Genomic DNA, 57,147 nt, shown 5'->3' on the forward strand with positions numbered 1-57,147 from the left:
CTGGAACTACGGGCGCTGGAGAAACGGGAGCTGGACCCACGGTGAACCACGGGAGCTGGAACTACGGACCCGTAGGTCCCCGTGGTCCCAGCTCCCGTAGTTCCAGCTCCCGTAGTCCCAGCTCCCGTAGTTCCAGCTCCCGTGGTTCCAGCTCCCGTGGTTCCAGCTCCCGTAGTCCCAGCCCCCGTAGTTCCCAGCTTCCGTCCCCGCCGTAGTCTCTCCCCTTACCTCTTCGTACGGTCCACCTCGCTTGCCCCGCTTTTCCCCCGGTCGCAGGCTATGGGCGGCCCCCTGAGTGGGCCCACGACCCTCACTTCGGGGGGCCGCGACGTCCGACCCCTGCGGGTTCACCCCGCTCGTGACGTCCCGTGTGCGACGCCGCTCCGGCCCTCCGGGGCCCCCTTCGGGGCGCGTCGCCGGGTGGCCGCCACGCGGCGGGGACCCGCGCAACCCGTCCGCCGGACACCCGGCGATACGCGGAGGGACGATGCGCGAGTATGACAGCGCCGGCATCAGAAACATTGCCGTGGTCGGCCACGGCAGCAGCGGCAAAACCAGTCTCGTCGATGCACTCTGTTTTGCCGCCGGCTCCAGCAAGCGCCACGGCTCGATACGCGACGGCACCGCACTCACCGATCATCTCCCCGAGGAGATCGAACGCGGCTACTCCATCAGCCTCGGGTGTGCTTATGCGGAATGGATGGACAGCAAGATCAATTTCATCGACACGCCCGGCTCGCTGGATTTCCAGGGCGATGCCATTGCCGGACTGGCCGCGGCCGACGGCGCGCTCTGCGTGATCAGTGGCGTGAGCGGCGTGGAAGTCGGCACCGAACGGACCTTCCGGGCGGCGATGGCCAAGCAGGATCCCGTGCTGTTCGTGGTGTCCATGATGGACAAGGAGCATGCCGACTTCGATCGCATCTATCGGCAGATCAAGGAGCGGCTCTCGGCCAGGGTGATCCCCGTGGAAGTGCCGTGCGGGGAAGGCGCGGAGTTTCGCGGCGTGATCAATCTCTTCACGCAACGCGCCTACATGTACACGAACGGCGCCAAGGGTGAGTACGTGGAGCAGGACATTCCGGCGGAATGCCTGGAGCGGTTCACCCACTACCGACAGGAACTGATCGAAGCCATCAGCGCCACCGACGATGCGCTGCTCGAACGCTATCTCGAAGGTCAGGAGATCGATCGTGACGACGCCATTCACGGCATGAAGGAAGCGATGGCCCGTCTCGATCTCTTTCCGCTGTTTTGTGTGTCGTCGGAGAACATGATCGGCGTGCGGGCGCTGTTGACGGAGCTCGTGCAGCTCATGCCCAACGCGTGGGAGATGGAGGAGATTCACGCGCTCACGGGGGCCGAGGGGCACGAGACCGTGCAACTGCATGCCGGAGACGACGGTCCCTTTGCCGCGCTGGTGTTCAAGACCCTGTCCGAACCGCATGTGGGTGACGTGAGCTATTTCCGGGTGCTCTCGGGCCGGGTCGCCAACGGGCAGGACGTCTTCAACGCCACCCGCGACGGCGTGGAGAAACTCGGTCATCTCGCCGTGCCCAGTGGGCGTGAACGCACCGAGGTGGGCATGCTGCACGCCGGCGACATCGGGTGTGTCACCAAACTCCGCAACACGCACACCAACGACACGCTCTCCACGCGCGAACATCCCATCCGATTGCCCGCGGTCGAGTTTCCGGAGAGTGTGGTGCATTTCGCCGTGCGGGCCGCCACCCGGGGCGAGGAAGACAAACTGCAGCAGGGCCTGCATCGTCTGCACGACGAGGATCCCACGCTCACCGTGCACTACAATCCCGAAACCCACGAGACCATCGTGGGCGGCATGGGCGAGCGGCACCTCGATGTGGCGATGGCCGTGCTGCGCCGGAAGTTCGGCGTGCAGGCCGAACTCGCCAGACCGCGCATCGCGTATCGCGAGACCATCACCGCCAAAGCCGAAGGGCAGGGACGACACAAAAAACAGAGCGGTGGACGCGGGCAGTTCGGCGACTGCTGGATCCGCATGAGCCCCATGCCGCGCGGCGAAGGGTATCTGTTCGAGGATCGCATCGTCGGCGGTGTGATCCCATCCAAGTACACCCCCGCCGTGGATCGTGGCGTGCAGGAAGCCGCGGCGCGTGGGGTGCTGGCGGGATTCCCGCTCGTCGACTTCCGTGTCGAGCTGTACGACGGCTCCACGCACTCGGTCGACTCGAACGAGATGTCCTTCAAGATGGCCGGCATCCTCGCATTCAAGACCGTGGCCGCGAAGTGCCGGCCCGTGATTCTCGAACCGCTCGATCTCATCGAGATCACCGTCCGGGATGCCTGGCTGGGCGACGTCCTCGGCGATCTCTCCAGTCGACGCGGGCACATCCTCGGCACCAACACGGACGGGGATCGCACCACCGTGCGGGCCATCGTGCCGCAGGCGGAGTTGCATCTCTACGCCACGCAGCTGTTTTCGCTCTCCCACGGCGACGCGCACTTCTCACGGCGTTTCAGCGGCTACGAAACCGTCCCGCATGATGCCGCGCAGAGAGTCATCGCCGAACATGCCCGTGAGACGGAGACCGCCGAGGTGTAGAGAAGGGACCGTGGATCCGGGTGAGGTTCCGTGGCAAGTCACGGGCCACCTCGAAGACACAACGGCCCGCATCCGAGATGCAGCGCTCCGGATGCGGGCCGTTGTCGTATGTGGTCGACGTGGCGCGATGATGGTCCGCGGTCACACTCCGATCAGCACCCGCTCCGATCTCGATCCGATCCTGATGAAATCCTGAAGGAGTCCTGTGATGGGATCTCGAGCAGATTCCGATCAGACCTTGTGATACGTCAGTCGCGCGGCCTCGCGACGATCGGTCGCCATGTAGATCTCGAAATCACTGAAGAAGGCCGGCGCTTCGGCCATCAGCGTGCGCAGCACGGCCACCGCCATACGGCGGATTTCGAGCTCCGCACCCTCACTGGAGCGCAGCTCGAGCATGGTTCGCCACGCACGGGCGTTGGCGGTGACGACGATCTTGGTTTCCGTGCTGTTGGGTAAAACTCCGCGCGCGGCCTCGCGCGCCATCTTGCGACGATGCACTTTGTCGTCCACCCAGGCGTAGCGCGTCATGAGCGACTCCACGAGAGCGACGTAGCTTTCGAGCGCGGAAGTCACCTGGGCCCGCCATGCCGCCTCCAGTGGTGCGTCACCGATGATAGCCGGTGGCATCACGAACTGTGCGGCGCTCTCGTCGACATATCGTTGCGACAGCTGCGAGTACGCGAAACCCGCCCGATGCCGGACGAGTTCGTGCGTCAACGAGCGGCTGACCCCTTCGAGCAGCAGCGAATAATTCGCGTGCTCGAGGACACTGCCATGTCCCTGCTTCTTGATGTTCTCGAGGTATTCGCGCGTGGACCGTCCGGCCGGATTGCGCTGGCTCATGTAGCAGAGCCGGCCGGCGAATTCCGCCAGACGCTCGCCGTCCGTCGAGTCCCCGATCCACTGCACGGGCAGATGGGAAGGTTCGACGAACGTCGGACGGGCGAGCACCGTCACGGTGGGCTCGCGGAGAATCGCGGTGTCGGAGAGCGGCATCGGCAGGTACGGAGTGTCGGGGAGAGTGGTCGGATCTGTGCACGACCTTTCACGAACAATTCTAGCCTTTCGCGCAATGTCAGACCGTATCAGTGAGGCCACCGGCCTGCAGCAGGAGATCCAGCAGCGCCGTCCGTTCCGCTCCGTCGCCCAGGAGGCCGCGCTGGCGCTGCTGCGCACCGCGTCGGTGGTGTCACGCCGTTTCGCGCGCGTGGTGGAACCGGAAGGCCTGAGTATGGCCCAGTACAATGTGCTGCGCATTCTCCGCGGGGCCGGCGATGAGGGATTGCCCACCCTGGCCATCCGCGATCGCATGATCGACGAGGGGTCCACCGTGACCCGTCTGCTCGACAAGCTGGAAAGTGCCGGACTGGTGACCCGCGATCGCAGCCGCCCCGACCGGCGGCAGGTGCTCTGCCGCATCACCCCCCAGGGGCTGGCCATGCTCGATGCCCTCGATCCGATGATCGACGCAACGGATGAGTCCGTGACCGCCATGCTGACCGACGCCGAACGCCGCGTGCTGATCGACCTTCTGGCGCGGATCCGCACGGAACCGGACCCGGACCCGGGCGCCGACTGAGCGCCGTTTCGGGGCTTTAGGTCTTCTGGGATCTCAGGGATCTTTGGGATCTCCAGGGATCTTCGGGATCTTCAGGGATCTTCGGGATCTCCAGGGATCTTCGGGATCTCCAGGGATCTTCGGGATCTCCAGGGATCTTTGGGATCTCCAGGGATCTTTGGGATCTCCAGGGGTCTCCAGGATCCCCAGGATCTCCAGGATCTCCAGGAATCTTCCGGTCCCCCTCAGCCCTTCAGGTCTTCAAGCGGATTTCACCAGATCCAGCCGAAAGCGCTGCCACGCGCGCGTCCGCTCGATCTCGTCGAGCGCCGCGCGCACCGGCGGCGGGAGGGGCGGCGCGTCGGGGTCGTGCCGCAGCGTGCCGATCGGGTCCGGTGCCTCCCCGTGCGGCGTCACCTTGCACCCCGGATTCAGCACGCCCGCCGGATCGGCCGCGGCCTTGATGTTGGCAAACGCCGCCAGCGCTTCCGCGCTCCAGACACGGGGCAGCAGGGCGGCCCGCAGGCGGCCATCGCCGTGCTCACCGGCCAGCGTACCGCCCAGCCGGGTGGTGAGGTCGCACACGGTATCCAGCAGCCCGTGCACACGGTCCCGCCAGCCGCTCGCCATGGTGTCCACCAGCGGGTTGACGTGGGCGTGGGCATCACCGGCATGGCCGAAGATCACGCCGATGGTGTCGAAACGCCGCAGCGCCTCCCGCACGCCGCGGACGTAGTCGGGAAACCGCGCCGGCGGCACACAGCCGTCCTCGATGAACTGCATCGACCGGAGCCGGGGAGCGAGCTGAGAGAGAATCGGACTGGCGGCATGGCGCAGCGTCCAGAGGGCGCGCTCGGTCTCCCGGTCGGTGGCTACTGTCACGGAAACGGCGTTGTTTTGCCGACAAAATGCCGTCATCATCGCAGCATTTTGCGCGCATTCGTCCGCATTTTCGCCTTCGACTTCTGTCAACAACACGGCCTCCGCTTCCGGAGGCACGCCGGTCGGTCCACCACGCTCAGCCACGTCCAGAAACGTCCGGTCCAGCAGTTCGCAGGCCGAGGCGCCCGCGCCGAATGCCTCCACGGCACACGCCGAGGCCGCCTCCAGCGATGAGAAGGTCGCCATGATCGTGGCTGTGGCGCCGGCCGCCGGAATGAGCGCCAGCTCCACTTCGGTGAAGATCGCCAGCGTCCCCTCACTGCCCACCAGGAGGTCGATCAGGTGCCCGCCGTTCTGCAGGGCCGCGGCCACGCCATAGCCCGACGATTCCTTGCGCACGCCGGCATGCACCAGCGCGCGGACATCGCCGTGTGCGCCGATCTGCGTCAGCGCCGCCTGCAATCGGGTCACGGCGGGCGCGACAGGGAGTGGCCGATCGCGATGCACCCACGCCGAGGTGCCGTCGTCGAATACGCAGTGGAGACCCAGCACCCACGGCCGCATCGCCCCGAAGCGCAGCGTGCGGGCGCCGGCCGCGTTCGTGCCGACCATGCCGCCGATCGTGCAGAAGGCGCCGCTCGACGGGTCCACCGGAAACCGCAGCCCCTGCGCGCGCGCCTGGGCATCCACCGCTCCCCGCGTCGCGCCGGCGCCCACCCGGATGCGGCGCGCGTCCACGTCCACCGCGCCCACCTGCGTGAACCGGCTGAGGTCGACCACCACGCCCGCACCCACGGCGCCGGCGGCCATGCCGCTGCCCGATCCCCGTGGCATGAGCCCCGCGCCGGTCTGTTTCGCCCAGCGGGCCAGCAGACTCACGTCTGCCGTGTCCACTGGAACGGCGACCGCTGCCGGAAGACAGCGGGCAATGCCCGCGCCCTCGGCGTACAGTGCGCGCGCGATGAGGTCGGTGCGGAAAATGCCCCGGAACCCGTCGGGCAGGGGGAAGGGGAACGGTGCGTCGAAGGACATGGTCAGGAGCCGTGGCGTATCATGATCCTCACAGTATGTCACGGGATGCCAGCATGTGCCTGCGTCGATAAGACCAACGTCAGATGTCAGAGGTCAGAACTCAGACGGAGATAGGAAGCAGGAAGGAGGAGTCAGAAGTCAGAAATCCGAGCACTGGTGGTCGAGGGGGCCGTGGGCGCCACCGCTCTTCTGGCCGGGCCGCAGGCCGGGGCGCGTAGCGCCCCGTAAGACGCCGATCCTTCGCGTCTGCACTCAACCTGCGGGCGAAGTGCTCGGATCTCTGATCTCTGGCCGCTCCCTCCTGCTCCCTATCTCCGTCTGACTTCTGACTTCTGACCTCTGAGTTCTGATCTCTGACATCTGACCTCTCCGGGTAAAGCCAGAGAGTCCATCCCGTTATCTTCCCCGTTTCGCTCCCAGACCTCCGGAATGCCCGACGCTCTACCCCTCCCCCCAGCCGTTTCCGAAGCGGTTGCCGATGCGCTCACCCGTCGCGATGCCGCCCGCTTCTGCGAGGCCATCCTGCCGGCGGTGTCGCGCACGTTTGCCCTGGGCATCAAGGTGCTGCCGGGCGATCTGGGGCAGGCGGTGCTCGATGCCTACCTGCTGTGCCGCATCGCGGACACCGTCGAGGACGCACCGGGTATCGACCCCGAGGTGAAAGCGGGATTGTTCGACGACTTTCTGGCCGCGTTCGACCACGCCGACGCGCTCGCACGCTTCACGGCCGGTGTGCAGCCGCTCACGGGCGACCTCGCGCATCTGACACTCGCGAAGAACAGCGCGCTCGTCTTCGAACACTTCGGCGCCCTGCCGCACGACACGCGGGTGGTGGTGCGCCGGTGGGTGACGGAGATGGCTGTGGGCATGCGCAAGTTCGTGTTGCTCTATCCGCACGGCATCCGCATCCAGACGCTCGACGAGTACCGGGAGTACTGCTACTACGTCGCCGGCACCGTCGGGTACATGCTCACCGATCTCTGGCATGAACATTCGCCGAGCATCGGCACGCGGCGCCATGCGATCCTGCGCGAGCGGTGCCGCGCGTTCGCTGAAGCGCTGCAGACGGTGAACATCCTCAAGGATGTTGCGGTCGATGCGGAGAAGGAGAACTCGGTGTACGTGCCCGAGGAACTGCTCGAAGCAGAGGGCAGCACGCAGAGCCGCATCCTCGCTCCCGAACTGCTCGCCAGCAATCGCGCCGCGCTCACGCAGCTCATCCAACTGGCGTGGCACGATCTCGAGGAAGCGCGCGCCTATCTGCTCGACATTCCCCGGCGGGCGGTGTCCATCCGTCTCTTCTGCATTCTGCCGTTGCTGCTCGCCTATGCCACGTTGCGGGATCTCGTGCAGAGCTCGGCGATGCTGCAGCCCGGAGGATCGGTGAAGATCTCACGCCGTGAGGTGAAGTCGCTGCTGCTGACGGGCGCGATGCTCGCGATGAGCAACAGCGGCGTGCGCTGGCTCGTGGACCGCGTGCGTCGCCGCAGCTTCGAACTGACGTTCGCGTGAACGACTGCGGCTACGACGGCGGCTGCGGCCGCGCGTGAGCCCCGTGGCACCGCGCGCGGCCGTCCCGCACGCGGCGGCGCCGGTGCTACCAGTTGGTCCCGCCTTTGAGCATGCGATCGAGCAGTGAAGGCGGTTGTTCCAGACGGCCTTCCTGCGCTTCATCCAGCAGATACTCCACGCGGTTCTGCACGCGGGCCAGCAACGTGCGAAAACGCCGGCTCACAGAGCGCCAGGCGAACCAACTGCCCGCCGCAGCCACCGCGGTGAGCAGGGCCACCGTCGCCACCGCGAACCCCGGCACCACCAGGCCGAACACGAAGGCGGGAATCGACACCGCCGCGGCGAGCAGGAAGAACAACACGCTGAGCGCCACCGCTGACGTGCGCTCCGCGCCGCGGGCGCCCGACACCACGGCATCGAACCGCAGCACCGTCTTCGTCTCGTCCACCGGCGTGGCCGTGACCACGAGCTGATCGAGACGGACGAGATCGAAACGTCGCCCGCCGAGTCCCATGGAGCGCATGAAATTGCCCAGTGGATCACGACGGGGTTCGAGAATCAGCCGTTCGGCGGTGCGACGGATGGGCACCATGAGTTCGAGACGCGGCAACGTGGTTTCCAGATGACTCAGCAACGCGGCCGGTTTTCCCGACACCGTGCGCTGCGCGCTCACGATGGATGGCCCGAGCGACGACAGCAGCGGCCCCGTTTCCGGTTCGGCGAGCACGATCTGCGCGCGCTCCTCGGCGATGGCCTGCCGCACGTGCTGCACATCCAGCCCCACCTCCTTCGCGATCTCCAGCAGCCGTGCTTCGCTGATCGTCTCACCCGGCTCACTCGTGACCGTCTGCAACTCGGCCGCACGGGCCAGCACGCGCTCGAGCGCCGTTCTGGGCAGTTCACTCATGTCGTTCAGATGCCTCCGAGCACGATGTCGATCTGTCGACGCAGCGCATCACGCATCGTGGGCGACAGCGTGAAGGTGCGATCGAATGCCGCCGTCAGCGCGGTGCTGTCGGCCGAGGGCTCGATTTTCACACCGGCCTGCGTGAGATAGTATCGCTGATATCCGGCGAGCAGTTCGGGGGCGATCCGGCTCAGGACCATCGCGCCGCCGATCACCTGTGCGGCCGCCACCGCCCGATCGGCCACCCCCGCGCGCTGTTCGGCCGGCGTGACATTGTCGGCGATCACCGGCCCGACGATGGTGCCCGTGGCTTCGTGGGCGAGACCGAACAACGCCTCGGCCGCGTCTTCCACGCGCCCCGGAAAGGGCACCGCCACCATCGTGCGCTGCGTGCGGCCGGGACCGGTGCGCCCTTCACCACCCATGGGCAGCGACAGCAGCAGATCGCCCTGACGCTGTCCGGTGTTGTTGAGGAAGCGCTCGAACTTCATGCGATACTGCTGCTGCCACAGGCTGTCCACGGCGGTGATCACCGCACGGCGTTCGCGGAAAACCCGCAGATACTCGGCGTCGAAGAAACGCACGTTCTCGTCCTGCACGCTGCTGATGAACAGCCGGAGCCACTCACGATCGGCGGCACTCTGGAAGAGCGCGGCCAGTTGCGCCATGCGGCGTGCCGATTCCGCATCCGACGCCCGGCGTGGGTCGCCTTCGAACTGCAGAAAACGTTCGATCGTACCACGCATCTCGTCGAAGGAGGCATAGTCGAACGCCAGGAACTGCGCCGACAGATACCCGCCGCGCTGCAGGCCACGCGTCAGCGTTTCGCGATTGCCGTCGAGCGCGGTGAGCACGTTGCGTTTGTTCTTCTCCACCGTGAGCGAATCGCGATATCCCCGACGGTACAAGGGCACGACGGTACCCGTGTCGACGCTGAGCATCGCGAACGCATGCAGCCAGAGGTCCACGTGCGACAGCGTGCGTACGGGCCACCGGATCTGCTGGGCCGTCTGTTGTTGTGGCGACTGTGGTGGTGCTTTCTGCGCCCCCGCCCACCCACCGGCCCCCAGGAGAGGGCCGGCCGCCAGCGCACCCACGATGACGCCTGTCAGGGCGGGCATCGTCGGTGCCATCGTGAACCGAAGGACGGCACGCGTCAGCCGGCCAGGCGACCATGGGGTTCCGGGGGAAATTCGCGGGGTTCCGAACATGGTCTCAATACACGCAAGGCCGGTCAGCGGATTCAACCCGCAACCGGCCTCGTGATCGTGGGCGGAGATTCCGCCTGTCGACGGGCGATTCCCTCGACGGGCGATTCCGTCTACGGGTGTCCCGCCGATTCAGCTTCCGCGACCGCAGGTCACGCAGTAGCGCCAGTGTGCTTCCAGCTCGGTGCTGCAGGCCTGACACTGCCGCTTGGTGAGATCCATGCCGCAGTGCGGGCAGTAGGTGATCTTGCGGTCCCCCGGAAGCTGGCTGTCGCAGTAGCGGCAATGCGCATGCACGGCGCGACTGCCGCGGGCCGGTGTCACGCGCCGGACATTGGCGAGACCGCCGCCGGCATCCCTCTTGGCATCACCCTTGGCATCACCGGCGCGGCTGGCGGATTGGTCCGACGGCGCCGGAAACAGCTCCAGAGCCTGGGTCGGACGACCGCTCGCCGTCGTTCCCGAGGCCGCACCCGACACATCGCCCAGGCGCAGGGATGTCGTGGCCCACTCGCGCACGAGAGCGAGCGTCGGCGACGGAAATGCGAGGGCCTGCAGACTGGCCTGCTGGAGACCCGGATCGGTCAGCACATACCCCCGTTCGCCCGACACGAGACGCAGCAGCGTCGTTTCGAAGGCATCCGGACCGCTGTCGGCCATTTCGCGACGCACGTCCCGATAGGGGAGCAGACGCTCCTCGAGATCGGTCAGCGTGAATCCCTGTGACAGCAGCTGCGGAAACTGCGTCCGCACCGTGCGGGAGAGACGAAAAGCGAGGCGATCGAGATCGTCCAGCGAACGGGCAACGACGGTCACTTCGTGTCGCCCGTGCCGTAGCGCTTGTCCACGTCGTTGCCCATGCGCTCACGCGTTTCCCCGCCGATACGGTCGACGAGGCGTTCCGCCACGTTCTTGTCGTGCTGCTGGGCGTCTTTCCAGCCATAGCCGTAGCCGATGGCAACGCCGATCGCGAGGATGAAAAGGAACTTGAACATGAGCGTCGGAGGTGAAACCGACGCGCCTGCGCCGGTCAGCTATTGTTCCAGACGCGAGACCGGAAGAGGGGGTAACGGCGGCAACGCGGAAGCTGGCACGAACTGTTCCGCCCTGGGAAATGGCGAGAGCGGCGTGGCCCCTTTCCCCCTGGCCTGCTGGTCCGCCCACCAGGATTCGAACTGCGAGACCACCAGACCGTCGGAATGGTCCTGATTGGTGGCGGCGCGGATGGCCAGATGATTGGCATACTCGTTCTGCGGATGCCCCGCATGCCCCTTCACCCAGGCCCACTGCGTCTGATGCGGAGCGATGGCCGCCACGGCCTGCTGCCACAACTCCACATTCTCCACGGCCCCGTCTTTGCGACGCCAGCCGCGGGCCATCCATCCGCGTACCCAGCTCGACATGCCGTCCACGATGTACCGCGAGTCGGTGGTGAAGAGCACCGACAACCGGTTCCCCTTGCGCGACATGGCCTGGAACGTGTCGATCACCGAACGCAGCGCCATGCGGTTGTTCGTGGTGTCGGGTTCCGACGCCCAGAGATCGAACCGTGTGACGCTGCCGTCGTTCCTGCGGAATTCGATGAGCGCGCCGAGTCCGCCCGGCGTGTCGCCGCTCCGGCCGTTGCCCAGGCACGATTCGTCCGCGTAGACCGCCACCAGTGGATGCTTCGCGCTCATCGCACGGCCTCGATCGCATCGAGTTCGTCGAGGATCAGTTCCAGGCGATGTCCCGTGCTCGGATGACGGGCCACGATGATCTCCCGGCCCTGTTCGATGCGCAGGCGCTCGGGGATCACGACGTATTCGGTGCCGCGCCGCATGATGGTCAGACGCGTGCCGTCGACGATGGCGCGCTCGAGTTGGTCGTACTGCGTCGTGGAGAGCTGCATCCGCACAACTTAGTCGATGGCGTCAGGCCTTCCGTTCCAGCCCCCACGTGGCGCAGACCTGCTCGAGCACCGTCACGGCCTGTTCGATCTGGGCGATCTCCACCCATTCGGTGGCCGAGTGGGCGCGGGCAATGTCTCCCGGCCCGAAACAGAGCGCCGGGATGCCCGCCTCCGCGAAGAGGGCCGCGTCGGTCCAGCACGATAGCCCTTCGATCGTGCCCGGCAGGCCGTGCGCCTGCGCAGCCGCGACCACCGTGCGCACCAGGGGCGCCTCGATGGCCAGGTCGAGCGGCGGCTGCGCACAGGCCAGCGTGGCCCGGGCGCGGAAATCCGGTCGCGCCGCCTCGAGCGCCTCGATGGCCGTCTGCACTTCGGCCAGAGCCTGCGCGCCCGTCTCGCCGGGCACCGTGCGCCGCTCGATGCGCACATCGCAGCGGTCGGCATAGGTGGACCATCCCGTGCCGCCGCTGATCATGGCGGCATGCAGGGACGCCCGCCCCAGCAGCGGATGGGTGCGCGCGACCAGGGTGTCGTGTTCGAAGCGATCGAGTGCGGCGATGAGCAGTGCCGCATGCCGGTTGGCATCGATGCCTACATCGTACCGGCTGCCATGCGCCGCCCGTCCGTCGACGGCGACGTCGATCCAGGCAAATCCCTTGTGTGCCGGCACCACCGCAAGACGGGTGGGTTCGGTGATGATCGCACCCGTGCCGCGCAGGCCGTCGGCGAGCAGGGCGCGCGTGCCGATGGACGCATACTCCTCATCACACACCGCGGCGATGATGACCTCACTGTGCAGCGTTCCCCGCGCCGCCGCACGCGCCGCCGCCACACACATCGCCGCGATCCCGGCCTTCATGTCGGTGGCGCCACGCGCGTACAGATTGCCGTGGCTCGTCACCGGCACGAAGGGCTCGTGGGTCATGCCTTCGACGCCCACGACATCGAGATGCCCATTGAGAATGAGCGGTGAGCGTCCGATTGGCCCGATGCGCGCGAGCACGTTGGAGCGCCCCGGCGTGACATCGCTGATGGAGACCGCGAATCCCCAGCCGCTCAGGATCGACGCCAACAACTCCGCACAGCCCCGTTCACCCGGCGCGCCGGCAACGAGCTCCGGGTTTCGCGAGTCGACGGCGACGAGCGCCTCGGTCAGTGCAACGGCATCGAGCGGGAATCGGGAGTGCACCCTTACAGTCTAGGCGACGGCGCCCCGACCCGCACCCCGTCGCGGGCGACCCGCCAGGACAGGACCGCCCCCAGCGTGGCGGCCGCAGCCTGTATCCGTGGCGCATGGTCCACCGGCGAACAGACGAGCACGCTTCCACCTCCGCTCGCACCCAGGGCCTTGAAGCCCGTCGCGCCGGCTTCGCGTACGCGGGCTTCGAGCGCGTCGATGCGGTCGGTGGTGATGCGCGGGTGCAGGGACCGCTGATGATGCCAGTGCTCGTCGACGAGGGCGGCCAGCGTGGCCAGGTCGCTACCGACAAGCGCGTCGCGCATGCCACGGGCCAGCACGGCCATCCGGTCGAGCGCCGCCACCACCCGCGGGACGCGGTCGCGATAGGCATCGAGCACAGCCGTGATCGTTTCGCCCGAAATGCGCGATTCCCCCGTGTACACCACCGTGAGGCAGCGCTCGAGGTCGTCCACGCAGCGATCGGTGAGCGGCAGCGGTTCGGCGTGGTTTTCCGCGGCGAATGTGAGGGCCAATGCGCCGCCGAACGCCGCCGCATAGTGGTCCTGGAACCCGCCGGCCACGCCGAGGTCCTCCGCCTCGACACGCCGGCTCTGCTCAGCCAGCTCGGCCGGATCGGCGGACGTGCCCTGGAGCCGGGCGATCGCCGCGGCCAGCGCGACCCCCACCGACGACGAACCACCCAACCCTGCGCCGATCGGGAAATCGCTGTGAATGGCGACGTGGGCGTGCGTGATGCCTGCCCGCCGGAGCGCCGCTGCGGGCAGCGGCTCGGGACAGGGTCCGGGATCCGACCCGAGACACGACGATCCCGCCGACGCGGCGGTCGGCGGGATCGTGAGGGTGACGGTGGCCCGTCGTTCGATGGCGAGATTGCAGACGAATCCGCCCCGTTCCTCCGGATACGGCGGAACGTCGGTCCAGCCCCCGCCAAAATCGAGGCGGGTGGGTGCCGAGGCGATGATCGTGTAGCCGATCATGGAGCGATCAGGCTGTGTCACAGCGGGATCACGCAGCGATCGTGCAGTTGATCATCGGAACGACACCCGCTCCGGACTATTTCTTCTTTGCCGGGGCTTTCTTGGCGGGAGCCTTTGCCGGCGCCTTGGCCACCTTCGCCGGTGCCTTGGCCGCCGACTTTGCCGGGGCCTTGGCGGGTGCCGGGGCCTTCGCCGGCGCCTTGGCTACCGGCTTGGCCGGCGCTTTGGCGGCCGGAGCCGGTTTGCCGGCCGTCTTGGCCGGTGCCTTGGCGGCAGGCGCCGGGGCCTTTGCCGGAGCTTTGGCTGGGGCCGCGGCGGGCGGTGCCTTGGCCGCAGGTGCTGCCTTGGCCGGTGCCTTCTCGGCCTTCGCCTCGACGCCCTTGCTTTCCGCCTTCGGCTCGGCCTTGGCTTCGGCAGGCTTGGCGGCGGGCGGCTTGGGGGTGGGCTTGGGCGGCGGCGGCGCGAAGTTCACCTTGTCCGACGGCTTCTGCGGCTCGATGCGCATGGCGGCACGGGCTTCCAGCGCGGCCTCGGCGGCGGCGGCGGGAGCGGCGACGGCCTTGGGCATCTGACCCAATGGAACCGGCTTCGGCGGCGGCGCCTTGGGTTCGGGCTTGGGTAGCGAGCCGTGTTTGGCGATGTATGCCGCCTCGGCCTGCTGAATCAGGACATCGGCCTCGTCCTGGTTCATCTGGCCGCGCCGCACCATGTAGTTGATGAGATCGCGGGCGCTCTCGATGACAAACGCGCTCAGGCCCGCCGCGGCGCCCACGACATCGCGCATGGCACCGGACATGCGGCTGCCCGCCTCGAGGCTGATTTCATGGGCCCGCTGCGCCATCTCGGCTGCGGTGTCCCGAGCGTCGGCCGCTCGATGCCCCGGTCCCCGGCGGGGAGCCGGACCCGAAGGAGGGGCGTCGCCTTCCGCCTGCGTTTCGTCGTCAGCCTGTGGTAAATCGGCCATGGGTGGAGCGCGCTCCGTCCGCCTGACATTGTAGGGAGAGGTGGTCGCTGGGCGAGCGGCGACGGCAACTGCCGGCACCGCCGCGTGGTCCGCGTCCACCAGAACGGGGGTAACTATATGATTTTCAGTGATCTACGCAAGGTATTCGCACGTGCTTTGCGAGGCCATCTCACATATAATGCACAGAGGCGAGGTCGAACGGAGCCGGGACGTGCCGGCGCGATGCTCCTACTTCTCCCATGGTTGTAAGCCATTTTAAAGACACAAAAGAGACAGTATGAGCACAGATAAGCTTCAAGGGCTCAAGGTGCTCGATCTATCCAGAGTCCTTGCCGGTCCATATTGCACCATGATGCTGGGCGACCTCGGCGCTTCCGTCATCAAAGTGGAACGACCGGGAGCGGGCGACGACACCCGTGGATGGGGGCCGCCGTTCGACGCGCAGGGGCAGTCGGCGTATTTTCTTTCCACAAATCGCAACAAACTCTCGCTCGCCGCCGACTTCCGCGATCCCGCGGATCTGGAGCTGGTGCTGCAACTCGCCCGCGAGGCCGATGTCATCATCGAGAACTATCTTCCGGGAGCACTGTCGCGAAACGGAATCGATGCTGATTCGCTGATGGCGCAAAATGAACGATTGATATGGTGTACCATCTCCGGGTTTGGCCCACAAAGCATGCGACCGGGTTACGATTTTGTCGCGCAGGCCGAATCCGGGTGGATGTCCATCACTGGAGAGCCCCACGGAGAGCCCATGAAAGTGGGTGTGGCCGTGGTCGACGTCATTGCCGGGAAGGATGCCGCCATCGGCATTCTCGCGGCCCTGGCAGCCCGGGATCGGGCCTCCGCACACGGAGAGCGCCTGGCGCCGGCCGAAAGGCGGGTGCACGTCACCCTGGCCACGTCGGCGCTGGCGGCGCTGGTCAATGTCACCCAGAACGTGCTCGTGTCCGGCGCGCCCGCCCGGCGCTGGGGCAACGCCCACCCCAACCTCGTTCCCTATCAGTTGTTTCACGCCGCCGACCGTTCGCTCGTCATTGCGGTGGGGAGTGACGGACAGTGGAAGCAGGCGGCCATCGCGCTCGGGCTCACGGTACTCGCGGACGATCCGGCGCTGGCCACCAATGCCGGTCGATTGGCGGCACGTGACCGCGTCGTGACAGCGATCGACGAGTGCGTGCGTGTTGCCCCCGCGCAACACTGGGTGGATCTGCTCGATGCCGTGGGGGTACCATGCGGTCTCGTCCGTACGGTGCAGGAGGCGTTGAGTGATGTCACCGCATCGGCACGCACGGGTGTTCCTCCGCTGTTGAATGGTCGTGTTCGCTTCGATCCGCCCCGATTGGATGAGCACGGTGTCACCATCCGGGAAAAACAGTGGAGTTTGTTCGACATGCTGCCGATACTGGAGTGAGGACGTGTGTGACTTCCTTGTTGCCGATTCGTCTTTTGCACGAGAAGACCAGCATGTTTGGCTCGATCTCGCTTGGCAGGGGTGTCAATCCAGTGACAGCGGCGTTATCCTAGCGCCGTGCACATGACGGAATCCCCGCAGCTCCCGCCGAACGACGTCGATTCGGACCAGGACGTCATCGCCCGCATTCTTGCGGGTGATCGCGACGCCTTCGCGATGCTGATCGGCCGCTACAGTGATCCGCTGTATCGGCATGCTCTCGGAATGACGGGCAGCCCCGACGTCGCCGAGGACATTCTCCAGACGTCGTTCATCAAGGCCTTTCACCATCTCGGTGAAGTCCGTGGACGATTCGACGCCTGGCTGTTCCGGATCGTAGCCAACGGATGCAAGGACTGGCTGAAGAACATTCGGCGCACGCATCTGAGCTACGACGAAGATGATCAGCCGTCCGGCTATGCGACGCCCGACGAGGATCTGGACCGCACGGAATTGCGTCAGGACCTCGATGCCGCGCTCGCGCAGTTGGCACCGTCACTTCGGGAAGCGTTCATCATGAAGCACGTGGAAGGACGCTCCTACGAAGAAATGGCGGACCTGTTGGGGACCACTGTTGGGGCACTGAAGATGCGCGTGCATCGGGCACGCGAGGCGCTTCAGGCCCTGCTCGAGGAGAAATACGCCTGATGCTCAACCGTCACGAAGCACACGACGAACTGAACGCGACGAATCGCGAACTGTCGCGCGATGTCGCGCCGCACGCCGATCGTCCGTTGGCCGATCGCGAAGTGCCGCTGCCGGGCCTGAGTGCGGCGACCGGCAACGCCGATGTCATCCACCAGTGGCTCGATGGCGAGGCGGCCGAGGCCGATGCCCGCCGCGCCGATGCCCGCCAGGTGGAGTTCTGGAAGCGGGTCGACAGCGATGCGGATCGTCTCCGCCGCATGAAGACGCCCGCGCATGTCGCGGCCAACATCATGGCCGCGCTGCCGCCGGTCGCCGTCGAGACGCGTGCCGCAACGGCCACCGTCGCCGCCACGGCCGCCGACGTGAGCACCACCGTGCAGAATGCCACGAGCGCCACGAAGGCCTCGTCGGGCAAGACCGCGCTGGTCGGCGCGCTGATGCTGGCCCTCGGCATTCTCATCGGCCGCATGATCTTCTGAGTACCGGCATCACCCGGTACGACAAAGGCCCGCGCAGAAGCGCGGGCCTTTTGTTTTCTTGTGATCCGGGTCGCCACGACCCACTGCTCATGGCCCGTCACCCACCACCCGGCTGTTCACCCCCGAACTCACGATCCCGGAACCCGGGACCGTCGTGCTTCACTACCGTGCCTCACATGTGAATCGCCCGCCCGATCGCACTGAGCGCCGCTTCCTTCACCGTCTCGCTCAGCGTCGGATGGGAATGCACCGTGATGCCGATGTCCTCGGCGCTGCCGCGATACTCCATCGCCAGCACCACTTCGCTCAGCAGATCGGCCGCGTTCGGTCCGATCATGTGCGCCCCCAGGATCTCGTCGGTGTCCTTGTCCACCACGAACTTCACGAAGCCCTGCGTCTCGCCCATGGTGCGCGCGCGGCCGTTCGCGCTGAACGGGAACTTGCCCACGCGATAGGCGCGGCCGCTGGCCTTCACTTCCTGCTCGGTGAGTCCCACGGTGGCCACTTCGGGCCAGGTGTACACGATGCCGGGCATGATGTGCTGGTGCATGTGCACCGGCTTGCCGGCGATGACTTCCGCGGCCACCACGCCTTCTTCTTCCGCCTTGTGCGCGAGCAGCTTGCCGCCCGTCACGTCGCCGATGGCATACACGCCCGGCAGATTGGTGCGCTGCTGGTCGTTGACGGCGATCTCGCCGCGCTGGCCCAGCGTGAGGCCCAGCGCCGCCGCATCCACGCCGGACAGCGACGGCTTGCGTCCCACGCTCACGAGCACGTAGTCGGCATCGATGCTGGAGGCTGCGCCGTCCTTCTCCACGTGAATGGTGACGCCATCGGCACGCATATCGGCGCCGGTCACCTTGGTGCCCGTGTGAATCTCGAGTCCCTGCTTGCGCAGGATCTTGTCGGCTTCTTTCACGAGGTCGTCGTCATTGCCGGGCAGGATGGTGGGGGCATACTCCACCACCGTCACCCTGGCACCCAGGCGACGCCATACGGAGCCGAGTTCGAGGCCGATCACCCCGCCACCCACCACGATGAGGTGTTTCGGCACTTCGGGGATCTGCAGCGCCCCCACGTTCGACAGCACGCGCTTCTCGTCGAACGGCAGGAACGGCAACTGCACCGGCACCGAGCCCGTGGCGATGATGACCGACTTGCCCTGCCACGCGGTCACGTTGCCATTGGCGTCCTTCACTTCGATCACATTGCCGGTCTTCAGCGTGCCGAAGCCTTTGGCCCACGTGATCTTGTTCTTGCGGAAGAGGAACTCGACGCCCTTGGTGTTCTGTGCGACCACGTCGTTCTTGCGCGCCATCATCGTGGCGAGATCGACCGCTGCATTATCGACCTTGATGCCGTGTTCCGCGGCGTGGAGGCGCAGCCATTCGTAGTGTTCCGACGACTGCAGCAGCGCCTTGGACGGAATGCACCCGACGTTGACACAGGTTCCGCCCAGCGTGTTGTCGGCTTCGACGCAGGTGACGGAGAAGCCCAGTTGGGCTGCACGGATGGCGGCCACATAGCCACCGGGGCCTCCGCCGAGGACAACGACGTCGGCGGTCTGAGGAGTCGGGGAAGTCATGTGCGGAAGATAAACGGCTAGGCGGCGGCGCGAAGGAAGCGTCGGGCGAGGTTGGCAATGGTCATGGGCGACGACCCTTCGTAGCGATTGTTGGCGATGACGAAGATGGTCGTGGCGTGTCCGACAGCGCGTTCGATCAGGGCGAGCAGGTCGTCCTGTCCTTCGGGGAAGGGGTCCTGGAGGCGGTCGTAGGGTGCGAACGCTTCCACGGCATCGTTGAACGTGCGTCCCGGACGCAGCAGAGCGCGGGCCACCGTGAAATCGGTGGTCAGCGCTTCGTCGTGCAGAAGCTGATCGCCGATCGTAGGCATGCGGGTCCACGAATTGAAGACGTGGGCGACACCATGCGCGCGCAGCACCGCGAAATAGGGAGCGGCGAGATATTCGGGCGAGCGGATCTCCACGGCGTATCGTGGACCACGCGGCAGAGCGCCGAAGAACCGGTCGAGGCGTTCCGCGAACGTGTCCACCCCGAGATTGACGTGGCGGGGAATCGCTTCGAATTCGAAGAGAAAGACCCCGGCATGATCGCCCAGGTGTTCGACCGAGGGCCCGATCACGGTGTCCACGCAGAGTGCCGCGTCGAGCCAGTCGGGGTTGGCGCCATTCGGACCGGTGGGGCGTTGCGGAACCAGAGCCTGATGTCGCGGGCTGCCCAGGGCATACGAAGTGATCTGGTCCCATACCTTCATCACGAGCGGAAAGCCCGCCGGGAGCGCGGCGCGGTACTCCTGCAGCGTCTCGGGTGACGGGGGCCGGTAGAAGAAGGAGTCGACGCCCACGGTGCGGAACAACGGGCAGCGGGCGTATTCGGCGAGCATGGCCGCGGTCGCGCCGCTCTTCGGATAGCTGCGGCGGTAGATGAGACCCGTCCACCCCGGATAGGTCCAGCTCGAGGTACCGAACCGCACGCCCGGAGGCAGCGCCGCTGCCAGGCTGGCCGCTTCCTGCAGGTACTGTTCGCGGCGGTCGAGCGGTTCGTCGAAGAGGGAACCCTGGAGATCATCCGGCATGGTCATACCGGAAAAATGGGCTGTTCAGGGGGGTTCGTGTCTTCCGGGAGGCGCCGCGGCCGGATTCGTGCCCGGACGACTGGCTATTGGGCGGGCCACACGCGCGCGACTGGCTATTGGGTGGGGCGAAAGTTTGAGGGGCGCCCTGCGGGCGCGATACCGGCAGGATGAACCGCGGATAAAAGCAGGATGGTCCGGTGTGGGGTGCCGGCGATGTCGCGTTTCGGATACATGGGGATTTTGAGGATTGAACTACGGGAGGAACAACGGTCAGGCTGGAGCTGCGACCGCTGTTCTCGCAGTTCAATTTCAAAAAGCCAGACGGTCTCCAACGCGGCATCCTCGCCGCCCGCACGGGACCAATCCTGCTTTTATCCGCGGTTCATCCTGCCGGTATCGCCGCCGCAGGCGGCCCCCAAAATGATCGGGACGCGCCCAGAACCCGCCGCCTACGCAATGAACCAGGAGCGGGCCGTCGCGAGATCCGCGATCAGAAAACCTGATCCGGGTGTTCCGGACCCGCCTCGAGTTCTCCATGCGCAATCACCTCACCAGAGGCATTTCGGCGCCACCATCGACCCATGAGACGGTCACTACGTACTCGTGCGTCGAACAACAGCTGCGCGCTCTCCACGAGGCCCACCAGCGCGCGGGGCGCGCCGTCGAGCAGGTGTACCGGCTGCGGTGCGGCGTCGGCCATGGTGATCGTGAGTCCGAACAGCGGCACGGTCGTGCCGGTCGATGACGACACTGTTTCCGATGGATCCAGCGAAAATGCCGTGCGCTCACCGCCTTCCTCGGCAATCAACGCCCCCCGCCAGGGTCGGGAGAGTGAAAGCGGAGCGGGCGAAAGCGGAAGCATCGGAAAATCCTGTCTCGGGGTGATGAAGTCATCTATGAGACACCAAGAGCACGCTCAAGGTTCGGAAGCACTCCCTGAATCCGCTCGATGGCGCCAACTGTTACCACGCGGTGACGCGCGCACTGTGATCCCGGGCCCTTGGCAAGCCAGGCCCTCTTCGTACATTGAGCACGACGAACCGACGGTCGCACGGAGGCTGTCACTCCCGCGGCACGCGTGACGCGCGTCGTGTTCCCTGCGTCTTCAGAGCGATGGCCTTTGGCGACAGCCTCTGGCTCTGCTCCGGAATGATCGTCGGCAGCGGCTCCAATCCTCGCATTGAAAACGCATGCTGACGAAGCCCGACGTCCCGGCGGAAACGCTCAGGGGCGTCGTGGTGCTTCTGGGGGTGATGTCACCCCGTGTCCATTTCACCGGGGCCCTTTCACCGATGTCCGATTTCCAGATCACCCTCGAGCGGGTCACCGTCCCTGACCCGGCCACGCGCGGAGGCATGAGCCTCGCCGTGCAGCGGATCGTGCCCACGGCGCCCAGGCACGCGGCGAGCACCTCGTCGGTCGGCGTACGGCCCACGCTGGTGTTCCTGCACGAATCGCTGGGCTGCATCGACACCTGGCGCGAATTTCCCACCTTCCTGGCCGTGGCCGTGGGGTGCGACGCCATCGTCTACGACCGGCTGGGATATGGCCGGTCGGCGCCCATGTCCGATGCCCCGCGCACGCTGCGGTACCTGCATACGGAGGCGGAGCGGCTGTTCGCATTGCTCGATGTCCTGGGTATCGACGACGTGGTGCTGTTCGGCCACAGCGATGGTGGTTCCATCGCGCTGCTGGCGGCGGCCATGCAGCCGACACGCGTACGGGGCGTGATCACCGAAGGCGCGCACGTCTTCGTGGAGGAGGAGACCCTGCAGGGCATCCGCATCGCGCAGGCCCTCATGGCGAAGACCGATCTGCCCGTGCGTCTCGCGCGCTATCACGGCGACAAGGTGGCGCGCCTCACGTCGGCGTGGATCGACACCTGGCTGTCGCCCGAATTCCGGGACTGGAGCATCGAAGCCGATCTGCAGGGCGCGACGTGTCCGGCGCTCATCATGCAGGGCGATGGTGATGAATACGGCACCGCGGCGCAGGTCGATGCGATCGTAGCCGGCTGGGGCGGCGATGCGCGTCCGCTGATGATCCCGGGAGCGCGACACACACCACATCGGGAAGCGCAGACGGTGGTGCTGAAGACCTCGACGGCGTTTGTGAACGCGCTGCTCGAGGCTGTCGCCGACAAATAACAAGGTCTGACTCGGATCGCCGTTCGACGGCTCGCTCGTGGCTGACGATCGCGTCTGCCGATTCCTGGCCCGTGGTGGTGGACATCGAAGACCGGAGCGGGGCCCATCGCGCAGGCGGCGGGTTCTGGGCGCGTCCCGATCATTTTGGGGGCCGCCTGCGGCGGCGATACCGGCAGGATGAACGGCTGGATACCTGCAGGATATTCCGGTGAATGGGGCCGGGGATGTCGGGTGGCGGACGGATGGGTGTTTTGAGAATTGAACAACGGGAAGAACAACGGTGGGACTGACGCCGCGATGGTTGGTCCCGTCGTTCAATTTCAAAAAAACAGACTGTCCCCAGCGCGACATCCTCACCGCCTGCACGGGACCAATCCTGCTGTTATCCGCGGTTCATCCTGCCGGTATCGCGCCCGCAGGGCGCCCCTCAATCTCACGACTCGCATCAAAAGAACGGGCAGCGCACCGGAATGCGCTGCCCGCTTCACAGAGCTCCAACCATCGTGCGGCGCTCAGAGCACCAGCATCGCCGCCGGATCTTCCATGAGCTCCTTCACGCGCACCAGGAACAACACGGCCTGCTGACCGTCGATGATCCGGTGATCGTAGCTCAGCGCGATGTACATCATCGGCCGGATCTCGACCTTGCCGTCCACCGCGATGGGCCGGTCCTGGATCTTGTGCAGACCAAGGATGCCCGACTGCGGATAGTTGATGATCGGCGTGGACACGAGCGAACCGAACACGCCGCCATTGGTGATGGTGAACGTGCCGCCGGTGAGATCGTCCATGCTCAGCTTGCCGTCGCGGGCCCGCTTGGCGATGGCGCCGATGTCCTTGCCGATCTCCACGACACTCTTGCTGTCGGCGTCCTTGACGTTGGGCACCACGAGACCCGCATCGCTGGCGACGGCGATCCCCATGTTCACGTAGTGCTTGTAGACGATGGTGTCGCCATCGATCTGTGCGTTCACCAGCGGGTACGCCTTGAGCGCCAGGCAGGCTGCCTTGGCGAAGAACGGCATGAACGACAGCTTCACGCCCTGTTCCTTCTCGACACGTTCCTTCATGCGTTCACGGAAGGCCGTGATCGCGGTCATGTCGATCTCGTTGAACGTCGTCAGATGCGCCGTGGCATGCTGCGACTGCAGCAGATTCTCCGCGATGCGCTTGCGCCGCGTGGTCATCTTCTCGCGCGTCTCGCGACCCGCCGCCGACCCGGGAGCCGGCGTCGACGCCGCAGGGGCTGGCGCAGCCGCGGCTACCGGAGCGGCAGGTGCGCGCATCGCGTCCACGACATCGGCCTTGGAGACCACACCACCGCGGCCCGTGCCCGCCACCGACGCGGTGTCGATCCCGCTTTCCGTGGCCAGTCGAGCCGCGGCCGGCGACACCTTGGCGTCGGCGGTTGGCGCGGCCACGGCAGCAGGTGTTGCCGGAGCCGCCGGCGTGGGAGCCGCTGCCGGCGCGGCGGGCGCCGGTGCCGCGGCGGCCGCATTCGCAGTCGCGCCCGCGGCGATCTCACCCAGCACCTCACCAACGGCCACGACATCACCTTCGCCTTTGACCCGCGCCGTCAGCACGCCCGATTCGAGCGCCGGCACTTCAACCGTGATCTTGTCCGTTTCGAGCTCGACCAGCGTGTCGCCGGTGGCGACGGCGTCGCCCTCCTTCTTGAGCCAGCGCGAAACGGTCGCCTCGACGATGGACTCGCCGAGTGGGGGAACCTTGATGGACGACATGAGGCGGAGCGATGGAGAGCGATGGAAGAACCGTGTCGCGGAACGGCATCCGGGCAACGGCTTCGAATCAGGTCATGCAGGTCGAAATATAGAGAGCCGTACCGGCAAGCTGCCCACCCCCCGTCTTCTGCCCCTCTCTCCCGCCGGTGAACCCGTCTCACCTCACGCCCCTGCCACTAGATTGCGCGCATGCGAGCTCTGACTTTCAGCACGTTTGGCGGCCCCGACCAGCTCGTGGTGCGGGATGTGCGCGAACCCAACCTGACGGCGCCCGACTCGGTCCGGGTGAAGATCGAAGCGGCGGCGCTCAATCGTCTCGATCTGTGGGTCCTGAAAGGGATCCCCGGTTCCCGGATGATCCCCGGGTGGCCGTTGGGCTCTGACGGGGCCGGCACCGTCGAATCGGTGGGCAGCGCCGTCACCAGCGTGAAGCCCGGTGACCGGGTCATCATCAATCCCGGGGTGGTCAACCGGGAGTGTCGCTGCGAGTACTGTCAGGACGGCGACCAGCCGCTCTGTCTCAGCTACGGCATCCTGGGTGAACATCTGCCGGGCACGCTGGCAGAGTACGTGGTGGTGCCGGCGGCGAACGTGCGCACCATCCCCGACTGGATTCCGTGGGAGACGGCGGCGGCGTTTCCGCTGGCCACGCTCACGGCGTGGCGCATGATCGTCACCCGGGCCAAAGTCCGTCCGCAGGATCAGGTGCTCATCTGGGGCATCGGCGGCGGCGTGGCACTGGCCGCGTTGCAGGTGGCCAAGCACATCGGGGCGACGGTGTGGGTCACGTCGGGCAGCCCGCAGAAGCTCGAACGCGCGCAGTTCCTGGGGGCCGACCATCTGCTGGATCACCGCGAGCCCGATCTGGGCAAGACCATCCGCAACCGCACCAACAAGCGCGGCGTGGATGTCGTCATCGACTCGGTGGGCGAGGCCACGTGGCCGCAGTCGCTGATCGCGCTGGGCAAGCGGGGGCGCCTGGTCACCTGCGGCGGGACGTCGGGGCCCATGGTGGAAGTGGACGTGCGCCGGATGTTCTGGAACCAGTGGACCCTGATGGGCTCCACCATGGGGAACGACGCCGAATTCGATGCGATGACGGAATTCCTGCGTCACGGCTCGCTCCAGCCGCCCGTGGATTCCGTCTGGACGCTCGAACAGGCCCCCATGGCCTACGAGCGCCTGCAGTCGGGCGCGCAGTTCGGCAAAGTGGTCGTCACGCTCTGAGTGCGGCTGCCGGAAGACCGGCGTACTCCCGGGGCATCTCCAGGATGGGTGGATGAGGGTGGGTGGATGACGGAAACCGCGCGGTTTTCGATCGAGGAAGAGAAGGCGCTCCGGGCCGCCGTCCTGGCCGGCGAGACGCCCGAGTGTCCGCGGTGTCAGGTGCGGATGACCCATCGCTCCATTGGCGGCGGGTCGTTCGGGTTGGGCTATCACCGGCAGCGCGAATGGCTGCTGTGCCCGTCCTGCCGGCGCAGCGCCATTTTCGACGTCAAGCGCGGCACCCGCTTGTAGGCGTCCGCGCACGTGTCCCACTAGTTTTGTAGCTGCTGGTTGCCGCTTCGCTGCCTTTTCTCCGGATTCCCTTGTTTCAGCCGTTCGCGTCGCCGTTTTCTGATTCACTCCTGCTCGCCGACGCCGCGATGCAGAACATGTCGGGCACTGCCACCACCCCCACCACGTTCGCCGAACGTCTCGAGCAGAGTTTTTCGCTGCTCAGTGAGTTCGTGCCCGCGCTGTTCGGCGCGCTCGTCATCCTCTTCGCCGGCTATCTCGTGGCGAAGGTCGTGGAAAAAGGCACGACGCGCCTGCTGCGTCGCCTGCGACTGAATCAGCTGCTCGAGCGTGGTGGGGTGCTGCAGGCCGTCGAACGTTCCGGCTCGCATCTCAATCCCGCCAAGGTCATCGCCAACCTGCTGTTCTGGGTGGTGATGTTTGCCGTGCTGCTCGTCGCGGCCAGTGCGATCGGTCTCGATTCGCTGGCCAATGTGTTCACGGAGCTCATGAGCTACATCCCGAGCGTGATCGCGGCGATCGTGATCATCATTCTCGGCATCGTGCTGGGCGGCTTCGTGGGTGGTCTCATCATGGCGTCGGCGGGCGGGCTGTATGGCGGTCCGTGGCTGGCGCGCGTGGGGCGTGGCGGCGTGATCGTCCTGGCCGTGTTCATGGCGCTGCAGGAGCTGGGTGTCGCCACGGACATCGTGACCACCGCGTTCGCCATCCTGTTCGGCGCGGTGGCGCTGGCGCTGGCATTGTCCTTCGGCCTCGGCAACCGCGATCTGGCGGGGGAAATCACGCGCGAGTGGTACGAGCGCTATCGTGCCGAACGTCGCGCCATCGATGCCGAAGCCGCGGCGGAAGAGGCGGAAGAGCTGGCCGAGGCGAGCTCGGAAGAGGCGGCGGAAGCCGCCGAGGAAGCCGAAGCGGCGGCCCGTGCGGCCCAGCGCGCGATGGCCCGGGCCGCCGCCAGGGCGACCACGTAGCCGGCGCGCGAATCGGGCGGGAACGCACCCGCGGAAACGCACCGGCGAACAGGGCGTCGCGCCCCGCCTGACCCCACCTGCCGTGCCGAAAATCCGCCGGTTTGCCCATGTGAATCGGGGCAAACCGGCGGTTAAATTTCATAGGTTCCACCCGGATTGGCCGCACCTTCTGCCCGTCGTGATATGACCGCACCGAACGCCCGCGAACGCATCCTGCCGCGCCTCATCGACGAGGAGGTCAAGGAATCGTTCATCAACTACTCCATGAGCGTCATCGTGTCGCGCGCCCTGCCGGACGTGCGGGATGGCCTCAAGCCCGTGCATCGGCGTGTGCTGTATGCGATGAACGAGCTCGGACTGTTGCCGGGGCGTCCGTACAAGAAGTCCGCGACGGTGGTCGGCGACGTGCTCGGCAAGTATCACCCGCACGGCGACAGCAGCGTGTACGACGCGCTGGTGCGCATGGTGCAGGACTTCTCGCTGCGGTATCCGCTGGTGGACGGTCAGGGCAACTTCGGCTCGATGGACGGCGACAGCGCCGCGGCGTATCGCTACACCGAAGCGCGTCTGACCCGCGCCGCGATCGAGATGCTCACCGACATCGACAAGAACACCGTCGATTTTGCGCCGAACTTCGACGACCGGCTCGAGGAACCCCGGGTGCTGCCCGCCGGGTTCCCCAGTCTGCTCGTGAACGGGTCGACCGGCATCGCCGTCGGCATGGCGACGAACATCCCGCCGCACAACATGCGCGAGGTCATCAGCGCCGTGGTGGCGCTGATCGACAATCCGGAGCTCACCGGCGCGGAGCTGCGCAAGTACGTGAAGGGACCCGACTTCCCGACCGGCGGATACATCTACGGCCGCGCGGGCATCGCCGACTACCAGGACACCGGCCGCGGGCGTATCATCATGCGCGCGCGCGCGGTCATCGAGGAGAAGGAGTCGAGCGGCAAGTCGCAGATCGTCGTGACCGAAGTGCCCTACCAGGTCAACAAGGCCAAGCTCGTGGCGGACATCGCCGAGCTGGTGCGCGAGCAGAAGCTCACGGGGATCTCTGCCCTGCGCGACGAGTCCGACAAGGACGGCGTGCGTGTCGTGATCGAACTCAAGCGCGATGCGATTCCACGCGTGGTGCTGAACCAGCTGTACAAGCACACCGCGATGCAGAGCACGTTCGGGGTGATCATGCTGGCGCTGGTGCCCGATCCGCACACGCGTCAGCTCGTGCCCAAGGTGCTCACCCTCCGGCAGTGCCTCGATCACTACATCGGGCACCGTCATGAAGTGATCGTGCGGCGCACCCAGTTCGATCTCGACAAGGCACTCGACCGCGAACACATCCTCGAAGGCCTCAAGATCGCCGTCGACAACATCGACGAGGTGATCGCGCTCATCCGCGCGGCCGAGGACACCCCGACGGCCAGTCTGCAGCTCCAGGCGCGGTTCGGGCTGTCGGAGCGTCAGGCCGAGGCCATCCTCAACCTGCGGCTCGCCAAGCTCACCGGTCTCGAGCGCGACAAGCTCGAGGAGGAGCTGCGTGAGGTGCGCACGTTCATCGTGGAGCTGCGCGGCATCCTCGAGTCGAAGCCGCGCCGCATGGATATTCTCAAGGGCGAACTGCTCAAGGTCTCGGAGACGTACGGCGACGAACGGCGCACGGAGATCGTCAGCGACGAAGGGGAGTTCTCCATCGAGGACCTGATCGCCGAGGAGGAGATGGTCGTGACCATCACCCACGGCGGGTACATCAAGCGCACGCCGCTGTCGCTGTACAACCGGCAGGGGCGGGGCGGTCGCGGCAAGGCCAGCGCCGACCTGAAGGAGAACGATTTCATCGAGCACTTCTACGTGGCGAGTACGCACACGTACATGCTCATCTTCACCGATGACGGGCGCTGTTTCTGGCTCAAGGTGCACGAACTGCCGCAGGCCGGACGCAACACGCGCGGCAAGCCGATCGTGAACCTGATCAATGTGACGCCGGATACACGCATCCGGTCCATCGTGGTCACCAAGGAGTTCTCGGACACGGAATTCCTGCTGTTCTGCACCCGGAACGGCACCGTCAAGAAGACGGCGCTGTCGCAGTACTCGAACCCGCGGGTGAATGGCATCAAGGCCATCAAGATCGAGCAGGACGACGAGCTGATGGACGTGCAGGTGACGAGTGGCAACAACGACGTGGTGCTGGCCACCCGTCACGGGCTCTCCGTGCGGTTCCACGAGAGCGATGTGCGCGAAATGGGCCGCGATACCACCGGGGTGAAGGGAATCGAGCTCCGTCCGTCCGACCAATTGGTGGGGATGGTCGTGATCAAGCGCGAGGCCACGCTGCTGGTGGTGACCGAGCGTGGGTTGGGCAAGTGCAGCGAGGTGAGCGAGTACCGCGTGCAGAAGCGCGGGGGCAAGGGCATTCTCACGCTCAACCGCACCGCCAAGACGGGCGACGTGGTGGCGCTGATGGAGGTCGTGCCCGAGGACGAGCTCATGCTGATGACCCGCCAGGGCATCGCCATCCGCAGCAAGGTGAGCGAGATCCGCGTGACCGGCCGGGCGGCCCAGGGCGTGAAGCTGGTGGCCCTCGACGATCAGGACGTGGTGTCGGCGGTGGCCCGGGTCATCCCCGACGAGAAGGAAAACGAAGGCGAGGAAGGCGACACGCCGGTGGAGCTGGGTGGTGACGGCGAGTAGGACGCCGTCGTCGCAGGTAAACGTGGTCGACAGGTGATCGTCACGTGATCGACATGCGGTTCACGTGGTCGCACGTGGTCGCGTGAACGTCAGGGCGTGCGCATCCGGCGCACGCCGACCTTTCGAGGAGCGGGAATGGCGACGTCGCGCATTCTGGTAGCCGACGACGACGAAGCAGTTCTTCAGTCCGTGACCTGGTTGCTCCAGGAGAACGGATATGATGTCATTCCCGCCAATGGGGGGAACGCCTGTCTCGAGCAACTCGAGCGGCGTTCACCGGATCTGCTGCTGCTCGACATCCTGATGCCCGACGCCGATGGCTGTCAGCTGCTCGAGCGGATCAAGGGCGAGGAGCGCTGGCGCGATCTGCCGGTGCTGATGCTCTCCGCGCAGCCGCCGGAGGAAGCGTCGGTGAAGTCCCTGGGACTGGGGGCGGCGGATTTCATCCGGAAGCCGTATCGACCCAAGGAACTGCTGGCCCGCGTCCAGGCCCAGCTGCGCATGGGGGCGTTGCTGCGGTCCACGCGCATGGCCCTGCTGCGCACCGAGGAAGCACTGGCCCGCGCCCAGCAGGACGCCGACAGCCGGCGCAAGCTGGTGGACATCCTGCACGAAGTCACCGGCGACCTGTCGGTGAACGAGCTGTTTCATCTGCTCGTGCGCCGCGCGGCCCGGGCGCTCAATGTGTCGCACTGCTCGGTGGTGCTGGCGCGTCCGGGCGACGCGCAGGCCGTGGTGGTGGCGGCCTTCGAGAATCCCGGCCTGCAGCATCTCTCGGTGCAACTCGAGCGGTATCCCGAGATCCGGGCGGCGCTCGAGAGCGGGCAGCCCGTGCTGGTCGAGGATCTGGAAACGCATCCGCTGTACGAGGGTGTGCGACAGGTGTGGGGCATCGAAGGGATCGAAGTGTCGATCCGCTCGGTGATCGCGCTGCCGTTCTCCATCGATCGTGGGCAGTACGGCGTGTTTCTCGTGCGTCGCACGCGGGAGCAGGAACGTTTCGGGCCGGCCGATCTCGAATTTGCCCAGGCCGTCATCACGGCGGCGGTGGCCGTGATCCAGCGCGCGCAGATGGTGGAGAGCACCATGGCCGACAATGCCCGTCTCGAACAGCTCGCGCAGACCGATCCCCTCACGCAATTGCTGAACCGGCGGGCCCTGACGGAACGCATCACGGCGGAGATGGAGCGTGCGCTGCGCTACGATTCCACGCTGGCGCTGCTCATGATCGATCTCGATCACTTCAAGAAGGTGAACGACACCTACGGGCATCTCGTGGGCGACGATGTGCTCCGCGATGTGGGGCAGCTGCTCAATCAGACCATCCGCGGCAGCGACATCACGGCGCGGTATGGCGGCGAGGAATTCCTCGTGTTGTTGCCCGAAACCGACGACGGGGGCGCGGTGGCGTTTGCGGAACGGATCCGTGCCGCGGTGGAGGAACATCCCTTCGCCAGGGATTCGATGAACGAACCGCTGCGCCTGACGGCGTCGGTGGGCGTGGCGGTGTTTCCGGCCGCGCGCATCGAAAACGTGGAAGATCTCTTTGCCCGGGCCGATGCGGCGCTCTATCGCGCAAAAGCCGAAGGACGCAACCGCGTGCGGATGTAACTCCGGGCGGATCAGGGCAGGGGCATGCTTGCTGCGACGCCGCCCGGCCGCTCGAGTTCGAAGACGGTCACGCTGAGATGGTCCACCGGGATGTCGAACATCTGCGTGTAGGGAATGCCGCGGAGCTTGCATAGCGCCGCACGAATCCAGCCCGCATGCGACACCACCACCACCGTGTCACAGGGCAGCGTACCAAACGTCTCCAGCGCGCTTTCCATGCGCGCCACCAGATCGGCCACCGTCTCCCCGCCGGGCGGTGCATGCCGGGTCCACTGGGCCATCCATTCGCGCAGGGCCGCTCCTTCGGTGACCTCGAGTTCGTGCCAGTTGCGTCCGTCCCAGTTGCCGAAGTGCATCTCACGCAGGCGCGGGTCGGTGAGAAGTGGCAGATCGAATCGGGTGGCGATGGCGAGCGCCGTCTCGTGGGCCCGCTGCAGGTCGCTGGTGACCACCATCGCGTCGGTCGGTTCATCATCCAGCGTCTGCAACGTATTGGCGAGCGCGTGCGCCAGGCCGCCGTTGGGCGCCGTGAGGGCCGTCAACGACATCCGCCCGCGTTCCGACAACGCGAGATCGGTGTGCCCGATGCAGCGTCCGTCGGCATGCGCAGCCTCCGCATGTCGAACGAAGATCAGACGCAGAGGATGTGCCGCGTCCCCGGACAGCCGCTCGATCATCGTCTCATGGCGTGAAGAGTCCCCGTATGGGAGCCGCGGCCAGTATCAGGTAGACACCGAGCTCCACAAGCTGATTGACGGCACCGAGCGTGTCCCCGGTGATTCCTCCGATACGTTGGCGGAAATAGCGTCCGGAAACGGTCGTCAGCAAGAGTGCGATCAGAAGCGGGATCCAGGCAATGGCGCCGAGACAGAGAAAGACGAGGAACACGGTCTGGATCGTGGCTGTGGTCACACGCCCGATTCCCACTCCGTCCACGAAGGGTTTGCCGGCGCTGCTGCGTTCCGTGCTGCTGGGAGGCCGCACGTAGGGCAGTGCGGCCATGAGCCATATGCTGCTGCAGCGTCCGAGCACATGCGCGGAGACGAGCGCGCTGGCGACGAGTGGCAGGCCATGCCACGGGCGTCCGGAGGCGATGGGCGTGGTGGCCAGATCGGCGAGCAGGGCGCACTTCATGATCACCACCAGAATCATGCCGACGAGAGCGTAGGAACCCACGCGGCTGTCCTTCATGATGGCCAGCACCTGCTCGACACTCCAGCCGCCGCCGAATCCATCGAACGCATCGGCCAGCGCGTCTTCGTGGAAGGCGCCGGTGAGACGCACGGTGATCATCGTGGCCAGCAGCGCCGCGACGAAGGGCGACCACCATCGCTGGGCCAGCAGCAGCCCGGCGGCTCCCGTTGCGCCCACCACCGCGCCCACGAGCGGAAACCAGACCGCCGAACGCGGCAGGTCGGTCAGATCGTGTGTGATCCAGCGCCCCAGCGGGATACGGGTCATGAAGGTGAAGGCGGCCGCGAAGGCCCGCAGTTCGGCGCGGACGCTCCCGTGTGGGCGTTCTGGTGTTCCACTCGTTTCCCGGCTCATGGCGACGTCGCTCCGGGGGTAGCTCCATGTGCGGCCTCATGGTCGCCCGTGGAGACGCCGGCCTCGCTGAATGTGGCCATGTCGGTCATGATCGCCGCCGCCGATCGCAGCAGCGGTACGGCCAGAGCCGCACCGGTGCCCTCACCCAGACGCATATCGAGATCGAGCAGGGGACGCAGCGTTCGGCCGGCCAGCATGGACAGCGCGTCGATCGCGAGGGCGTGACCGGTCTCCGTCGATCGATGGGAGAGAAAGATCTGATCCATGAGCGCCGTCGCACGCCCGTCCATATGCGCACTGTCATGTTCACCGTCATGCGCATCGCCGGCGGTTTCCCGGTCGATGCAGATCGCGGCCAGCACCGACACGGTGGAAATGAATCCATCCGCGAGAATGACGACGGGATGCCGTTTCGCCGCGAGTGCCGCGCCGGCCATGGCCGCCAGCTCGAGTCCGCCGAGTCGACGCAGACATTCGCGTGCACTGATGGCACGATCGTCGATCGTGGTGCGTGTCCCATGCCGTGCGAGGGCGCCATCGACGACCGCGCGTTTGTGTGCCAAGGTCTCCCCATGCACTCCCGTGCCCGAACCGACGGTCCGGCTGCTCGGCTGTCCGGTGAGCACCGACAGCAACGCCGCGGCGGCCGTGGTGTTGCCGATGCCCATTTCACCCAGGCCGATCACATCCACGCCGGCCCGCACCGCCCGCTGTACGGCTTCGGCGCCCACCGCGAGCGCGGCGTCCAGTTCCCCGGCGCTGAGTGCCCCCTCGTGCAGCAGATTGCGCGAGCCGCGTCGTACTCTGGCGTGCTGGATGTCCATGTCCGCCGGCAGGTCGGCATCGACACCGACGTCGATCACTTCCACATCGAGCGCGTTGGCGCGGGCCAGCACATTGATGGCTGCTCCGCCACGCGCGAAGTTGCGCATCATCTCGGCGGTCACGGCGCGTGGATAGGCACTCACGCCCTCTGCGGTGACTCCATGATCGGCCCCGAAGACGCAGATGCGTGCGGCTTCGATACGCGGGGAGAGTGTCTGCTGAAGCCGCGCGAGACGTACGGCAGTGGATTCGAGCACCCCGAGTGCACCGAGCGGCTTGGTCTTGCCGTCGATGGCATGTTGCGCGGTCGCTTCCGTCACCGGCGCCTCCGCGCGCTCCGCGGACAGGAATTCGGGCAGTCCGTCGGCGTTCAGCGTGCAGACGATCCACCAGGCCTCGGCGTTGTGCTGGCGGATGGACCAGAAGTCCAACGGAGAATGCCGGAGCGCGTCCAGCAGAATCACCCGATTGATGTGACCATGCGCCGAGACGAGCACGGACTGGCCCGGATGTGCCGCCGTGATGCGCGCGAGGGCCCGGTGGGCGCGCGTACGCATCGCGGCCAGGGACTCTCCCTCGGGAAACGTCATCGACCAGGGGTCGAGCTGCCACTGCCGATGCGCACCCGGCGGCCACTCGGATGGTGTCGTACCCTGCCACGATCCGTAGTCGAGTTCGACGAGATCGTCGTCCTCGACGATGACCGTGGCATGTTCATCGACGCGGGCATCCATCAGCATCTGCGCTGCCCGCCACGATCGTGTGAGCGGCGAGGTGTACGCTGCCGACAGTTGCCGCAACACCCCGCTGGCTTCGAGACGGGCGGCGAGACGGCGGATCTGCATCTCGCCGCGCGCACTCATTGGCACATCGAGACGTCCCTGACAGCGGCCCGCGGCGTTGTGGGCGGTCTCACCGTGCCGCACGAGCAGAATGCGCGTGCCGGACTCCGCCACGCGCGGCGATGCACTCACAGTTCGATGCCCGGTTGTGCGGGGACGCCTTTCTCCCGGTAGGGATGTTTCACCAGATGCATCTCCGTGACGAGATCGGCGAGCTCAATGAGTGCCGGTGATGCATTGCGGCCGGTGACGACGACATGCATCCACGACGGCCGCCGGCGCAGCACATCGAGCACCTTCGTCTCGTCCAGCCAGCCATACGTGAGACAGTAGGTGAGCTCGTCAAGGATGAGGATGTCGAACGCCTGCGACTCGATCACCTCCTGCACACGCTGCCAGCCCTTTTCGGCCAGCGCGCGGTCGGCGTCGATGTTGTCGGAGAGCCAGGTGAATCCGTCGCCCAGGGGCACGATGTCGATGCCCAGTTCCTCGGCGGCAATGTGTTCGCCGTATCGCGTTTCCGCGCTCTTGATGAACTGGAACATGCCGATGGAAAAATCGTAACCGGCGGCACGCACGAGAATGCCAAGGGCCGCCGTGGACTTGCCTTTGCCGTTGCCGGTGTTGACGATCAGCAGGCCTTTGCGTGTGGCGCGATCGGTGCTCATACGTCGATGCCTCCCTGGGCCTTGATTCCCTGCTCCCGCAGCGGGTGCTTGACGACCTGCATGTCGGTGACGAGATCGGCGGCGTCGATGAGTGCCTGCGACGCATCGCGGCCGGTGATCACCACGTGAGTTCCGGCCGGACGCTCCTGCAGGGCGCGGATCACCGCGGCCTCGTCCAGCCATCCCCACTTGAGCGGCAGGGTGAGTTCGTCGAGAAGGAGCACGTCGTACGTTCCGGCGGCGAGATGCTGCGCACACAGGTCCCAACCGGCACGGGCGCGACTGGTGTCGTCGGTGACATCGGCGCGATCGAGTGTGCATCCGGCGCCGAGTGCAACCATGTCGATTCCGAGCCTGCGTGCGATGCGGTGCTCGCCGGTGTTGTTGAGTCGCTTCACGAACTGGTACATGGCGACACTCATGTCGCGTCCGTAGGCGCGTAGCATGAGACCCAGGGCCGCGGTGGTTTTGCCCTTGCCATGCCCGGTGTTCACGATGAGCAGGCCGTGGCGATCCTTGCGCGGCGGCACGCGGTACGCACCCGGCCGTTTCTGCTTCGGTGTTGGCACCTTGCGGCCATTGGCGGCCACGGCCGTCTTGGGTGCGGCGAGTGGGTCGGTGCGGGGTTCCAGTTCGTCCTGTTCGGTGGAATCGAGATCGGTCATGGCTGGCTCGTCATGAGGGTGGAACGGAGATGCGCGAACGCATCGATCAGGGTGTCGTTTTCTTCCGGGCGTCGGGCGGCGATGCGCACCTGACTGGCGAGTCCGAACGACGTGCCATCGCGTACGAGCAGGCCGTGGTGCTCCAACAGCCAGTTCCGGACACGCGTGGCATCGCCGCAGGACACGAGCAGATAGTGCGTGTCGGAGGGAGGTACCTCGAAGTCCTGTTCCATGAGCGCGTGGCGGATGCGTGCCGCCTCGTTGCGAAGTCGCGTCGTGGTGGTGTGAGCATGTGCACGCGCTTCGGACGACAGCGCGGCGATCGCCGCCGCCTGCGCCGCGCCCGATGCAGCCCAGGGAACGCGTGCACGCTCGATGGCCTCCGTCACATCGGGCGGAGCAATCGCAAAGGCGACGCGCACATTGGCGATCGCGTGCTCCTTGGTCATCGACCGCAGATGCACCACATGTGCATGACCGGCCAGCGCCGGAGTACCGAGTGGCTGTGCGGTGAAACCATCGTAGGCCTGGTCGAGCATCAGGAGCGCATCGACCGCCGCGCAGGCATCGGCGAGGTCGTGCAGAACCGATGGGGACATCTGCAGGCCCATCGGGCTCGATGGCGAGGCGACGAACACCATGCGCACGCCCGGCTCGATCTGCCGACGCAGTTCGTCCAGCGAAGTACTGCTCTTCACCGTGGCTCCGCAGAGCGCCGCGGCGCGTGCGTACTCCGCAAAACAGGGCGTGGCCACGAGTACCGCGTCACCGGGCCTGACGTAGGCGAAGCAGGTCGCCTGAATCAGCTCGACGGAACCCGCGCCGAGCACGATCTCCTCGATGGGACGATGCCAGTGTGTGGCGGCGGCAGCACGTGCCGCGCGGCTCGTGGGGTCGGGATACTCGTCGACGGCGCAGGCGGCGATAGCCGCCCTCACATTCGCCGCGGGGCCGAAGGCATTGAGGCACACGCTGAAGTCGATGGTCGCGATGGGCGGCAATGCCATCGGTGACGATGCCATCGGCGACGGCGCCGTGGATGACAGCGCGGCCTGTCCGCCGTGCATCGCGGCGGGGGTGTGCAGAATCTCGGGACGGGGACGGGGCATTGGCGATGTACGCGTGGTCGGATGCGTCAGGCGAACGCGGGGAACGAGAGTTCGATGCCCAGTACGGTCATCAGAGAGGCTCCGAGCACGATCCGGCGGGCGCGGGTGATGTCGCGCGTGGTTGGCGCGCGCCCCTCCGCATTCAGGACGTAGTGTCCGCGCTTTTCGAGGCGCACGCCGAGTGCGCCGGCCATGGCCGCCATCGGCCAGCCCCCATTGGGGCTCGGAGTGTGCGACGCATCCGTCATCGCACAACGCAGGGCGCGCCACGCCGCACCCAACCCCAGACCCGATACACCGGTGGCAACGAGTGCGATCACCGGCGCGCTCAATCGGGCGGGCATCAGATTGAGCAGATCGTCGGTGCGTGCCGACGGCTTGCCGAACCATTCGAGTTCCGCGGTGCGATAGCCGAGCATGGCGTCGGCCGTATTCACGAAACGATAGGCGTACGCACCCGACAGGCCGGCGCAGCGATAAGCAAGGAGTGGAGCGATCACGCTGTCGCTCAGATTCTCGGCCAGTGAAGCGATGGTGGCGCCGGCGATCTCGTGGGGTGCGAGATCGTGCGTGCTGCGTGAGACCAGATGCCACGCCAGCAGGCGACGGGCTTCGTGCACATCGTCCGCCTCGAGGGCGGCGCGCACCATCTCGGCGGCCTGCAGTAGGGAACGCACGGCCAGTGCGGGTTTGAGCGCCGTGCCCTCGGCGGCGATGCGTGTCAGTCGTGCCGGGAGATCGGAAACGGTGACGAAGCCCCGTGCGCCGATCGTGGCCAGCAACAGCGCGGCCGTGCCGGCAACGGCCGTCGTGAGCACCAGTCCCCCGGCGAGCGTCAGCACTCCGTGACCGAAGGCCCGGCTCGTTGTGTCGTGAGACATGGCCGCGCGCCGTTTTTCGCGGGCGCGCATGTAGCCGAGCCACCGGCCCATCCACACCGTGGGGTGCAGGCGGTCCGGTGGCTCTCCAAGCGTCAGGTCCGCGAGGAGCGCGACGAGCGCAACTCCCCGCGTGGCACCCGGGTACTCCACTCAGAAGTACCGCACTCAGAACGTGCGGATGGTCAGCGACATGGGACCCGAGCCGACCGCGATGCTGTCACGGAGCGCGAAGGTGGTCGCATCGTACACGAACGTGTATGGCGCGAGTCCCTGCGAGTTGCTGCCGAAGAATGCCTGGTAGATGCGACCATCGGCACCGGCCGATGTGGACGAGGCTCCGCGGCATGCGCCCGTGCTCGCGCGCTTCGCGCACACCGGATTGTCGGGTCCCCGCACGAAGGCGCGTGTACGCGTGTTCCACACGAGCGTGGCGTTCGAGAAGCTCGAGATGTACGCCATGCCGTTGGCATCGATCGTGATGTGGCCGGGGCCGACACCCATGTTGGGAATGAGCGCTACGCGGGTCATGGTGGCCGGGTCGATGATGGCCAGGCTGCCCTGCGCCACATAGTCGCCGGTGTTGACCACGTACAGCAGACCATCGGGGCCCACGGTGGCTTCGTTCGGATTGGTGCCGCCCGTCTGCACGGTGCCCAGCACGGCCATCGTGCTCGGATTGATGGCCGTCACGATGCCCTCACCGATCGGCACATAGTTGGCGAGGTTGCCGGAGATCGCGAGCACCCGTCCGGCCGCATACGCCATGGCTGTGGGCGCCGGTGCGACATCCGCCGTGGCCGTGATGTCCGTGGAGGTCTGATTGAGATAGACGCGGCCGATCTTGTTGGTGTTCGTGTTGGCGACGAACACGGTGGTGTCGTTGGCCCACACCGATCCGGTGGTGTTGCCGTTGGGGAACGTGAAGAAGCGGCCGACGGTGGCCGTTTCGAGGTTCACGATGGCGACACTGGCGGCGTTGCCGAGTGGCACGGCGGCCTTGCGTCCGCGCAGCGAGAAGCCGATGGGCGTGACCGTGGTGCTCGAACCGAGCGGGATCTGCACCGTGGTGGTGGGCGATCCGAGCTGGAACATGGTGATCGACTTGCTGCCGGAGTTCACGACCAAGCCGATCTCACGATTGCCGGCGACACCGCCCAGGAAGCCCGGGGCGGGTTCCGGCTCGGTGAGCTTGTCGTCACTGCACGCGGCAGTGAGGGCCAACAGGGCCATGGCCGCGAGGCGGCGTGACGAAAGCAGATGACGAACGCTGAGAAGACGCATCGAAGGAATCGGAATCAGGGCGTGGGAGAAGAAGCCCGCCGCACGCGGAGCGAGATGCTCCACAGGCGGGTGGGGAAGGGGTAGTCCACGAGCATCGCGGCATCGCGATTGAACAGGTTCTCGACGGACAGCATCGGCGAGAACATCCAGCCGCCCCGGCGGGCCGACGTCGACAGGCGCATGTCGGTCATCCGATAGGGGGCAAGGGCGTTGAGCATCGAACCCGGTGCCGTGCGGCGCGTGCCGACATGGCGGGTGACGACATCGAGACGTGACGCGGCGAGCGACAGCGACGATTGCAGCGACGCGGTGACCTGCGGGCGATAGACCACCTGCCCGGTGAGCACACCACCCGCGTAGGTGACATCGGTGTGGTCGAGCGTGCCCTGGAACTCGAGATGCGCCGCCGGAATGCGCAGACCGCTGCGCGCTTCCCATCCCCGGCGATGCACGTCGTAGTTGTTCGGACTCCAGATGAACCGGAAGTCGGGGAACCAGAGGATCATGCCCTGGACATCGGAGCGGAACGCCGCGGCTTCGGCGGTCCAGTGCAGTGGTCCGGTCGTCACGTCACGCAGACCCGCCCGGGCTTCGAGATCGTGTTTCGTACGTTCGGGGCGCAGCGAGGGATTGGCCCGCACCTGCACCCCTTCGTGGAAGAACTGATCGGCGATGGTGGGTGGCGCGAAGCCGGCGCCGTACGACACGCTCACGGCTGCTGGTCCCCGTTCGGTGCGCAGCATGAAGCGGGGAGACAGCGATGCGCCCGTGAGCAACGAGCTGTGGTCCACACGCAGCGCGAGATCGGCGAGCAGTCGGGTGGGACGTGCGCCGTTGTCCAGCGTGCGTTCCGCGCGGGCATTGAACCAGGCGCCGGCGAGCGTTTGCCCATCGGGAGCATTGGCCGCGAGATTGTTGCTCGTGAGTGCGAGATGACGCACTTCGATACCGGCCGCGGTGGTCATCGGGTGCCACGTCGCGGTCGCCGACGATGTCACGGTGAGACCGGTGGCCGACACCGTATCGGCAAAGGCCTGACCGAATGGCGGTGAGGGGTCCGTGTAGCGGCCGCGTTCGCGGGTGACGTCGGCCGTGGACGCCACGACCCAGCGGCCGGGACTCCACTGCGCCGTGGCGCCGCCATTCAACCGGGAGAAATCCTGACGGCCACTGCGCGACGGTTGGATGATCGAGCCGGCCATCCCCCGATCGGTGTTGCCATAACTGCCGCGTATCGTGAACTGACGATTGCCGATGTCGACGCCACTGCTGGCGACGATCTGGGTGGTGGTGGCGTCGGCGTTGAGACGATCGGCCCGGCCACCGCCGCGCAGTGCCGGCAGCGGATAGGAGAAGTCACCGCGCACGGTGCGGTGATCGACGCCCAGCGAAGCGCTGCGCGAACCGTTGCCGCGCTGCACGGTGGTGCCGAGGGTGCCGGCCACGCCCCACTCTCCGAGTGCGCCCACGCGCGCCAGGATCGAACGTTCCTGTTGCGACCGGCGGGTGACGATCTCGATCACGCCGGCCATGGCGCGCGGGCCGTAACGCGCCGATTGGGCGCCGGTGAGCACCGTGACCCGTTCGATGTTCTCGAGCGGAATGGCCGACAGATCGGCGGCACCGGAGATGGCGGAGTTGAGCGGCACGCCATCCAGCAGGATGAGCACCTGATTGGACGACGATCCGCGGATGGACACCCGCGCCGGCTGTCCGGGGCCGCCGGAACGGGTGACCACCACCCCGGGCGTGATCTGCAGCAGATCGCCCAGATCGCGCTGGCCCGACGCTTCGATGGTCGAGCGTGTGAAAGTGGTCGCGTTGGGAGCAACGGTATCGCGCGTGGCCTGCACCACCATGCGCTCGAGCACCGGAGCCATGGGTTCGAGCGTCACATCGAGTGATGTGGCCCGCGCGTTCTGCACGCCCACTTCTTCCGTGCGGGATACGAACCCCAGCGCACGGACAGTGACGCGATACAGCCGCGGTTCCAGGCTGCGCAGGAGATAGGCGCCGTCGACACCGGTGCGGGCCGCGAGACCCGGCCCGTCGAGTTCCACGCGGGCGTCGGCCACCGGGCGTCCCGTCGAGGCATCCGTGATGCGTCCGCGTATTTCCCCGCTCACCTGCGCCTGCAGCGACAGAATGGGAAGCGTCATCAGGACCAGCAGCGTCCACAGCGCCCGCGGCATCATCGTCGCCATCGGTACCCGGCGCGTCATCGCGCTGCGCCTCATCGCACGGCGCCTCATCGTGACGACTCCTGCGCGACGCCGCGCCGCGGCACCACCTGGGGCGCGCCATCGCGGTGCCATTCGATGTCCACGGGCCAGTCGTATACCGATGCCACCCGCGCCGCGGTGAGCACGTCGGCTGCCGGACCGCTCGCCACGACGGTGCCTTCATTCAACAGCACGAGACGGTCCGCATACCGCGCCGCGAGATTGAGATTGTGCGTCACGAGCACCACCGTGACTCCCTCCTCGCGGAGATGGCGCACCTGCTCGAACATCACCATCTCGTGGCGGATATCGAGATAGGTGGTGGGTTCGTCCAGCACGATCACGCGGGTTTCCTGCGCCAGTGCGCGGGCCACGCGTACCCGCTGACGTTCACCGCCGGACAACGTGGAGACCCAGCGCTGCGCGAACTGCTGCACATCACACTGTCGCATGGCGCGTTCGATCGCGGCCACATCCGTGGGACCTTCACGCTGCCAGGCTCCCAGATGGGGATACCGCCCCATCGCCACGGTGTCCCGTACGGTGAACAGGGGTTCCGCCTCACCCTGCGGGACCACGCCGATCTCCCGCGCGAGCGACAACCTCGGCCACTGATGCACATCACGCGCGCGGAACTGCACGCGTCCGCGTGCGGGCAGCGCCACGCCCAGCAGCAACTGCATGAGGGTGCTCTTGCCCGCACCATTGGGGCCGATGATGACCGTGAGCAATCCGGCGTCGATCGTGAGGGACACGTCGTGCAGGGTCGCATGGTCGGCGCCCGGGTGACGGAAATCGACATCGGACAGCACCCATTCCGACGTTGCCGGGGCGAGCGTGGTCCCGGGCATCAGAGCACCCGCTGACTGGCGGGTCGACGCAGCAACCACACGAAACACGGTACACCCACGAGGGCGGTCACGACACCGATCGGCAGTTCGTTGGCACCGGCCACGGTACGCGCGGCGGTATCGGCCGCCACCAGAAAGACCGCACCGGCCAGCCCCGCCGTGGGGATCAGCATCTGATTGTCTCCGCCCCAGACCAGACGCAGCGCATGTGGCACGACGAGCCCCACGAAGCCGATCGTACCGCTCATCGACACCGAGACCGCGGTGAGCAGCGTCGCGGTGAAGAAGGCGATCCATTTGGCGCGCTCCACCTCGATGCCGAGATAGGCGGCCGTCGCTTCACCGATCGCGAGCAGGTTGAGGGCGCGCGCCAGCCACAGCAGCACCACGAAAGCCGGCAACACCGTCACCGCGAGCACCGTCACGGAGCGCCACGAAGCCCCCGAATGGCTGCCCATCATCCAGTAGATCGCCGTGCGCACCGACTCGTCGTTGGCGAACGTGAGCACGAGCCAGATGCAGGCCGACAGAAAAGCGCCCACCACCACGCCGGCGAGCAGCAGGACCCGGGTGTCGAGGCGCTGCCCCACCGAATACGCGATGCGGAACACGAGCAGCATCGACAACACCGCACCGACGAACGCCGTCGAGGGCAGAGCCCAGACGAAATGCAGCGACCAGCCCGTCACCACACTGAGCACCGCGCCGAACGCCGCGCCGCTCGAAACACCCAGCACGTACGGTTCGGCGAGCGGATTGCGCAGCAATGCCTGATACGTCGTTCCGCTCAGGGCCAGCGCGGCACCTACCAGCGCGGCCTGAAAGGCCCGCGGCAGTCGCAATTCGTGCAGGATGTTCACGTGCGCGATGTCGCCATCACCCAGCAAGGCATGCACCACTTCACTGCTGGTGAGTTGCACCGCCCCGAGCCGGAGCGCCGTGAGCAGCGTGAGGACGAGCAGGATGCCGAGCAGGGTGACCCGCCAGGCGAGAGATGCCGCACGGGTCATCTCCTGATGCCGTCGGAGATGGGGGCCTTGTTGGGGGCCATGTCCGGAATCGAGTCCGGCTCGGGTACGGGCGACGGGAACTGCGGATGCATCGCGCTCCGCAACACTTCCGCGGCGAGTCCGATGTTGGGACTGGGACGGCTGAGCAGATTGGCGGGCACCGCGACCACCCGCCCTTCACGAATCGCGCGCAGGTTGCGCCATCCCTGCATGACGCGCAGACGGGTGAGCGCCTGCGCCTTGAACTCTCCGACGGGAACGATGACGATGTCGGGATCGCGACGGACGATCTCCTCCATCGGCACGTTGGGCCAGTTGCTGGTGGCGTCCGCGAAGATCGAACGTCCGCCGGCCAGCGAGATGAGTTGTCCGATGAAGGTGTTCGGTCCGGCCGTCATGGGCGGATCGTTGAACACCACGTACATGATCCGGGGCACCGGGAGGGATTCCACCGACGTGCGCACCGCGGCGAGTTGCGCACGCAGTGTTTTCAAGACGCGGGCGGCGTCGGCATCGTGCCCGGTGAGTGTGCCAAGACTGGCCAGCCCATGGAACACGTCGCTGGTGTCCTGGGTGCGCAGCATGAAGACCGGAATGCCGATCGTGGCCAATCGCTCACCGAACGCCTGCCGTTTGTCGCTTTCCCACGACACGACGAGATCGGGCTTGAGCGACACGATCATCTCGATGCTGGGATCGACACTGCCGCCGACGAGCGGCAGGTGCTGGACTTCGGGTGCCACGTCGAAGCGTGTGCGTGCCACCAGCTGCGGGCCGGCTCCAAGCGCGATGAGTGTTTCGGTGGCGCTCGGAATGAGCGAGACGACCCGCTGTGCGGGCTGCGCGAGGGTGACGGTGCGACCGGCACCGTCGACGACGGTCAGAGCCGTGGAGGACGACGCGGAAGCACGGGGATCGGTGCCCGGAGCGTTCGCCCCGGTGTTCGCACGGGCGTTCTCCCGACCTGCACGTTCCGGTGTGCACGCGCCGATGCCGAATGCCCCCATGGCGAGCACGATGCCCAGCCGTGCGGTGGTGCCGCGGCATGTGAGAAGACGCCAGCCTGAACACAGGAACCCGTAAAACACGAACCCGTCCGGTCTCGGGGAACGAGAGGGACGGGAGCGGGGGGCGGCGGACATCCATCGACGCACGGGGTGCGTCCGACCGATGCGGACGGCCCCGCAGTCCTCCCTCGAGGATTTGAAGCGGGAACGAACGGATCGGTCTCCTGGCTCGAGGCGGTCGACTTCTCCCTTCCCGGAGCCGGAGCTCCAGTGGGTACTGCGTAGAAGTCGCCGTGTTCTGTCTCGCGGGTGAACGCGTGACAGAGCCTCATACAGTGGCGGGGCCGCGCCGGCATTGCACCGGCTTCCAACAAAGACCCGTTCGTGTGGATCGATTGTAAGTGTTCACGATAGTGACTCACGGATTGCCGACGCAAGGGCACTTCGTACGCGCGACACTTGCGCTGACGCCAGCGGCCGGAGATGCTGCGCGCATGTCTCCATCCGACCCGCCAATGACTCCGTTGGCATCGCGCCAGCATCAGGATTGTGACACGCCAGAGGACCACACGTCGGTCGATCACACATCGGTCGACCACAGGCGGGATGGTCACACGCCGCCACTCGGCCGTGTGCTGATGGTGCAGGGCACCTCGTCACACGCCGGCAAGACCACCGTGGTGGCGGCGTTGTGTCGCTGGTTCGCCAACGCGGGCTATCGTGTGGCACCGTTCAAGGCACAGAACATGTCCAACAACGCCGCGGTCACGGCTGACGGGCGCGAAGTGGGACGGGCGCAGGCCATGCAGGCGGTGGCCGCGCGGGTGCCGGTGACGGTGGACATGAATCCGGTGCTGCTCAAGCCGCAGAGCGATCGCACGTCGCAGGTGGTGGTGCTGGGCGAACCCTGGCTGACCGCCGATGCCGTCGACTATTACGCCCGCAAGCAGCATCTGTGGCCCATCGTCACCGATGCGCTCGATCGTCTGCGCGCCACCTGCGACGTGGTGATCGTGGAAGGGGCCGGCAGTCCGGCGGAAATCAATCTCGCGCAATACGACATCGTGAACATGCGCGTGGCCCGCCATGCCGGAGCGCCGGTGCTGTTGGTGGGTGACATCGAACGTGGCGGCGTGTTCGCGTCGTTGTACGGCACGCATGCGCTGCTGCAACCGGAGGAACGTGCGCTCATCCGCGCCTTCGTGATCAACAAGTTCCGCGGCGATCCGTCGCTGCTCGATCCCGGCTTCGCGATGCTCGAGGAACGCACCGGCGTGCCCACCATCGGTGTGCTGCCGTGGCTCGATCTCACCGATGTGCCCGAAGAGGATGCACTCGAGTGGCGGGCGGCGGAGGACCGGGCAGGCGCAGACACACGTGCGGCTGCAGACGCGGAGGGAGTGACACGTCCGGGCACGGCCGCCGGGGCACTGCTCGATATCGCGGTGATGCGCCTGCCGCGTGTGGCCAATCTCGACGAGTTCCAGCCGCTCATCAACGAACCCGGCGTGAGGGTACGGTTCGTGGGTCGTGCCGCGGAATTCGGGGCGCCGGATCTCGTCATCGTTCCCGGCACCAAGTCCACGCTCGGCGATCTCGCATGGCTGCGCGCACAGGAACTCGATGTCTGCATTCTCGCGCACGCCGCCGCTCAACGTCCCGTGCTCGGGATCTGCGGTGGCTTGCAGATGCTCGGCGAACGCATCGTCGATGCCGAGGGTGTCGAACAGCGTGGAGAGGCGGCCGGTCTGGGGCTGCTCCCGGTGGAGACGCATTTCGAGGCGAAGAAGGTCACCCGTCGCGTGAAGGCGCGGGCCGTGGGATCACACGGTCTGTGGGCTCTCGATGCCGGCCCGAGTGCAATCGATGATGTGACCGCCGATGCCGGCCGCACCGCCCCCTTCGACGCCTATGAGATTCACATGGGACGCACCACGCCGGTCGCGACGGCGGAGGCGCTGCCGCCTCTGTTTCGTCTCACCAGCGCCGCGGGGGAATCGGACGACGGGGTATGTTCAGCCAATGGCCTGGTGGTGGGCACCTATCTGCACGGCGCACTGGAGCACGATGCACTGCGCCGGGCGTTGCTGACGCGCCTGGCCGATCGCAAAGGCGTCGTGTTGCCGCATCCGCGCGCTCCGGTCTCCATCGACGATGCACTCGACCGCCTGGCCACGAACGTGTGTGGCAATCTCGACATGGATGCGATTTTGTCCATGCTGGATCTCACACCGCCAACCCGCTGACGATTCCGATGTCCATGTCCGATACGTCATCCCTGTCATCGGGATCATCGATCACGCTGCTGCTGGGGGGTGTGCGCGCGGGGAAGAGCGCCCGGGCCCTCGCGTTGGCGGAATCCTTCGTGGAACCGAAAACCGGACATCCCGACACCACCGATGTCCTGTGGTTCGTGGCCACTGCGCAGGCATTCGACGACGAAATGACGCGTCGTATCGCGGCCCATCGGGCCGAGCGTGCGGAACGATGGCACACCATCGAGGAACCGGTGGCGCTCGTCGCCACACTGGAGGCCGCGCTGGCCATCGCGGCGGAATCCCCACGTGTGATCGTGATCGACTGTCTCACGCTGTGGGTCAGCAATCTGCTGCTGGCGTCCGACGACGCGACGGACATCGAGGGACGCATGGCGGAGCAGGCCGCCGCATTGACGGCACTGATGCAGCGCACCACGTCGGTGCGCTGGATTCTCGTCAGCAACGAAGTCGGGCTTGGCGTGGTGCCGCCAACGCCGCTCGGGCGCGTCTACCGCGACGCGCTCGGGCGGGTCAATCAGATCGTCGCCGCGGCGGCCGACACGGTGGAGCTGATGGTGGCGGGGCTCGTGATGCCGCTCAAAGCGCCAACCGGACAATCGATCACGGCAACGGCGGAATCCCCTGCGCCGGATGCGCCACGTTCCTGAGCTCGACCTGCACGCAGTGATCCTGCACCACGAGAATGCCGGCGCGTGCCAGGCGTTCCGCCACGGCATCATTCCGGATACCGAGCTGCATCCACACCACGGAAGGCTCGGCGGCGAGAATCTCATCGACGTGCTTTGCCACGTCCTCGGAGCGCCGGAATAGCTGGACCATATCGGCCGGCGGGTCCACGGTGGCGAGCGTGCGATGCACCGGCACGCCGAGGATTTCGGTCACCTCGGGGTAATACACCGGTACGGGTACGATATCGTAGCCCACCCGCTGCATGTACGCCGGCACCGTGTACGCCGGGCCCCCCGCTTCGCGCGTCTTGATCCCGATCACGGCCACGCGCCTGACCCATGTCAGTACATGGCCGATCTGTTCCGGGGAATCGAGCAGCCGTTCTCGCCACTGATCGGGCGATGTGGTTAGCTTCGGAGAAACACTGTTCCGATCCAGCTTCTCCATACCGGAGTTCCTCGATGCGTGTGTTGGTTCTTGGTGCGGGGCTGCAAGGCACCGCGTGTGCGTTTGACCTGCTCAATGATCCCGCGGTGAAGCAGGTGATGCTCGCGGATCTGCAGCGTCCCGTGTTGCCGCCGTTTCTGCAGCAGGTGGCCGATGCCCGGCTCGTCCCCATGGCGCTGGATGTGCGCGATGAGCGGGCCGTGCGTGCGGCGTTTGCACAGTGCGACGGCGTGTTGAGCGCCATCCCCTACTACTTCAACGGTGTTCTCGCACGCCTGGCCGTGGAGGCCGGTGTGCATTTTGCCGATCTCGGTGGCAACACCGCGATCGTCCAGGAGCAGAAGCAACTCGACGCCGCGGCGCGCGCCAAGGGTATCTCGGTGATTCCCGACACCGGTCTCGCCCCCGGCATGGTGAACGTGATCGCCCAGCACGGCATCGATCAGTTCGACACCGTGGAATCGGTGAAGTTGTTCGTCGGCGGCCTGCCGCAGGTGCCCGAACCGCCACTGGGGTACCAGATCGCGTACTCCATCGAAGGGATGGTGGATTATTACACCACGCCCTCGCTGGTGGTGCGCGATGGGCAGCCGTCCACGGTCCACGCGCTGTCGGAACTGGAAGACGTGACGTTCGACGCGCCAGTGGGCACGCTCGAAGCCTTCCACACGGCCGGCGGGCTTTCCACGATGGTGTACCGCTATGCGGGGAAGATTCCCGTCATGGAATACAAGACGCTGCGGTATCCCGGTCATGCGGCGATCATGCGCAGCATCCGCGATCTGGGGCTGCTGGGGCTGGAGCCCGTGGATGTGAAGGGACAGCAGGTCGTGCCGCGCGATGTGTTCGTGAAGGTGGCGGGTGGGGCGCTGCGCAAAGGCAAGCCCGATCTCGTGGCGTTGCGTGTCGTGGTCACGGGCACGAAGGACGGCGTACGTCGCGCACGGGCCTGGGAAGTGGTCGATCGGTACGACGCGAAACACGGCATCACCGCCATGATGCGGACCACCGGTTACACGCTCGCGATCACCGGCCTGCTGCAGATGTCCGGTGCCATCGAACCGGGGGTGCACACTCCCGACGAGTGCATCCCGCCGGCCCGCTATTTCTCCATGCTGGCCGCGCGCGGGATCGAGGTGCGCGAGATCGATTGATCGGCACGGGCCGGGCCGGCGTGTTGGCATCGAACGTACTGCCATCTGGCGTACGCCAGATGGCGTACGCCGGCCCGAGTCCATCAGGCAAGCATCAGGTGCGGAACTCGCCGATGAGTCCCCGCACCCGCAGGCTCGCGGTCTGCAGCATCTCGGCGGTGGCGGAGACCTCCTGCGCCGACGCCGAGGTCTGCTCCGTGCTGGCCGCTACTTCCTCGGCGGCGGCCGCATGGCCTTCCGCGGTGTCGCGGGCGTCGTACAACGAACGTTGCACCTGACTGAGTGAACGGCGGTTGCCTTCCACCGCCGTCGTGACACGTGCCGTGGCGCCTTCCACCTGCGCGACAGCGTGTTCGATGCGGGCCAGCGCGCCCCGCACGGCTTCGGCCACCGTCTCCGCATCGCGCAGACGCGTGGCGCCCGATTCCACCGCCGTCGAAGCGCTGGTGATCCGGCTCCGGAAACGCTTCACGTTTTCCGTGACTTCGTTGGCTGCATGAGCGCTCTGTTCGGCCAGCGCCCGCACTTCCTGCGCGACCACCGCGAAGCCGCGCCCCGCCGAGCCGGCACGGGCCGCTTCGATTGCGGCGTTGAGCGCCAGCAGATTGGTCTGGGTGGCGATCTCCGAAATCACGCTCACGAAATCGTCGATCACTCCGGTCGCATCACGCAGCGCGACCATCTCCTCGCGGGAAGCCTGCACCACTTCGCGCGCCCCCAGCAGCGTATCGATGGCCACCTGCACCTGATCGCGCGCACCGTTGGTGGTGTGCCGGATCTCGCGGCCCACCCGGTCGGTTTCATCCGCCGCCTCACCGATGGTGGCGCCGGCTTCGGCCAGTTCCTTCACTGTTTCACCCGCATGATTGAGCGACGTGAGCTGCATCGTCGCGCCATGCGAGATGTCCATGATGGCCGATGTCACGTGCTGCGACGAAGCGGCCGCCGACGAAGCCGACGCGGTCAGTTCGCTGGCGGCCAAGGTGACCTGATCGGCTTCTTCCTGCACGCGCGAGAAGAGCAGGCGCAGACGTTCACGGGCCTGCCGCATGGCATCGATCAGCTCCGCGTATTCCTGCGCGACATACAGGGAGCTGGCGGAAAACGGGGGATCGCGCAGATCGCCGGCGCCGATGGCCATGAGTTCGTCACGCAGTTGCACCATGGGCTGTGTGATGGCCCGGGCCGTGGACAATCCGAAGAACGCGGCCACGCCGAAGGCCAGCGTCACCACGACCACCAGGCTGGCCTCGGCGTTGCGCAGCCAGTCGCGCATGCGATCGGTGGCCTCGCCGGCACCATCGCGCGCGGCACGGCGCAGGCCCTGCAATTCACTCTCGATGGCTTGGATGTCGCGCGTGGTGAGTGCGAGCACCCGATTCGCTTCCCCGGTGTGTCCGGAGATCTGCCAGGCCCGGGTGGTGGCGATGCGCACTTCGAGCGTGGCCTGCAGCCGGCCGATCGTCTCCAGACGACGACGCTCCTCCGCGCTCAGCACACTCGTGGAAACGGCATCACGGCGCAGTTGCTCGGCTTGCACCGTGAGCGCGTGATACTGGGCTTCATCGGTGGGTGTCCCCGTGCTCAGGAACCGCAGTCCCGCCACGAGTTCGCGCAGCGCGATGTTCGTGGCCCGCTCGACGAACTCGGACCGGTCCATCAGATCGTGGACCGTGGCCTCGGCCTGCGCGTTGCTGCGGGAGAGCCAGTACCAGCCCAGGACACCCGCGGCCACCAGCAACGTGATCGACGTACCGAAACCCGCGATGAGGCGTCCGCGGATGGTCGCCATCTGAAACAGGTGTCTCATGGCTGCCTCATGGCGCGACGGCTCCCCGCACCCGCGTCACGAGGACGGGACGGGCTTTGATGTCGTGACTCTTTTCGAAGGCGATACGGCCCACGACCCCATCGACCGAGGGCGCGCCGTTGCCGATGCGTTCGAGGGCCAGGCGCAGCGAGGACCGGGTGCCGGCGCCGCCGCTCACCGTGCGACCGATCACGATGGTCGCATCGTAAGACAGGGCCGCGAATCCATCGGGATCCTGGTGGAAACGTTCGCGATAGCGGCCGAGGAAGTGCATGGCTTCGGGGCTCGACACCCGGTCGGCGCGGAAGAACGCGGCCACATAGGCTCCGGTGGCGATCGAGTCGCGGACGATGCCCTCGGTGCCGTCACCCCCCACGAACGGCGCGGTGACCCCCCGGGCCCGGAGCGCGCGCAGAAAGGCCAGCGCATCGTCGGCGTCGCCCGGAAAGAGCACCACGTCCGGTTTGCGCAGCGCCAGCAGGCTGGCGTAGGCATCCCACTCGGTGACCCCGGTGAGGTAGGGATCGCGGGTGTCGATCTGCCCACCGCCCTTGGTGAAGGTCTCGGCGAAGGTGGTCGTCCAGTCGCGGCCATAGGGGTCGTTGCGGTACACGATAGCCGCACGCCGGCCGCCGAGGGTGTCGAGCACCCACTGGGCGGTGTGCCGGGCGGCATCGGCGTCGCTGGGAGCCACCCGGAAGAACCAGGGGCTGATCCCGCTCAGGCGCGGCGAGGATGCAGTCTGGGAGACCATCACGACCCCGTTTTCCCCGTCGTGTTCAGCGTCGGCGTAGATGGGGACCGTTTCCAGCGTGTTGCCACTTTCCGGATGGCCCACCACCGCGATCACCGCCGGGTCCTGCCGGAGTTGCTCGGCCAACCGGACCGGGCTGGTCACGCCCGCCGGGGGCAGGCGCACCTCGAAGCGGGCGGGACCGGCGGCGTTCAGGCGTTCGACGGCCAGTTCGATGCCGCGCACGATGTTTTCATAACCCGGCGTTCCCGGGATGGCGCCCACGCCGATGGCATGAGCGGAGCTGGTCGGGGCATTCGGGCTTCGGCAACCGGCGGCCACCAGGAGACCCGACAGGGCCATCAGCATCGTCCGGGCCGGCGGGACCGGCAGGGATCGGGCCCGGGCAATGGCCGGACACAGAGCGCGAAGGGAGATCACGCGGAGAAGACGATCCGAAACGCGCTGCGGAAACGGCAGCGCCATGTGCGATTTCAGAGCGAAAATCGTGGTGTTTTACGGAAATGTGGCCGATGTGAACCAGTGAATCGGCACAATGGTGGTTACAATACGAGAAATGTCGGGCAAAGCCCGAGAAGTCGTAGGGTTTTGCTTGCGGTGGCCGGAAACGACGGATTAGCTTCGCACTGCTGTCCCACCCCCCGACTGCTCGTCGAGCGCCCTTGGCTTACGTCCTCTGCGTAGGTCCAGGACCGTGAGGCAGCAGTCCACCCAACTCCACATCAGGATCCGGCATGGTTGGCACGTTCCGCCCGCGGCGGTTGGCATCCGCCGCGCTGCTGGGCGCTCTGGCCCTCGGGCTCGCAGCCTGCGGCGGCGAGTACCCGAATTCGACGTTCAATCACCACACCGAGTACAACACGGCGATCGACGCGCTGTGGGACAAGCTTCTCTTCTGGGGAACGCTGGTCTTCATCGCCGTCGAAGCGGGCCTGGTGTACACGATCTTCCGCTATCGTCGCCGGCCCGGCGGGGAGAAGCCGAAGCAGGTGCATGGGAACACGGCACTCGAGATCACCTGGACGGCCATTCCGGCGGTCATTCTGATCTTCATTGCCATCCCGACGGTGAGCACGATTTTCAAGACCCAGGCCAAGGCGGCGCCCGAAGCTCTGCAGGTCGAAGTCATCGGCCACCAGTGGTGGTGGGAGTTCAAGTACCCGCAGTTGGGTATCACGACCGCCAACGAACTCTATCTGCCCAACGGGCGGACGGTGAATTTCGCGCTCAAGACGGCCGACGTGCTGCACTCCTTCTGGATTCCCCAGATGGGCGGCAAGCGCGACCTGATCTCGAATCACACCAACTATGTGTGGTTCACGCCGAACGCGGATCTGCCGTCGTCGGCGTGGAACGGCTTCTGCGCCGAGTTCTGCGGCGCGTCGCACGCGAACATGCGTTTCCGCGCGTTCACGGTGACGCCGGCGGAGTTCGAACAGTGGGTGGCCCACCAGAAGCAGCCGGCGGTGTTCAAGGCGCCCGCGCCCGTGCCGGCTCCGGCGAGCGCTGCGGCTCCGGGCGCGGCGTCGGTGCAGCTCGCGTCGCTGCAGCAGAATGCGGCGGCCGATTCGAGCCCTGCGGTGCCGGTGTGGGCGTTCCCGAAGGAGCGGGTCGAGGCGGAGTTCGCCTACATCATTCCGACCGCCAAGCTGCCGGCGGGTCTCACCTACGACGAGTCGTTGCTGGCACAGGGTGACGCCGAGCGTGGTCGTCAGCTCTTCTCGCGCTCGACGTGCATCGGTTGTCACACCATCGCGGGGACGCCGTTCGCGTCGCCGATCGGCCCGAACCTGACCCATGTCGGGACGCGCCATACGATCGCCGGCGGTCTGTATCCGAACGATGCGAAGCATCTCGCCTACTGGATCAAGAGTGCCCCGCACATGAAGCCCGGCAGCATCATGCCGACCATCGGCAAGGGCCTCACCGATCCCGTACGCAAGAACGTCATCAGCGCCGGTGGTCTGACCGACCCCGAGATCGCCGATATCGTCGCTTACCTCCAGGCTCTCAAGTAGCCGCCCCCCGTCAACACCGACTTTTCGACACGATGGCAACCATCGCTGCCGCGCCCCCGTACACCAAGGCCCACACGGCTCCCGACACCGGGATCATGTCGTGGCTCACCACGGTGGACCACAAGCGCATCGGGGCGCTCTATCTGATCAGCGGCCTGATCTTCTTCGTCGTCGGCGGCCTCGAGGCCGCCATCATCCGTGCCCAGCTGATGGGACCGAACGGCACGCTCGTGTCGGCCGAGATGTACAATCAGCTGTTCACGATGCACGGCACGACGATGATCTTCCTCGCCGTGATGCCGCTTTCGGCGGCGTTCTTCAACTTCCTGATCCCGCTGCAGGTGGGTGCGCGTGACGTCGCCTTCCCGCGACTCAACGCGTTCTCGTACTGGATCTATCTGCTGGGCGGCATCTTCATCACGGTGCCGATCTTCTTCGCGGTCGCACCCGATGGTGGCTGGTTCGGGTACGCGCCGCTGAGCACGAAGGCGTTCTCGCCGCAGGTGAACATGGATTTCTGGGTGATCGGTCTCCAGATCCTGGGCATCTCGTCGCTGGCCGCCGGTTTCAACTTCATCACGACCATCATCAACATGCGGGCGCCGGGCATGACGCTCATGCGCATGCCGATCTTCACGTGGATGGCGTTCGTGGTGCAGTTCCTCATCGTGCTGTCGTTCCCCGCCATCACGATCGCGCTCGTGTTCCTGCAGTTCGACCGCTTCTTCGGCACGAACTTCTACACGATCGCCAAGGGGGCCGACCCGCTGCTGTGGCAGCACCTGTTCTGGGTGTTCGGTCACCCCGAGGTGTACATCCTGATCCTGCCGGCCTTCGGTCTCGTGTCCGAAGTGCTGCCGACGTTCTCGAAGAAGCCGCTCTTCGGTTACCCGGTGATGGTGTACTCGGGTATCCTCATCGGCTTCCTCGGCTTCGGCGTGTGGGCGCACCACATGTTCGCCGTGGGCATGGGTCCGATCGCGGACTCGGTGTTCTCGCTGGCCACGATGCTCATCGCCATCCCGACGGGCGTGAAGATCTTCAACTGGCTCGCCACGCTCTGGGGCGGTCAGCTCAACTTCACGGCGGCCATGAAGTTCGGCATCGGCCTGGTGGCGCTGTTCACCATCGGCGGCATCTCGGGTGTCATGCACGCCTCGCCGCCGACCGACCTGCAGCAGACGGACACGTACTTCATCGTGGCGCACTTCCACTACGTGCTCTTCGGTGGCTCGATGTTCGGGCTCTTCGCCGGCGTGTACTACTACTTCCCGAAGATCACGGGCCGGTTCCTCTCCGAGAAGCTCGGGTCCTGGCACTTCTGGATCACGTTCATCGGCATGAACCTCACGTTCTTCCCGATGCACTTCAGCGGGCTGCTCGGCATGCCGCGTCGCTACTACCAGTACGACGCGGGGCAGGGCTTCGAGCTGTTCAACATGCTCTCGACGATCGGCACGGCGATCCTCATGGTCGGCACGCTGATCGGGCTCATCAACATCTGGAAGAGCTGGAAGGGCGGCGCGCCCGCGTCGAGCAACCCGTGGGGCGCGGCGACGGTCGAATGGAGCATTCCTTCGCCGCCACCCGACTACAACTTCGCCGAGCTGCCGAACATCAAGTCGCGGTATCCCCTGTGGAACATGAAGGACGGGGAGCAGCTCGTGCACGAGACGACGCACGAAGAAGAAAAGGGGCGCCACGTTCCGACATCGCACGAACTCGGCATCGTGATGCCGAATCCGTCGATCTGGCCGCTCATCACCGCTGCCGGCATCATCGTGATGTTCGCCGGACAGATGTTCCTGGAAAAGAGCACCGGCCTTGGCCTGTCGATCATGATCACCGGCACGCTGTGGTGGGTGGGCTCGCTCTACAAGTGGCTGCTGACGCCGCTCGAGGATCACCACTGAGATGACCGCACCCACTGCTCCTGCCGCCCACGGCGACGGCCACGCACATGGCGGCGGCCACTACACCTCGCTCGGGCTCGACAACCGCAAGGTTGCGATCTGGACCTTCATCGGGTCCGAGTGCATGCTCTTCGCGTCGCTCATCTCCACGTACCTGGTGTACAAGGGGCGGAGCCCGGAAGGCCCGTATCCGCACGAAGTCTGGACCAACCCGACCACCGGCAAGGTCTTCCAGCCGATCCTGAACATCCCGGTCACGTCGGCCTCGACTTTCGTGCTGCTGATGTCGTCCCTCGCGATGGTGCTCGCGCTGGCCGCGGTCCAGAACCGCTACCAGCCCAAGCACACCGCCTGGGAGCGCATCCTCGGCAATTCGAAGCTCTGGTTGTGGATGACCTGCCTGCTGGGCATCGCCTTCCTCGGCTGTCAGGCCTACGAGTTCACGTCCTTCATCCATGAAGGACTCTCGATCCGCACGAACCTCTTCGGCTCCTCGTTCTTCACGCTCACCGGATTCCACGGTGCGCACGTGACGGCGGGTGTGCTCTGGCTCTTCACGCTGCTCGCGATCGACTACAAGCGTGGACTGGAACCGAAGGATTCGCTGCTCGTCGACATTGCCGCGCTGTACTGGCACTTCGTCGACGTGGTGTGGATCGTGATCTTCACCCTCGTTTACCTCATCAAGTGAGGCGATGATGGCTGATCATTCGCACGGGGCACACGACGCCCACGCCGAAGAACATCCGACCTGGTCCACGTACTGGAAGGTCGCGCTCATCCTGACCATCATCACGGCCGTCGAAGTGTCGGCGTACTACATCCCGGCGTGGGAAAACAGCTGGGTGTATGTACCGAGCATGCTGATCATGTCGTCGGTGAAGTTCGCGATCGTCGTGGCGTACTACATGCATCTCAAGTACGACCACAAACTGTTCCGCGCGCTCTTCACCGGACCGCTCCTCGTGGCCGGTCTCATCCTCATCGGTCTGCTGTTCCTGTTCTCCAAGCTGGCCATCCGTCTGGGATCGCTCGGCTGACCGTTCGCTCCTTCGCGGAGCATATCGATCCCGGAGTCGCGCATCCTGCGTGACTCCGGGATTCGTGTTTCCGGGCCCTCCGGTACCACGATCGGTCGATGCGATCCGTTAGATTGCAGCGATATGCTGGCTCTTCTTCACCCCGTCGCGCAGCTCTCGCCCACCCAGTTCTCGGTGCACCCGAGCACGGCCATCGGGATCGCCGCCTTCGCCGTGGCCTATGTCTGGCGTATCCGGCAGGGCCCGTCGGAGGCCGATCTCTACCCGGTGACGGTCGATCCGGCGGATGCGACGCCGGCGCAGCGCCTGGCCGCCGAGTCGTTCAGCGGTCCCACGCCACCGCAGCGCATGGCGTTCTTCACCGCGCTGGCGCTGCTGTTCGTGACGCTGAACGGGCCGCTGCACGATCTGAGCGATTTTTATCTGTTCAGCGCGCACATGGTGCAGCACCTGATTCTCACGCTGGTCGTGCCTCCGCTCATGATCGTGGGCACGCCGGGGTGGATGTTGCGTCCATTGCTGCGACGGCCGGCACTGTTCCGGCTCGCCCGGCGCCATACATCGGTCGTGGCGTGTTTCGTGTGGTTCAATGTGGTGCTGGCGCTGTGGCATCTGCCGCCGATGTACAATCTTGCGCTGGCGTACCATCCGGTGCACATCCTGCAGCATCTGATGTTCATCGCGGCATCGGTGCTGATGTGGTGGCCGTTGCTGTCGCCGCTCCCCGAATTGCCGCGCGCGCCGTATCCGGCGCAGATGCTGTACTGCTTCCTCATGGTCATTCCGATGTCGATCATCTCGATCTACATCGCGATGGCGGACACCCTGCTGTATCCGGCCTACGCGGTGGCGCCCCGCATCATGGGCATCACGCCAATGGAAGATCAGCAGTATGGCGGGTTGATCATGTGGATTCCGGGTGGCGTGTTCTTCTACGCGGTGATGACGGTGATCTTCTTCAAGTGGTCATCGCGTGGTGAAGACGACGAGGCGTCGGCGCAGGTGGGCTGGGTGCCGAGTGCGAACAATGGGTGAGGCCGTGAGTGATACCGGGACGGGGCGCTGATGGCGGGCAAGGGACGTCGTGACGGGGCGCCGCGTCGGGGGTCGTCGGATCGCAAGCCGCCGCGTCCGGATTCACGGGCGCAGGGGCAATCGAAGCCGCGTTCGCAGCCGCAGCGGCAGCCGCGTGCCGTGGAAGCGGCGGGGGACGTGCGTCAGGGTGCCTTCGTGGAAGTGGCCCGTGTGATCGATGCGCCGGCCAGTGCCATCTTCCGCATGATCAACGATCCGGCCAAACGCGAATGGGCGCCGGAGCGGCTCTATCGGGTGATGAGCGCGTTGCCGCCACGATTCGCGCGTCTCGCGTTTCCTGATGGCTCGCAGGTCGCGATCGCCATCGTACGGCAGGGGAACACCCGTTCCTCGGTCAGCATCGAGCATGGCATGCTGCCGGCTGGCGCCGATACGGAGGCGCTGCGCCGTCGCTGGACGGACGCGCTGTATGCGCTGAGCGACGCGCTCGATTCCGACTGGGGATAGGGGACCGGCCTGGCTCGCTGGGTGCGGCGGGG

At 66.3% G+C, this 57,147-nt stretch carries 51 protein-coding genes and 1 riboswitch; of the genes, 21 read left to right on the forward strand and 30 right to left on the reverse strand.

All coding sequences use genetic code 11. The features are described from left to right. Positions 1–487 precede the first annotated feature (487 nt). On the forward strand, positions 488–2,584 hold the full coding sequence (locus tag WG208_RS17615) for an elongation factor G (RefSeq protein ID WP_337172702.1): 2,097 nt from the start codon (positions 488–490) through the stop codon (positions 2,582–2,584). Between the two features lie 231 nt (positions 2,585–2,815). Here the strand turns inward: WG208_RS17615 and thyX are convergent, their stop codons facing one another. After that, positions 2,816–3,583 carry an FAD-dependent thymidylate synthase gene (thyX, locus tag WG208_RS17620; RefSeq protein ID WP_337172703.1) on the reverse strand — a complete coding sequence of 256 codons (768 nt, stop codon included), beginning with the start codon at positions 3,581–3,583 and terminating at the stop codon, positions 2,816–2,818. A 76-nt stretch (positions 3,584–3,659) separates the two neighbouring features. Between thyX and WG208_RS17625 the strand changes: the two genes are divergently transcribed. Next, entirely contained in the window at positions 3,660–4,166 is a 507-nt protein-coding gene (locus tag WG208_RS17625) for a MarR family transcriptional regulator (protein ID WP_337172704.1), read from the forward strand. 240 nt (positions 4,167–4,406) lie between these two features. Here WG208_RS17625 and WG208_RS17630 read toward each other — a convergent pair whose 3' ends face one another. Further along, on the reverse strand, positions 4,407–6,059 hold the full coding sequence (locus tag WG208_RS17630; protein WP_337172705.1) for an FAD-binding oxidoreductase: 1,653 nt from the start codon (positions 6,057–6,059) through the stop codon (positions 4,407–4,409). A gap of 429 nt (positions 6,060–6,488) precedes the next feature. On the opposite strand from WG208_RS17630, the gene WG208_RS17635 reads away from it, so the two are divergent. Next, entirely contained in the window at positions 6,489–7,571 is a 1,083-nt protein-coding gene (locus WG208_RS17635) for a phytoene/squalene synthase family protein (RefSeq protein WP_337172706.1), read from the forward strand. 85 nt (positions 7,572–7,656) lie between these two features. Here the strand turns inward: WG208_RS17635 and WG208_RS17640 are convergent, their stop codons facing one another. The 9 genes from WG208_RS17640 to WG208_RS17680 all read right to left on the reverse strand — a co-directional run bounded on the left by WG208_RS17640 (position 7,657) and on the right by WG208_RS17680 (position 14,596). Next, entirely contained in the window at positions 7,657–8,478 is an 822-nt protein-coding gene (locus tag WG208_RS17640; protein WP_337172707.1) for a hypothetical protein, read from the reverse strand. Between the two features lie 5 nt (positions 8,479–8,483). Then, on the reverse strand, positions 8,484–9,611 hold the full coding sequence (locus WG208_RS17645) for a hypothetical protein (protein ID WP_337172708.1): 1,128 nt from the start codon (positions 9,609–9,611) through the stop codon (positions 8,484–8,486). Positions 9,612–9,818: 207 nt separating this feature from the next. Continuing rightward, positions 9,819–10,502, reverse strand: coding sequence for a zinc ribbon domain-containing protein (locus WG208_RS17650; RefSeq protein WP_337172709.1), 684 nt, complete (start codon positions 10,500–10,502; stop codon positions 9,819–9,821). Beyond that, complete coding sequence (locus WG208_RS17655; RefSeq protein WP_337172710.1) at positions 10,499–10,681, reverse strand: hypothetical protein; 183 nt, start codon at positions 10,679–10,681, stop codon at positions 10,499–10,501. The genes WG208_RS17650 and WG208_RS17655 overlap by 4 nt, the downstream gene beginning before the upstream one ends. 39 nt (positions 10,682–10,720) lie before the next feature. Beyond that, positions 10,721–11,365 (reverse strand): ribonuclease H, encoded by a 645-nt coding sequence (locus WG208_RS17660; RefSeq protein WP_337172711.1) that lies wholly within the window; start codon positions 11,363–11,365, stop codon positions 10,721–10,723. Further along, complete coding sequence (locus WG208_RS17665) at positions 11,362–11,577, reverse strand: hypothetical protein (protein ID WP_337172712.1); 216 nt, start codon at positions 11,575–11,577, stop codon at positions 11,362–11,364. The genes WG208_RS17660 and WG208_RS17665 overlap by 4 nt, the downstream gene beginning before the upstream one ends. A 22-nt stretch (positions 11,578–11,599) precedes the next feature. Further along, positions 11,600–12,766, reverse strand: coding sequence for an ArgE/DapE family deacylase (locus WG208_RS17670; RefSeq protein ID WP_337172713.1), 1,167 nt, complete (start codon positions 12,764–12,766; stop codon positions 11,600–11,602). Between the two features lie 2 nt (positions 12,767–12,768). Further along, complete coding sequence (locus WG208_RS17675; protein WP_337172714.1) at positions 12,769–13,755, reverse strand: hypothetical protein; 987 nt, start codon at positions 13,753–13,755, stop codon at positions 12,769–12,771. Between the two features lie 76 nt (positions 13,756–13,831). Beyond that, positions 13,832–14,596: a hypothetical protein gene (locus tag WG208_RS17680; protein ID WP_337172715.1), complete on the reverse strand. Its 765-nt coding sequence runs from the start codon at positions 14,594–14,596 to the stop codon at positions 13,832–13,834. Between the two features lie 400 nt (positions 14,597–14,996). Here WG208_RS17680 and WG208_RS17685 point away from each other — a divergent pair, with 400 nt between their 5' ends. From WG208_RS17685 to WG208_RS17695, 3 genes are all read left to right on the forward strand, one after another. Further along, complete coding sequence (locus tag WG208_RS17685) at positions 14,997–16,133, forward strand: CoA transferase (RefSeq protein ID WP_337172716.1); 1,137 nt, start codon at positions 14,997–14,999, stop codon at positions 16,131–16,133. Positions 16,134–16,349: 216 nt separating this feature from the next. Continuing rightward, positions 16,350–16,820 carry an RNA polymerase sigma factor gene (locus WG208_RS17690; protein ID WP_337172717.1) on the forward strand — a complete coding sequence of 157 codons (471 nt, stop codon included), beginning with the start codon at positions 16,350–16,352 and terminating at the stop codon, positions 16,818–16,820. Beyond that, positions 16,820–17,299, forward strand: a complete 480-nt coding sequence (locus tag WG208_RS17695; RefSeq protein ID WP_337172718.1) for a hypothetical protein — start codon at positions 16,820–16,822, stop codon at positions 17,297–17,299. Before WG208_RS17690 ends, WG208_RS17695 begins: the two co-directional genes overlap by 1 nt. A 172-nt stretch (positions 17,300–17,471) precedes the next feature. Here the strand turns inward: WG208_RS17695 and lpdA are convergent, their stop codons facing one another. From lpdA to WG208_RS17710, 3 genes are all read right to left on the reverse strand, one after another. Continuing rightward, complete coding sequence (gene lpdA / locus WG208_RS17700) at positions 17,472–18,884, reverse strand: dihydrolipoyl dehydrogenase (RefSeq protein ID WP_337172719.1); 1,413 nt, start codon at positions 18,882–18,884, stop codon at positions 17,472–17,474. Positions 18,885–18,901: 17 nt separating this feature from the next. Next, positions 18,902–19,903: a DUF72 domain-containing protein gene (locus tag WG208_RS17705; protein WP_337172720.1), complete on the reverse strand. Its 1,002-nt coding sequence runs from the start codon at positions 19,901–19,903 to the stop codon at positions 18,902–18,904. A gap of 484 nt (positions 19,904–20,387) precedes the next feature. Further along, positions 20,388–20,759: a hypothetical protein gene (locus WG208_RS17710; protein ID WP_337172721.1), complete on the reverse strand. Its 372-nt coding sequence runs from the start codon at positions 20,757–20,759 to the stop codon at positions 20,388–20,390. A gap of 430 nt (positions 20,760–21,189) precedes the next feature. Between WG208_RS17710 and WG208_RS17715 the strand changes: the two genes are divergently transcribed. Continuing rightward, on the forward strand, positions 21,190–22,044 hold the full coding sequence (locus tag WG208_RS17715; RefSeq protein WP_337172722.1) for an alpha/beta hydrolase: 855 nt from the start codon (positions 21,190–21,192) through the stop codon (positions 22,042–22,044). 512 nt (positions 22,045–22,556) lie between these two features. Here the strand turns inward: WG208_RS17715 and odhB are convergent. Next, positions 22,557–23,786 carry a 2-oxoglutarate dehydrogenase complex dihydrolipoyllysine-residue succinyltransferase gene (odhB, locus tag WG208_RS17720; RefSeq protein WP_337172723.1) on the reverse strand — a complete coding sequence of 410 codons (1,230 nt, stop codon included), beginning with the start codon at positions 23,784–23,786 and terminating at the stop codon, positions 22,557–22,559. 189 nt (positions 23,787–23,975) lie between these two features. Between odhB and WG208_RS17725 the strand changes: the two genes are divergently transcribed. The 5 genes from WG208_RS17725 to WG208_RS17745 all read left to right on the forward strand — a co-directional run bounded on the left by WG208_RS17725 (position 23,976) and on the right by WG208_RS17745 (position 30,580). Continuing rightward, positions 23,976–25,013: a zinc-binding dehydrogenase gene (locus tag WG208_RS17725; protein WP_337172724.1), complete on the forward strand. Its 1,038-nt coding sequence runs from the start codon at positions 23,976–23,978 to the stop codon at positions 25,011–25,013. Between the two features lie 66 nt (positions 25,014–25,079). Continuing rightward, positions 25,080–25,304, forward strand: a complete 225-nt coding sequence (locus WG208_RS17730; protein WP_337172725.1) for a hypothetical protein — start codon at positions 25,080–25,082, stop codon at positions 25,302–25,304. Between the two features lie 71 nt (positions 25,305–25,375). Next, the gene (locus WG208_RS17735; protein ID WP_337172726.1) at positions 25,376–26,275 is read left to right on the forward strand and encodes a hypothetical protein; all 900 of its coding nucleotides are present in this window, start codon (positions 25,376–25,378) and stop codon (positions 26,273–26,275) included. Between the two features lie 183 nt (positions 26,276–26,458). Beyond that, a complete protein-coding gene (gene gyrA, locus WG208_RS17740) occupies positions 26,459–28,969 on the forward strand; it encodes a DNA gyrase subunit A (protein WP_337172727.1) in 2,511 nt (836 codons plus the stop codon). Between the two features lie 135 nt (positions 28,970–29,104). Continuing rightward, positions 29,105–30,580, forward strand: coding sequence for a diguanylate cyclase (locus WG208_RS17745; RefSeq protein ID WP_337172728.1), 1,476 nt, complete (start codon positions 29,105–29,107; stop codon positions 30,578–30,580). Between the two features lie 11 nt (positions 30,581–30,591). Here WG208_RS17745 and WG208_RS17750 read toward each other — a convergent pair whose 3' ends face one another. From WG208_RS17750 to WG208_RS17805, 12 genes are read right to left on the reverse strand one after another with little or no spacing between them, the layout of a single operon-like run. Beyond that, entirely contained in the window at positions 30,592–31,257 is a 666-nt protein-coding gene (locus WG208_RS17750) for a histidine phosphatase family protein (protein ID WP_337172729.1), read from the reverse strand. A gap of 4 nt (positions 31,258–31,261) precedes the next feature. Further along, entirely contained in the window at positions 31,262–32,128 is an 867-nt protein-coding gene (locus WG208_RS17755; protein ID WP_337172730.1) for an adenosylcobinamide-GDP ribazoletransferase, read from the reverse strand. Next, a complete protein-coding gene (gene cobT / locus WG208_RS17760; protein WP_337172731.1) occupies positions 32,125–33,927 on the reverse strand; it encodes a nicotinate-nucleotide--dimethylbenzimidazole phosphoribosyltransferase in 1,803 nt (600 codons plus the stop codon). The genes WG208_RS17755 and cobT overlap by 4 nt, the downstream gene beginning before the upstream one ends. Next, positions 33,924–34,463, reverse strand: a complete 540-nt coding sequence (gene cobO / locus WG208_RS17765; RefSeq protein WP_337172732.1) for a cob(I)yrinic acid a,c-diamide adenosyltransferase — start codon at positions 34,461–34,463, stop codon at positions 33,924–33,926. Before cobO (WG208_RS17765) ends, cobT begins: the two co-directional genes overlap by 4 nt. Beyond that, positions 34,460–35,128 carry a cob(I)yrinic acid a,c-diamide adenosyltransferase gene (gene cobO / locus WG208_RS17770; RefSeq protein ID WP_337172733.1) on the reverse strand — a complete coding sequence of 223 codons (669 nt, stop codon included), beginning with the start codon at positions 35,126–35,128 and terminating at the stop codon, positions 34,460–34,462. The genes cobO (WG208_RS17765) and cobO (WG208_RS17770) overlap by 4 nt, the downstream gene beginning before the upstream one ends. After that, positions 35,125–36,237 carry an aminotransferase class I/II-fold pyridoxal phosphate-dependent enzyme gene (locus WG208_RS17775; protein WP_337172734.1) on the reverse strand — a complete coding sequence of 371 codons (1,113 nt, stop codon included), beginning with the start codon at positions 36,235–36,237 and terminating at the stop codon, positions 35,125–35,127. Before WG208_RS17775 ends, cobO (WG208_RS17770) begins: the two co-directional genes overlap by 4 nt. A gap of 26 nt (positions 36,238–36,263) precedes the next feature. Then, positions 36,264–37,268, reverse strand: a complete 1,005-nt coding sequence (gene cbiB / locus WG208_RS17780) for an adenosylcobinamide-phosphate synthase CbiB (RefSeq protein ID WP_337172735.1) — start codon at positions 37,266–37,268, stop codon at positions 36,264–36,266. 15 nt (positions 37,269–37,283) lie between these two features. Then, positions 37,284–38,399, reverse strand: a complete 1,116-nt coding sequence (locus tag WG208_RS17785; protein ID WP_337172736.1) for a hypothetical protein — start codon at positions 38,397–38,399, stop codon at positions 37,284–37,286. Between the two features lie 14 nt (positions 38,400–38,413). Beyond that, on the reverse strand, positions 38,414–40,603 hold the full coding sequence (locus tag WG208_RS17790) for a TonB-dependent receptor plug domain-containing protein (protein WP_337172737.1): 2,190 nt from the start codon (positions 40,601–40,603) through the stop codon (positions 38,414–38,416). Between the two features lie 44 nt (positions 40,604–40,647). Further along, positions 40,648–41,472, reverse strand: a complete 825-nt coding sequence (locus WG208_RS17795) for an ABC transporter ATP-binding protein (RefSeq protein WP_337172738.1) — start codon at positions 41,470–41,472, stop codon at positions 40,648–40,650. Then, complete coding sequence (locus WG208_RS17800) at positions 41,472–42,482, reverse strand: iron ABC transporter permease (RefSeq protein ID WP_337172739.1); 1,011 nt, start codon at positions 42,480–42,482, stop codon at positions 41,472–41,474. The genes WG208_RS17795 and WG208_RS17800 overlap by 1 nt, the downstream gene beginning before the upstream one ends. Then, on the reverse strand, positions 42,479–43,570 hold the full coding sequence (locus WG208_RS17805) for a cobalamin-binding protein (RefSeq protein ID WP_337172740.1): 1,092 nt from the start codon (positions 43,568–43,570) through the stop codon (positions 42,479–42,481). Before WG208_RS17805 ends, WG208_RS17800 begins: the two co-directional genes overlap by 4 nt. Before the next feature lie 138 nt (positions 43,571–43,708). Continuing rightward, positions 43,709–43,858, reverse strand: a riboswitch (cobalamin riboswitch). Positions 43,859–44,127: 269 nt separating this feature from the next. Between WG208_RS17805 and WG208_RS17810 the strand changes: the two genes are divergently transcribed. Both WG208_RS17810 and cobU read left to right on the forward strand, forming a co-directional pair. Then, a complete protein-coding gene (locus tag WG208_RS17810) occupies positions 44,128–45,735 on the forward strand; it encodes a cobyric acid synthase (protein ID WP_345787016.1) in 1,608 nt (535 codons plus the stop codon). A gap of 14 nt (positions 45,736–45,749) precedes the next feature. Then, a complete protein-coding gene (gene cobU / locus WG208_RS17815) occupies positions 45,750–46,415 on the forward strand; it encodes a bifunctional adenosylcobinamide kinase/adenosylcobinamide-phosphate guanylyltransferase (RefSeq protein ID WP_337172742.1) in 666 nt (221 codons plus the stop codon). On the opposite strand, the gene WG208_RS17820 is transcribed toward cobU, so the two are convergent. Further along, positions 46,369–46,884: a CoA-binding protein gene (locus WG208_RS17820; RefSeq protein WP_337172743.1), complete on the reverse strand. Its 516-nt coding sequence runs from the start codon at positions 46,882–46,884 to the stop codon at positions 46,369–46,371. The two genes, cobU and WG208_RS17820, sit on opposite strands and share 47 nt — an antisense overlap. 14 nt (positions 46,885–46,898) lie before the next feature. On the opposite strand from WG208_RS17820, the gene WG208_RS17825 reads away from it, so the two are divergent. Continuing rightward, positions 46,899–48,038 carry a saccharopine dehydrogenase C-terminal domain-containing protein gene (locus tag WG208_RS17825; RefSeq protein WP_337172744.1) on the forward strand — a complete coding sequence of 380 codons (1,140 nt, stop codon included), beginning with the start codon at positions 46,899–46,901 and terminating at the stop codon, positions 48,036–48,038. 94 nt (positions 48,039–48,132) lie between these two features. Here WG208_RS17825 and WG208_RS17830 read toward each other — a convergent pair whose 3' ends face one another. Together WG208_RS17830 and WG208_RS17835 are read right to left on the reverse strand one after the other, a co-directional pair. Then, a complete protein-coding gene (locus tag WG208_RS17830; RefSeq protein ID WP_337172745.1) occupies positions 48,133–49,848 on the reverse strand; it encodes a methyl-accepting chemotaxis protein in 1,716 nt (571 codons plus the stop codon). A gap of 7 nt (positions 49,849–49,855) precedes the next feature. Next, a complete protein-coding gene (locus WG208_RS17835) occupies positions 49,856–51,022 on the reverse strand; it encodes a branched-chain amino acid ABC transporter substrate-binding protein (RefSeq protein ID WP_337172746.1) in 1,167 nt (388 codons plus the stop codon). Positions 51,023–51,336: 314 nt separating this feature from the next. Here WG208_RS17835 and coxB point away from each other — a divergent pair, with 314 nt between their 5' ends. The 6 genes from coxB (at position 51,337) to WG208_RS17865 (ending at position 57,115) form a co-directional block, all read left to right on the forward strand. Further along, positions 51,337–52,620, forward strand: coding sequence for a cytochrome c oxidase subunit II (gene coxB, locus WG208_RS17840; protein WP_337172747.1), 1,284 nt, complete (start codon positions 51,337–51,339; stop codon positions 52,618–52,620). 32 nt (positions 52,621–52,652) lie between these two features. Further along, positions 52,653–54,533 (forward strand): cytochrome c oxidase subunit I, encoded by a 1,881-nt coding sequence (ctaD, locus tag WG208_RS17845; protein ID WP_337172748.1) that lies wholly within the window; start codon positions 52,653–52,655, stop codon positions 54,531–54,533. A 1-nt stretch (position 54,534) separates the two neighbouring features. Continuing rightward, entirely contained in the window at positions 54,535–55,224 is a 690-nt protein-coding gene (locus WG208_RS17850; RefSeq protein ID WP_337172749.1) for a cytochrome c oxidase subunit 3, read from the forward strand. A 7-nt stretch (positions 55,225–55,231) separates the two neighbouring features. Beyond that, positions 55,232–55,573 carry a cytochrome C oxidase subunit IV family protein gene (locus tag WG208_RS17855; RefSeq protein ID WP_337172750.1) on the forward strand — a complete coding sequence of 114 codons (342 nt, stop codon included), beginning with the start codon at positions 55,232–55,234 and terminating at the stop codon, positions 55,571–55,573. 123 nt (positions 55,574–55,696) lie between these two features. Beyond that, on the forward strand, positions 55,697–56,608 hold the full coding sequence (locus WG208_RS17860) for a cytochrome c oxidase assembly protein (protein WP_337172751.1): 912 nt from the start codon (positions 55,697–55,699) through the stop codon (positions 56,606–56,608). Positions 56,609–56,638: 30 nt separating this feature from the next. Beyond that, positions 56,639–57,115: a hypothetical protein gene (locus WG208_RS17865; protein ID WP_337172752.1), complete on the forward strand. Its 477-nt coding sequence runs from the start codon at positions 56,639–56,641 to the stop codon at positions 57,113–57,115. Positions 57,116–57,147 lie beyond the last annotated feature (32 nt).

It is taken from the genome of Gemmatimonas aurantiaca (assembly GCF_037190085.1).
Classification (GTDB): Bacteria; Gemmatimonadota; Gemmatimonadetes; order Gemmatimonadales; family Gemmatimonadaceae; genus Gemmatimonas; species Gemmatimonas aurantiaca_A.

What these genes read in the sequence shown, in the direction of transcription:
- WG208_RS17785 (WP_337172736.1), bottom strand. Translation starts at nt 38,399, where the DNA reads ATGCGTCTTCTCAGCGTTCGTCATCTGCTTTCGTCACGCCGCCTCGCG.
- WG208_RS17830 (WP_337172745.1), bottom strand. Translation starts at nt 49,848, where the DNA reads ATGAGACACCTGTTTCAGATGGCGACCATCCGCGGACGCCTCATCGCG.
- WG208_RS17680 (WP_337172715.1), bottom strand. Translation starts at nt 14,596, where the DNA reads ATGGCGCAGCGGGCCCATGAAATCAGCCTCGAGGCGGGCAGCCGCATG.
- WG208_RS17695 (WP_337172718.1), top strand. Translation starts at nt 16,820, where the DNA reads ATGCTCAACCGTCACGAAGCACACGACGAACTGAACGCGACGAATCGC.
- lpdA (WP_337172719.1), bottom strand. Translation starts at nt 18,884, where the DNA reads ATGACTTCCCCGACTCCTCAGACCGCCGACGTCGTTGTCCTCGGCGGA.
- WG208_RS17635 (WP_337172706.1), top strand. Translation starts at nt 6,489, where the DNA reads ATGCCCGACGCTCTACCCCTCCCCCCAGCCGTTTCCGAAGCGGTTGCC.
- WG208_RS17820 (WP_337172743.1), bottom strand. Translation starts at nt 46,884, where the DNA reads ATGGAGAAGCTGGATCGGAACAGTGTTTCTCCGAAGCTAACCACATCG.
- WG208_RS17825 (WP_337172744.1), top strand. Translation starts at nt 46,899, where the DNA reads ATGCGTGTGTTGGTTCTTGGTGCGGGGCTGCAAGGCACCGCGTGTGCG.
- WG208_RS17725 (WP_337172724.1), top strand. Translation starts at nt 23,976, where the DNA reads ATGCGAGCTCTGACTTTCAGCACGTTTGGCGGCCCCGACCAGCTCGTG.
- WG208_RS17865 (WP_337172752.1), top strand. Translation starts at nt 56,639, where the DNA reads ATGGCGGGCAAGGGACGTCGTGACGGGGCGCCGCGTCGGGGGTCGTCG.
- WG208_RS17710 (WP_337172721.1), bottom strand. Translation starts at nt 20,759, where the DNA reads ATGCTTCCGCTTTCGCCCGCTCCGCTTTCACTCTCCCGACCCTGGCGG.
- coxB (WP_337172747.1), top strand. Translation starts at nt 51,337, where the DNA reads ATGGTTGGCACGTTCCGCCCGCGGCGGTTGGCATCCGCCGCGCTGCTG.
- WG208_RS17675 (WP_337172714.1), bottom strand. Translation starts at nt 13,755, where the DNA reads ATGATCGGCTACACGATCATCGCCTCGGCACCCACCCGCCTCGATTTT.
- WG208_RS17690 (WP_337172717.1), top strand. Translation starts at nt 16,350, where the DNA reads ATGCTGATCGGCCGCTACAGTGATCCGCTGTATCGGCATGCTCTCGGA.
- WG208_RS17775 (WP_337172734.1), bottom strand. Translation starts at nt 36,237, where the DNA reads ATGCCCCGTCCCCGTCCCGAGATTCTGCACACCCCCGCCGCGATGCAC.
- WG208_RS17860 (WP_337172751.1), top strand. Translation starts at nt 55,697, where the DNA reads ATGCTGGCTCTTCTTCACCCCGTCGCGCAGCTCTCGCCCACCCAGTTC.
- WG208_RS17645 (WP_337172708.1), bottom strand. Translation starts at nt 9,611, where the DNA reads ATGGCACCGACGATGCCCGCCCTGACAGGCGTCATCGTGGGTGCGCTG.
- cobO (WP_337172732.1), bottom strand. Translation starts at nt 34,463, where the DNA reads ATGAGCACCGATCGCGCCACACGCAAAGGCCTGCTGATCGTCAACACC.
- WG208_RS17715 (WP_337172722.1), top strand. Translation starts at nt 21,190, where the DNA reads ATGTCCGATTTCCAGATCACCCTCGAGCGGGTCACCGTCCCTGACCCG.
- WG208_RS17660 (WP_337172711.1), bottom strand. Translation starts at nt 11,365, where the DNA reads ATGAGCGCGAAGCATCCACTGGTGGCGGTCTACGCGGACGAATCGTGC.
- WG208_RS17730 (WP_337172725.1), top strand. Translation starts at nt 25,080, where the DNA reads ATGACGGAAACCGCGCGGTTTTCGATCGAGGAAGAGAAGGCGCTCCGG.
- WG208_RS17810 (WP_345787016.1), top strand. Translation starts at nt 44,128, where the DNA reads ATGGTGCAGGGCACCTCGTCACACGCCGGCAAGACCACCGTGGTGGCG.
- WG208_RS17755 (WP_337172730.1), bottom strand. Translation starts at nt 32,128, where the DNA reads ATGAGCCGGGAAACGAGTGGAACACCAGAACGCCCACACGGGAGCGTC.
- cobU (WP_337172742.1), top strand. Translation starts at nt 45,750, where the DNA reads ATGTCCGATACGTCATCCCTGTCATCGGGATCATCGATCACGCTGCTG.
- cobO (WP_337172733.1), bottom strand. Translation starts at nt 35,128, where the DNA reads ATGACCGATCTCGATTCCACCGAACAGGACGAACTGGAACCCCGCACC.
- WG208_RS17790 (WP_337172737.1), bottom strand. Translation starts at nt 40,603, where the DNA reads ATGGCGACGATGATGCCGCGGGCGCTGTGGACGCTGCTGGTCCTGATG.
- WG208_RS17705 (WP_337172720.1), bottom strand. Translation starts at nt 19,903, where the DNA reads ATGACCATGCCGGATGATCTCCAGGGTTCCCTCTTCGACGAACCGCTC.
- odhB (WP_337172723.1), bottom strand. Translation starts at nt 23,786, where the DNA reads ATGTCGTCCATCAAGGTTCCCCCACTCGGCGAGTCCATCGTCGAGGCG.
- thyX (WP_337172703.1), bottom strand. Translation starts at nt 3,583, where the DNA reads ATGCCGCTCTCCGACACCGCGATTCTCCGCGAGCCCACCGTGACGGTG.
- WG208_RS17750 (WP_337172729.1), bottom strand. Translation starts at nt 31,257, where the DNA reads ATGATCGAGCGGCTGTCCGGGGACGCGGCACATCCTCTGCGTCTGATC.
- WG208_RS17630 (WP_337172705.1), bottom strand. Translation starts at nt 6,059, where the DNA reads ATGTCCTTCGACGCACCGTTCCCCTTCCCCCTGCCCGACGGGTTCCGG.
- WG208_RS17665 (WP_337172712.1), bottom strand. Translation starts at nt 11,577, where the DNA reads ATGCAGCTCTCCACGACGCAGTACGACCAACTCGAGCGCGCCATCGTC.
- WG208_RS17640 (WP_337172707.1), bottom strand. Translation starts at nt 8,478, where the DNA reads ATGAGTGAACTGCCCAGAACGGCGCTCGAGCGCGTGCTGGCCCGTGCG.
- WG208_RS17800 (WP_337172739.1), bottom strand. Translation starts at nt 42,482, where the DNA reads ATGACCCGTGCGGCATCTCTCGCCTGGCGGGTCACCCTGCTCGGCATC.
- gyrA (WP_337172727.1), top strand. Translation starts at nt 26,459, where the DNA reads ATGACCGCACCGAACGCCCGCGAACGCATCCTGCCGCGCCTCATCGAC.
- WG208_RS17745 (WP_337172728.1), top strand. Translation starts at nt 29,105, where the DNA reads ATGGCGACGTCGCGCATTCTGGTAGCCGACGACGACGAAGCAGTTCTT.
- WG208_RS17850 (WP_337172749.1), top strand. Translation starts at nt 54,535, where the DNA reads ATGACCGCACCCACTGCTCCTGCCGCCCACGGCGACGGCCACGCACAT.
- ctaD (WP_337172748.1), top strand. Translation starts at nt 52,653, where the DNA reads ATGGCAACCATCGCTGCCGCGCCCCCGTACACCAAGGCCCACACGGCT.
- WG208_RS17625 (WP_337172704.1), top strand. Translation starts at nt 3,660, where the DNA reads ATGTCAGACCGTATCAGTGAGGCCACCGGCCTGCAGCAGGAGATCCAG.
- WG208_RS17855 (WP_337172750.1), top strand. Translation starts at nt 55,232, where the DNA reads ATGGCTGATCATTCGCACGGGGCACACGACGCCCACGCCGAAGAACAT.
- WG208_RS17685 (WP_337172716.1), top strand. Translation starts at nt 14,997, where the DNA reads ATGAGCACAGATAAGCTTCAAGGGCTCAAGGTGCTCGATCTATCCAGA.
- WG208_RS17795 (WP_337172738.1), bottom strand. Translation starts at nt 41,472, where the DNA reads ATGCCCGGGACCACGCTCGCCCCGGCAACGTCGGAATGGGTGCTGTCC.
- WG208_RS17615 (WP_337172702.1), top strand. Translation starts at nt 488, where the DNA reads ATGCGCGAGTATGACAGCGCCGGCATCAGAAACATTGCCGTGGTCGGC.
- WG208_RS17655 (WP_337172710.1), bottom strand. Translation starts at nt 10,681, where the DNA reads ATGTTCAAGTTCCTTTTCATCCTCGCGATCGGCGTTGCCATCGGCTAC.